Raw genomic sequence first — 57,671 nt, forward strand, 5'->3', positions numbered from 1 at the left:
GGATCGGCCTGATCGGTGCCGACCTCGGGCGCGATGATATGGTCGGCGGTCAGCGCAGGGCCGTCATGCACGGTCACGATGCCGATCTGGTCGGCCGAATCCTTGATGACCACCGCCTGAAAGCCGCCCCGGCTCTCGATCACGCTCTGCATTTCGGCGAAGAGCTGCGGGTCGTTCGCCTCCAGCATCAGGCCGTAAATCTGCTCGCGGGTGATGATGACGAACTGGGCGAGATTGATGGCATAGGTGCCCTCGCGCAGGATCGTGCGCTGCGGCCCCTTCTGCCCGCCATCGGCCAGGAAGCGGCGCACGTCGAGAAAGTCGATGGTGCGGACATTGCTGGCCAGCGTCTGGGTCGGCCCCAGCGGCGCACCGTCACGCGCGAAGACATAGCCGATCTGGCCCTGTGGAATAGTGACCAGCGGTTGCGCATGGACCTTATACTGGAACGGCACGAAGAAGTGATAGCCGCCGCGAAGTACGTCGGGCTGGTAACCGGCCTCTCCATTCATGGCGATCAGGCCGCTGGTGATCGAACCATTGCGGCTCCAGATCTTCTCGACGATCGCGACACGATTGTTACCGACATAGCGTATCATGCGGGAGGCAATAAAAAGACAAACGACGACAAGAGCCACGACAGCCGCGGCGCCGAGCACGAAAGTATTTGCCATCTGAGGAAGGTGTCCTTGGGACCTGTAAAGAGCGCCCCCTGAGCGCCCGCGCCGCTTCTACGCCTCTTCAATCGGGCTTGATAGTGAAATCGGCGGGCTCGTAACGACGCCGAATATAGAGGGCGGCGGCATCCGCGTCGCGTGCGGCGATACGGGCACGCTCGTCGGTCAGCTCGCCAAGTGCTTGATGGATCAGGGCAAGCGTGTCCGCCGCCTGCGCCTGGATGGCCGTTCGCCGTTCGGGCGGGGCCTCGGCCAGCGCGGTGGCGGTGGTCCGCACTACGATCTCCAGGTCGCGCGCCAACGCCTGGTACCGATGATCTTCATGGTCCCAGCCCCGCGCCCCGATCGCCTCCAGACGATCCTGGCACCCCGAGTCGAGCAGGGCCGCCGAGTCGGTCGCGCTCGCCAGACGCTGCCGAGAGAGGATCGCGTCGGGCGTCGTGGCCCTCCGCACCTGACGACGCGCCCGGGCGTCGAGGATCGCGGCGCCCGCGACGGCGATGCATCCCAGCGTCAGGAACAGCATCAGAAAGACCGCGCTGAACCGCAGGCCCAGCCGCAGGACACCGTCCACGCCCGATCCCCCGGGCGCCAGGAGCAGGCTGAGCGGCACCACGGAGATCAGATAGGCGACGATCCCGAAATGCAGGAATACCGCCGCGACCAGCCGCCAGGAGGCCAGCCGAGACCCGGACCGAGAAGAAGGCGACGCCCGCATCGCCGCCATTCTAATCCTGCCCGCGTTGCGACGCCAGCGGACCTAATCGTAATAATAGGGCGACCGCCGGGTCCAGACCGAACGCGGATAGCGGTCGTGGAGCAGGTGGAAGGCCCGCTTGCCCAGATGATCGTGATTGCCGCCCCAGCGCGCCACGCGGATCAGGCGATACAGCGCCTCCGGCGAACGCGGATCGCCCGGATGGGCACGGACATAGGCCAGCATGTCCCCCCAGAGCGAATGCGCCAGGCGTGGATTCGGGCCCGCCCCGCCGAACACGAAGTAGCGCCGCTCGGCTTGGGCGCGGGGCAGCCCAGCAACCGCGAAACCGGGCAGACGCAGGGGGAAGCCACCCGGTCCACAGTGCGACAGGCAGGTCAGGTCGATGGGCTCCTGCTGATCGTCGCTGGGCACATCATAGAAGCCGACGTCATAGGCCCCCGCCAATGGGAAGCGCACCGCCGCCGTCGCACGGCCGCGCGGGATGACCAGCCAGTCCACCCAGTAACCGGCGAATTGCGGCACGGTGCCGACCGGCCGGGCATAATCGGTCAGGTCGACGCGGATACTGGGGATCTTGGCCATGACGAAGGCCTCGGCGAATTGCTTGTCCGCGCCGGGGGCGGTCCGCACGATCCGCCGCCAGTCGGGCGCCAATTGCGGCAGCAGCGTCGTCAACAGGGTCGCCAGCCGGTCGATCGCGACATGGTCCTGCAACTGCACCGCCCGGCCATAGCCGGTCAGCGCTAGGTCCAGGCGCAATTCGCGCGGGATCGCGATGTCCGCCGCCAGCGCGATCCGCTCGGCGAGCGGCAGCCGGTCGATGATCGCGCGCGACTCCGCCCCGAAGCCGACGAAGCGGCCGCTCGGCAACCGCCCGACCAGCCCTTCGCCTCCCGGCCAGATCGCCTCGACGCAGGTGGCGCTGCCGGGCTCGCAATAGGGCGAACGCAGCATGGCCTGTGCGAAATCGGCGAGCGACGTCGCAAACTGCGCGCGCACGGCGGTGAAGATGTTGCGATCGGACAGCGCCAGGTCCTGCCGGGCCAGCACCCGCTCCACCGATGCCCGGGTGATCGCGGGATCGGTCGACGCAAGGGTCAACCGGATCGCATGATAGCGGGCGGTCAGCCAGGCCGGATCGTCCGGCGCGACGGCCTCGGCCGCCCTGGCCAGCGCGGGTGCGCTTGCATCGCCGGATTGGGCGAGCGTCAGGGCCGCGACCAGCCAGGCGGACTTGTGCGTCGCAGCCCAGCGCGCCGCGGCATGGACGAGCGCCTCTTCCCGCTTCCGTGACTGAAGCGTGCGGATCCAGTCCGCCTCCTCGGGCCTGGCCGTCGCTTTGTCGGCCAGCGTCATATAGTCGCGCAAGGCCGCGGCGATATCGGGGATCGGCGCGCGTTCGCCCAGTTGCCCGCCCAGCCGTGCCAGAAGCTGCGCCGGATGCTCATGATATTCCAGGATCTGGCGCATCCGCCCGACCTCGCCCCGACCGAACGTGCCCGCCGGGGCGGCGGCGAGGCGGTTGATCGCGGCATGGGCGCCCGCAAACCCCGCCGGATCAGGCGTAGCGAGCGCGCCGCGCAGGATAGCGCGGGCCTCTAGATAGAGGCCGGTCCGTGCCCAGGGCGATCCGGCATCGCGCACGATTCCGGCGAAACGGCTGGCCGCATCGCCATATCGCCCGTCATACAGGGCCAGCGCCGCGAGCTGATAAGCCCGGTCCGCGCGCAACCAGGCGGGCGCGTCGGCTGGCAGCGCTGGCAGGGTCACGCCCGGCTTGCTGCACGCCTCGAACACCGCGTCCTGCCCGGCGAGCCAGGCACGCACTGCCGCCGAGCCCGCGCCATATCGCCGGACCCGGTCGTTCAGCGTCGCGGTCGCGGTGGCGAAGGCGTCGTCGAAACAGGTCGGGATGGCGGTATAGTCCGGCCCCTCGCGCTCGGTCGCGATATAGAAGACATCGGGCTGCGCCCCCGCAACCGCTCGCCGCGCCGCCACCCAATCCATCATGGTGCGGTCGGGTCGCGATCCGCAGCAGGGGTTTGTCAGCGCCCGGGTCGCAGCCGGACCGATGGTCAGGCCGTTGAGCGCCCGCCAGTCGAGATAGAGCAGTGCGTCCCCGGCATCGACCTTCACGATCCCGATCCGCCCATCGGCCAGCGCGGCGCGCTCGGCCGCGTCCTGGGGTGTCGACTGGACATAATGCGGCATGGGCGGCGGCCCGCCCGAGGCCAGGACCCGCGTCCCGACCAGCGCCACGGCCAGCACCAGAACGCCCGCCGACCGCCATCCCCTCATCGCCACCCCTCGACCTCCCTGCGCACCGCCGCGAAATCGCCCGGCGTCCAGCTATGCGGATCGAACAGATAGACGCGTCGTCCCGGCGGCGCGCGCCGGACGGGCGTATCGGTCGCGATTCCCAGAGCCGTCCGACAGCGAGGATGCCGAAAATCCCCGCCCTTCGCCAGCCTGCCACGGATGATGTGATCGCCCCGTCCCATGCGGAACAGCATCGGCACGATCTCATCGACCGGCGCGGCGTCGAGCCATGTCTCTGTATCGCACCACGAGGCCAGCGCCGTCATCGACAGGCGGGTGGTGCGGGGCAGTGCACGGCGCAGGTCGGTCAGTACCTCGAGCAGCGCCTGGCGCTGCGACGCGCGCACCTCGAAGTCGATCTGCACCATCGGCGCGGCGATCCGGGTCGCGTAATGGAGCACCGCCGCGCTGGTCCAGCGGCGCAACTCCGGCGTCCAGGCGAGCCGCCGCGACTCGTCGATCTGGACATGGACCAGCACGATGGCGGGCGGGCGATCGACCCGCAAAGGGTGACGCCGCCCCCGCGCGACCACCCGGTCGCCGACGAGCTCGACAAAGCCGCTCTGCACCGCCACCTCGGCGGGGGCTGCGACGAAGCGCAGATCCTCGGGCCGCTCCCAGGCCCACAGGATCAGCGTCGAAGGCGCGCGCGCGCGGGGCGTGCAGCCGCCCAGCAGCGCCAGCAGGCCCAGCGACAGCGCGACCCGGTGGATCAGGCTCCGGCTCCCATCGGCACAGGCAGGTGGCGGGCCAGCTTCGTCTCGAGCAACTGCACCAGTTCGGGTTGCATGAAGGCGAAATCGTCCGGGATATCCAGGCAGATGATCCGCTTGCCGCCCAGCGCCGCGCGAAACCGGCGTTGCAGCCTGGCCCGATGCGCCTTTTCCATGACGACGATCACATCGGCCCAGCCCAGCGTCTCGGCCGTGACGGGGTGCTCGGCATCATGGTTGGTGCCTGCGGAATCGACTTCCAGATCGGCGCGACGCGAAAATATCTGTTCGGCGGTCGGGCTGCGCAGCTTGTTCTGGCTGCAGACGAACAAGACGGTGCGGATGCGCGGCATGATACCGCCACCCTATGCCACCCGGTTCGCGATGCAAGGCCCGCGAGCGATTGGTCACGAAACGGCACCGGCGCCATCGCCTGCAGGCCGCGCCGCCAGGTCCGGGACTCATGGCCCGTATCCGGCGAGACGAAAAGGCGCTGGAGATACCCGCCGTCCTCAGCGCTTCGGCATTGGCGCGGGGGGCGCTGCGCGAAGAAACCGGGCGCGATCGCCCCGGATCAAGATCCGATTTCCTTGCACCCCTCAACATCACATTGAGATAGAATGATTTAAAACATTACATTTTTGTCATTTTGATATTCGCGTCCGTTTCATGTAACCGGTTACAAACAGTCGCTGCCAAAGCGTCGTTTGAGGAAAACAGGAGGGGATGACATGAAGAAGGCGATTGCCCACAGGATTCTGGCCGCCACGCGGATGAGCAGCTCTTGGGCCGCGATCCTGGCGGTCGGAGCGATCGGCATCCCCTCGGTGGCTTTGGCCCAGACCGCGACATCGACGCTACGCGGCCGCGCGCCGGCCAATGCCGAGGTCGTGGTGACCGAAGTCAACACCGGCGCGGTCCGACGGACGACGGCCGATGCGAACGGCAACTATGTCGTCGCCGGCCTGCAATCGGGCAGCTATCGCGTAACCGCGGGCGACCGCACGGGCGACGTCGCCGTCGCGATCTCCTCGAACGCCGTGCTGAACCTCGACGCGCCGACCCAGACCGCAGCGGAGTCGGGAGACATCATCGTGCGCGGCACGCGTCCGACGGTCGATGTCCGCTCGTCGGCGGTCAACCAGATCGTGACGCTGCACGACATCGCGGTCGTGCCGCAGACGACGCGCAACTTCCTGGAATTCGCGGACACGGTACCGGGCGTCCAGTTCAGCGTCGATGCGACGGGCAACACCTCGCTACGCGGCGGTGCGCAGGTCACGTCGGCGGCCAATGTCTATATCGACGGCGTCAGCCAGAAGGATTATGTCGGGGGCGGATCGGGCATCACCGGCAGCGCGGGCGCGCAGGGCAATGGCGACCCCGGCAACCCCTTCCCGCAGCTCGCCATCGCCGAATACAAGGTCCTCACGTCCAACTACGGCGCGCAATATGGCGACGCGGCGAGCACGATCATCCTCGCCCAGACCAAGTCGGGCACCAATCAGTTCCATGGCGAGGCATTCGGCCAGTTCACCAACCAGGACCTGCGCGCCCGGACCCCGGCGGAAAAGGCGACCGACACCCCCAAGGCCAAGGTGCCGAGCTGGGAATATGGCGCGGCGCTGGGCGGCCCGATCATCAAGGACGTCGCGCACTTCTTCGCCACCTGGGAGCATAAGAGCCTCTCGAACCAGAGCAGCGTCTATCCGGGCTCCGGCGTCACCCAGGCGCAGGCGGTCGCGCTGCTGCCCGCCGATCTGGCCAGCCAATACGGCCCGGTGACGAACCCGTTCACCGAGAATCTGTATTTCGGCAAGATCGACATCGAGCCGACGTCCAAGGACCGAATCGAATTCACCGGCCGCCTGCGCGTCCAGGACCAGATTTCGGGCGGCAACGGGCAGGCCGCGGCTTCGACCGCCGCGCCCTTCGTCAACAATGACCGCCGCGCGGATGTTCGCTGGCAGCACAGCGAAGACAAATGGGTGAACGAAGCCCGGCTGAGCTATCAGAACACCAACGCCGCGACGACGGCGACCCGGGCGTCGCCGCAATTCCAATATACCTATTTCCCGTCCGCCGCGACGACCACGCAGCCGACCACGCTGCTCATCACCGGTGGGCCGGGGTCGGGCGTCGGCGCGATCAACCGCCAGCGCGGCTGGACGTTCAAAGACGACCTGACGCTGCCGAACATCGAATTCGCCGGCAATCACTCGCTGAGCATCGGCGGCAGCATGGCCTCGATCGAGCTGACCTCACAGAACGCAAGCTCGGACCTGGCCAACGCGACCTATTATTATGCGGTCACACCCGCCGGAGTCGCGTCGACGCCCTATGAGCTGCAATATCCCAACCTGACCGCCGGCTATACCTCGGCGGGCGTTACGACCAAGGCGAAGCAGTACAGCGCCTATATCCAGGACGACTGGGCCGTCGATTCGCACCTGACGCTGAACCTGGGCGTGCGCTGGGATCACGAAGTGGTGCCCGCCTATCTGAACTATGTGACGCCCGCCAATGTCGTCGCGGCGATCAACGGGCCGTTCCCGGGCACGAACCAGAGCTATGCCTCGGTCCTCGCCCAGGGCAATGGCTCGACGCCGGGCTATAACATCAACGACTATATCAGCACCGGCAAGAACCGCCGGGCGCCCAACAACTTCTCGCCGCGCATCGGCTTCTCCTACGATGTCTATGCCGATGGCCGCCATGTGATCTTCGGCGGTTATGCGCGCGCCTATAACCGCAACCAGTTCTCCATCCTGGCGCTGGAGACGACGAAGATCGCGCTGAACGGCAATCCGGAGGTCTATTTCCCGTCCCCCTATACCCGCAACGCCTTCGGCCCCTGCGCCACGGCAGCGGACATCAATCCGACCAACCACTGCTATGCCTTCGACCCGGCCTATCTGACGCCGGCGGGCCTCGCTGGTCTGCAGACCAGCCCGAGTTCGCATGAAGTCGACCTGCTGCCGAACAACATCCGGACGCCGCATTCGGACCAGTTCAGCCTGGGTATGCGCAACACCATCGGCGACTGGAACACCCAGGTCACGCTGTCCTATATCGAAAGCTTCGACGGGATCGTCGGTCGCTTCGGCAACCGCTATTCCAACGGCGCCTATTTCCAGAACGGTTCGCCCTGGGGTGCGCAGGGCGTGCCGGGCATCGGCAGCCTGATCATCTTCGACAATGGCGCGCGGGATCGCCTGCTCCAGCTCGGTGTCGGTGCGCAAAAGCCCTACACCAAGGATTCGGGATGGAGCGCGACCTTCTCGTACACGCTGTCCTTCTCCGACCAGAACAACCTGGCGGGCGGGTCCAACCCGTATCAGGTCAACGCCAACCAGTATCTGTTCGACCTGCCCTATGCGTCGCAATATCCGTTCGTGCGCGGCACGGCGGCGCCGACGCACCGTATCGTCGCGACCTATACCCGCGACCTGTTCTGGGGCCTGCAGGTGGCGGCCAAGGCCGAGCTGGCGACGCCGACCTTTGCGACGACGATCATCGGCTGCCCGAGCGTGTGCAACGCCCAGGGCGGCTCGGCCCTGTTCGTCAGCCGCAAGCCGGACGAGTTCCTGGGCTATAAGCAGATCGACGTGCAGTTGACCAAGAACGTCACCTTCTGGCGGTCGCTGTCGGGCTATGTCCGCGCCGACTTCCTGAATATCTTCAACTTCCACAATTACGATCCGATCGCGGTGTCCTACCCTGCCGCGACGAGCAGCGATCCGGAGACCGCGCTCGCCCAGTCGATGCGCGCGGTGCCGCAATATAACCGCCAGGGACCGATCGTCGGCGTGCCGTTCACGGTGAAGCTGTCGGCGGGCCTGCGCTTCTGACCCGACATCCGGATGCCGCCGCCCGTTTGACGGGCGGACGGCATCCGGTTCAGGATCGCGACTTCTCCTACAACGCCGGGTGATGGTGATGACACAGCAGCAGGGCGCGCGCGCCATCCGGTCGGTGGCCGTCATCGGCGGCGGATCGGCGGGCTGGATGGCGGCGGCCGCCCTGTCCAAGATGTTCGGCCGCACGATCCGGGTGGTGCTGGTCGAATCCGAGGAGATCGGCCTGATCGGTGTCGGCGAGGCGACGGTGCCGCACCTCTCCGCCTTCAACCGGCTGCTGGAGATCGACGAGGGCGAGTTCGTCCGCCAGACCCAGGGCAGTTTCAAGCTGGGCATCCAGTTCAACGACTGGGGTCAGATCGGCGACAGCTATATCCATGGTTTCGGCACGATCGGCCGCGACCTGGGGATGCTGCCCTTCCACCAATATTGGCTGAAGGCGCGTACGGCGGGGCGTGGGGCCGACATCGGCCGCTATTCGCTGAACACGGTCGCCGCGCCGCTCGGCAAGTTCATGGTGCCGCCGCGCGATGCGCCGCCCAACTCGCCGCTCGCCGAAATCGCCTATGCCTATCATTTCGACGCGGTGCTCTATGCCCGCTTCCTGCGCGCGCGGGCCGAGGCGCAAGGGGTCAAGCGGATCGAGGGCAAGGTCGTCGCAGTCGAGCGCGAGGCCTCACGCGGCTTTGTCGACCATGTCCGGCTGGAGAGCGGCGAGCAGGTCCAGGCCGACCTGTTCCTTGACTGCACGGGATTCCGCGCGCTGCTGATCGGCGATGCGTTGCAGGTCGGGTTCGACGACTGGACCCGCTGGCTGCCCTGCGACCGCGCGCTGGCCGTGCCGTGCGAGAAGGTCGGGCCGCCCACCCCCTATACCCGCGCGACCGCGCGCGAGGCGGGGTGGCAATGGCGCATCCCGCTGCAGCACCGCACCGGCAACGGCCATGTCTATAGCAGCGCCTTCACCAGCGACGACCGGGCGGCGGATATCCTGCTCTCCAACCTCGACGGCCCCGCACAGGCGGACCCGAAGTCGCTGCGCTTCACCAGCGGCAAGCGGCGCAAGCTATGGGATCGCAACGTCGTCGCGCTGGGGCTGGCCGGGGGGTTCCTGGAGCCGCTGGAATCGACCGCCATCTATCTGATCCAGGCGGGCATCAACCGGCTGATGCAGCTGTTTCCCGATGCGGACTGCGACCCCGCGCTCCAGGCGGCCTATAACGACCAGTCGGCGTTCGAATATGAGCGGATCCGCGACTTCCTGATCCTGCATTACCATGTCACGCAGCGGACCGATTCCGATTTCTGGAACTATCTCCGCACCATGGCGGTGCCCGACACGTTGCGGCATACGATCGATTTGTTCGTCGCCAATGGCCAGTTCTTCCGGAACGGTACCGAGATGTTCGGGCTGACCAGCTGGGTACAGGTGATGCTGGGCCAGGGTCTCTATCCGCAACGCTATCACCCGGCGGTCGACTGGGTCGCGACGCCCGACTGCCTGGCGCTGGTCGACCATGTCGAAAAGGTCGTCGCCTCCAATGTGGGGCTGATGCCCGCGCACGAGCAGTTCATCGCCCGCTGCTGCGCCGCGCCGGCGGGGTCGGCAATGCGGCGGTAGGCGCGCAGGCCTATCCGGCGACCGCGCCGGTCTTGTCGAGCTGGCGCCGCCCGACCAGCAGGCCGCCCTCCAGCCGGGCGCACAAGGCGGCGTAATAGTCGGCGAGGAAGCCCTCATCGTCGCCGTCATCGGCCAGCCCCGCCTTGCGCCGGATCGTCGCCGCGACCGTGCGGCGTGCGTCCGGATCGCCGTTGCGGATCACGTCTTCCAGCGTCTGCAACTCATAGACGCCGTAGAGCGCCAGTGCCGAATCCGGGAAGGCGCGGCGCGGCCGGTGGCCGATCGCGGTCAGGTCGATGGCCAGGGCGCGCCGGACGGTCTGCACCACCCAGGTGCCCGCGACGAGATCCCCGATGCGCAGCCGGTCGCGGTTGAACAGCGGGAAGAACAGGAAGATGCCGGTCCACAGCAGCGCGAAGATGGTCAGGAACGCGTCGGCGGTGCCCATCGCCTCCTGCGCGCCGAGGAAGGACAGCGGCAGGAATATCTCGATCTCACGCATCGCGTTGCGCGCCAGCACGGCGCCAGCGGTCAGCCGGGCACCGTCCCGCGCGACCACGCGCAGGCCCATCAGCCGCTTGCCCGGCGTCGCGCCGCGCCCGCTCAGCTCGAACAGCACGAACCAGCCGTTGCGCAGGCAGAAGGCACCGATCAGCCACAGGATCAGCGCGATCGACGCGCGCGTCGCCTGACCGAAGGCGAACAGGGTCACGGTCGCCGCGATCAGCACCAGCAGCATCAGGATCAGGTCGATCAGGAACGCCGCCGCCCGCGTGCCCGCCCCGCCCAGCTCCAGCTGCAAATCGACCCCTTCGGGCGTGACGAAGCTGCGCCGCAGGGTGAAGGGTGGCTTTTTCCTATTGCGGCGAACGAAGCGCATGTCGCCTCCCGATACCGTAATAATAGATCAGCCACGCCACCAGCACGACGCCGCCGATGCCCGCGCGCATCGCGTCGCGCGTTACCACCTGCCGCCCGATCCCCTCCAGGATCGCCGCGACCGCCAGCATCAGGACGACGCCCGCCACCGCGATGGCGCTGGACCGCCCTTCCTCGACCAGCGCCGCCATCCGCGTTCGCCGCCCCGGAAAGGCGATGGCGGTGCCGATCCGCATCCCCGCCGCGCCCGAGATCATGATCGCGAACAGCTCGGTCGTGCCATGGATCGCCAGCCAGGCGACGAAGTTCAGCCCCAGCCCCTTGTCCGCGAACACCGCGATCATGGCGCCCAGCATCAGCCCGTTATAGAGGATCAGCAGCGCGGTCGGCACGACGAACGCGAAGCCCAGCGCAAAGGCGAAGATCGCGATCTGCGCATTATGGCCGAACAGGAAGCTGGCAAAGACGCCCAGCCCGCTCTCCTGGCTATGATAGAGCGTATCGCGCAGCGTCGCCGCCGAGGCACTGGGATCGCGCCCGCCCGCCAGGCCGTCGGGCATGATGCCGTAGAACCAGCTGGGATCGGCGCGGACGAGCGCATAGGCGGCGATGGCCCCCGCCACGGTCAGGAACGCCATCACCAGCGTCTCGCGCCACAGCGAGGCGACCGCCCTCGGCCAGCCCTTGGTGAAAAAGCCCAGCAGGTCGCGCCACACCGAATCCGACACACCATAGAGCTGGAAATAGGCGCGCGCGCACAATTGCTCGAGATAGGCGATCAGCGCGCGGTCGAGCGAGGTTTCACGTGCCACCGACAGCGACGACAGGGTCACGCGGTAGAGCAAGGGCAGGGCCAGCAGATCGTCCTCGGACAGGACGCGGACCGAGCGTTTCTCGATCCGCTGGAGCAGCGCGTCCAGCCGCGTCCAGTCGGCCTCGTGCGCGGCGCGAAAGCGGCTGGCATTGACCAAGGGCGGGGCGGCATCGACGAACGCACTCACAACAGGCTCCTGCGCTTGAGGTCGACATAGCCCTCGACCAGCCGCTCGGCGACCTGGTCGTGCGGGCTTTCGATGACGTGCACGCCCAGATGGCGCAGCCGCAACAGGACGAGCCGCCGGTCGCGCAGCAGCGCGCCCGCCGTCACCGCACGGGTCACGTCGGCGGGCGTGGCGGGGGCGGCATCGACGATCGTCTCCAGTTCCTCGTCACGTAGCACCACGACGAGCACCAGATGCGTCTTCAGCAGCCGCGCGACCGCCCGGACCAGGAAATCGGCCGAGGTCGGGTCGGTGAATTCGGTGAACAGCACGATCATCGACCGCCGCGTCAGCCGCGCCGCCAGCGTGGTCAGGGCGAAGGTGTAATTGGTCTCGTCCCCGCTATAGTCGATGCCCGCCGCCAGATGCTGGAGCTCGGGAAAGGCCGCGCCGCCGCTGATGAAGCCGCTGGCGATGCGCGGACGGGAATCGAAGGCGGCGAGCGCCACCCGGTCGCCGAGCTTCAGCGCCAGCCAGCCGGTCAGCAGCGCCGCCGATACCGCACGGTCGACGCGCGGGATGCCGCCGACCGGGTCCGACATCTGTCGCCCGGCGTCGATCGCGAACACGATCTGGCTGTTGCGCTCGGTCCGATATTCCTTGGCGAACAGCTTGCGATGGCGCGCCGACTGTTTCCAGTCGATCGCCCGCCGGTCCATGCCCGAGCGGAACTCGACCAGCGCATCGAAATCGGTGCCGTCGCCCCGGTCGCTCTGCGCCAGCAGCCCTTGCACCGCATGACGCTGAAAGATCTGCGCGCCGTCACGGCGGATCGCCTCGATATCCGGCAGGATGGGCAGCGCATGGTCGCCAGCCACCCGTATCTGCCGCCAGACCAGCCCCAGCGGCCCGGCCCAGCGCACCCAGATGGTGGCAAAATGCGCGGTGCCCCGGCGCCGGGGGGTCAGCACCCAGGCGCCCGTCCCCCTGCCCCCCTCGAGCGCCAGGTCCAACCGCCCATCATCGGCGATTTCCACGAGCGGATCGCCCGCCAGCGCCAACTGCACCGGGCCCCGGACCGGCCGCCCGCCGCTCGTCACCGCCACCGGCACGATCAGCTCCACACCGACGGCGGCCGAGCGCGGCAGCGTCAGCATCGCCTCCGCCCGCGCACGGCCGAGCAGCGCATCGGCGACCACCAGCAACAGCACCGCCAGCGGCCAGCCCAGCCCCGCATACCAGACGGCCGGAAACAGCATGGCGATCAGCAGCGCGATCGGAGCTCCGATCACCGCCGCCAGCACCGCCATGCGGGTGGGATAGATCAACGCGGCGCCTCGATCGTCTCGATGATCTGCGCGACGACATCCTCGATCGCGCGGCCGCCGATCTCGGCGGCGGGCGACAGGATCAGCCGGTGGCGCAGCAGCGCAGGCGCCAGCGTCTTCACATCGTCGGGGATCACGAAGTCGCGCCCGTCCAGCGCCGCGCGCGCCCGCGCCGCACCCGCCAGCATCGCGCCCGCACGCGGCGACGCGCCGCTTTCCAGATCGGCGACACCGCGCGTGCCCCGGATCAGTGCGACGATATAGTCGATCACTTCGTCGACCAGCCGGACAGTGGCCACGGTCGCGACCGCCGCGTCGATCGTCGCCGCATCGGCCCGCGCCTCGACACCCCAATCAGCGGGCGACATCGCGGTCGGCCTTGCGCCATGCCCTGCGACGATGCGCCGCTCTTCCTCGGCGCTGGGATAGGGCACGGTCTGCTTGAACAGGAACCGGTCCAGCTGCGCCTCGGGCAGCGGATAGACGCCCTGCTGCTCGATCGGGTTCTGGGTCGCCACCACGGTGAAGCGGCGGCTGAGGCTCAGGCTCTCGCCGTCGATGGTGACGGTCCGCTCCTGCATCGCCTCCAGCAGCGCGGCCTGGGTCTTGGGCGAGGTGCGGTTGATCTCGTCGGCCAACAGCAGCTCGGTGAAGATCGGCCCGCGCGTCAGGGTGAAGGTGGAGTTCTGGAAGTTGAACAGGTTGGCGCCGATGATGTCGCCGGGCATCAGGTCGGGCGTGAACTGGATACGGCCGAAGTCCAGGCCCAGCGTGTGCGCGAAGCTGTGCGCAAGCAGCGTCTTGGCGGTGCCCGGCGGCCCCTCCAGCAGGATATGCCCGCCCGCGAACAGCGCGACCAGCATCAGATCGACGGTCGCGTCGTGGCCGACCACCGCCTTGCCGATCTCGGCACGGATCGCCTGCCCCAGCGCCTGGACCTCTTCAACCGTCACCGTGTCTTCTCCTGTTGCCATTGGTGCAGCGCCCGGGCGCTGGCGAGCATGTCGGCGCTGTGCCGGGCCTGCTCGGCCTCTTCGACCAGCGTGGTGAAGCGCGTCGATCCCTGAAGCCGGTCGAGATGCCGGTCCGCCTCTTCGTCGGTCAGCCGCGCGGGCACGCCGAAGGCCACCCGTGCCCGTTCGCGGATCAAGGCGGCGTAACGCGGGCCCAGACCGCCCTCGCGCCCGGCCTTGCGCACGATCATCGCGCTATTGTCGATCAGGGCGGTCTTGCCCAGCGCGATCGCGCGTTCGGGCGGCCGGGCCGATCCGAAGCGGACCAGCGCCTGCCAGCCGACCAGGGCGAGCGCGACGGCGACCGCCAGCGTCATCGGCAGGAAGGGCGGCTCGAACGCCAGCTTCAACGGGCCGCGGCTGCGCCCCAGGCCGTTCAGCGACACGTCGAACGCGATGCCCTTCGACCCGTTGTCGCGGACGAAATCGAACACGGCCAGCCCGGCGCGCGCGCGATTCAGGTCGCGGATGCCGTAATTGTTCAGCAGGTCGGGGTCGGCCAGGATATAGGTGCTGCTGCCGTCGATCTGGCCCAGCACGATGCGGCCGGCATCGTCGGTCACGATCGGGGTCAGCGCCTTGGACGCCATTACCTGCAAGGGGCGCGGCGCGGCGACGTTCAGCGCGGGCGGGGCCCAGCGGAGCGCGTGCAGCGGCCGGCCGCCGCTGCGGTGCCGGGCCACGACGATCTCGGTCGCGGGTGCCAGGATGTACGCCGGATCCATATCGGGCAACAGGCCCGACACGTTCACCCAGCCCTGATGATCCTCGTCCGCGGTCGTCGCCCATTTGGGCAGGACGAGCAAGGTCGCGCGGCCCCGGCGGGCCTCCATGAACTTGCTCAAGTCGACAAAGCCATGATCGGGCGCCGCGACGACCAGGTCGTCGGTATCCCATTCCGCATCGGTCCGGATGATGCGGGGATTGCGCCCGGTGGCGCGCGCCAGCTCGACGATCCCCGCCAGGCCGGTGGCGGCGTTGGACAGCGCATGGGTCCCGCCATTGTGCCCCGACCGCAGGTCCGGCGCATAGGCCCCCAGCAGCATCGACCCCGCAAAGCCCAACAGGCCGATGACGAGCATCAGCGCAATGGTCAGCGGCGAGAAGAGATGGTCCGCCGACTTCGCGCCCCCGCCGCGACCGATCGCGATCTCGCTCATGCCCGCCACCGCTGCGGCAGGGCGAGATCGGCATAGGCGGCCCGCGCCGTTTCCCAGTCCGCCAGGTCGACCGGGCGGCCGCCGAACAGGCTACGCTCGACCAAGGCGGCGATGCGGGCGAACAGCGGCCGGACCGCGCCGGGCAACAGGGCTGCGGAGGCGAGTTCGCGGCTGGTCAGCGAGGGGCGGCGCAGCGCCGGGCGACGGCGTGCAATGTCCTCGATCGAATGGAACAGCAGATAATGGATCGCCTCGGCGAACCGTCCCTCCGCCGCCAGGCCATCCGCCGCCTGGAGCCAGGCGCGCGCCGGTTCGGCATCCGGAACCCATTCGTCGTCATCCGCTGGCACGGGCGCGCGCGCATGTCGCCGGACGGGCAGCCGCCATTCGCCCGACCGCCACCGCTCGACGATCATCCAGACCAGCGCCGCGACGATCAGGACCAGCAGCGCCCAGAGCAGGATCCGGGCATAGGGCGCATCGGGCATCAGGCCGGTCAGCCAGCGCAGGAAACGCCCGATCGGGCGGAACAGATGGGACAGCCATCGCCCCAGCGCCTTCAGCCATTCCGGCGTCTCGGGCGGCGGGGGCGAGCGGGTCAGGCTGAACTGCACGGACGGATCGGCCCGCAAGGCGGCATGGGCCGTCGCAAGTCGATCGGCCGCAGCCCCATCCTTTGCCATTGCCGCGATGATGCCCTCCCAAGCGACGCCGCATTGCCCCGGCGCGGAATGTAGCCGGATCGGGTAACGGCGCAATCCATTATCGCCGATTTGGTCGGACAAGATGGGACTGGACAGCCCGGGGTCCGCTCGCCACCATCACGCCCATTATCCTGAGGGGGGAGTATCATGGCCAGCCAGCCTTTCACCGAGACGCGTGCCGGAATCTCCGTCGGCGGCGTGTTCGGGCGCAGCGTGAACATCATCAAGGCCAATCCGGTCGCCACTTTGGGCGTGACCTTCGCGATGGTCGCGCTGCCGCAATTGCTGGTGGGGTTGATGGTCGGGCGCGCGTCCTTGACCCGCGAGTTTCAGGACGGCGCCTATGCGCTGTTCAGCCTCTATGGCCTGGCCGTCCTGCTGTTGTGGCTGGTGGCCGGCGGCGCGCTGACCCATGCGGCGATCGCGCATGACCAGGGCCGACGCGCCGACCTGCGTGAGATCCTGCGGCTCGGGGTCGCGCGGGCCTTGCCCATGCTGGCGGTCAACATCCTCTTCTTCGTCGGTATCTGGATCGGCTTCGCCGTCCTGATCGTCCCCGGCATCATCCTGGCCGTGATGTGGTCGGTCGCCATGTATGCCATCGCCGCCGAGCGGACCGGCATATTCGGCGCGTTCGGGCGCAGCCGCGCGCTGACCAAGGGCGCGCGTTGGCATGTCTTCGGCATCCTGCTGCTGGCCTTCGTGATCTATCTGCTCGTCTCGATCGTGACCGGGGTGGCAAGCGTGGCGGGCTATGGCAGTTTCGGCGCGCTCACCGGCGGCGCCACGATCCACGTCCCGACATCGCCATCGGTGATCGTCCAGTTGCTGCAGGCGCTGATCACGACCGTCCTGGTGACGTGGTTCACGTTGGTCGGCGCGGCGCTGTTCATCGAGCTGCGCCACTGGAAGGACGGCCCCGATGTCGACCGGCTGAGCGAGATCTTCGCCTGACGTCATGCGATCCCGGGCGGCGACGAGGCCGCCCGGCCGGCCGCCGCGAAAGGCCGGGAGCCTAATCGGCCCTTGCGCGGTTTATCGTCCGTCGCAGACCGAGGGACGAGAGGCAGGGCCGATGATCGCCGCAGATGTTTTCACCAAACTCGACATCGAACTCAAACCCGACCCCTCGCGCACCGTGCTGCGCCCGTTCAGCTTCGGCTATCCGACCGCCTTCGACCGCAAGCCGACCCGCGCCGAGGATGTTGCGCGGCGGGTGATGGCGCTGGATGGGGAGACGCGCGACCGGATGCTCCACCTGTTGCGCGACGCGATGGGCAAGCGGCATCGCAACGCCGACGGGGTCTTCCTGCGCCGCTTCGACGGAGTGAAGGACGATCTGGGCGGGATCGCCGTCGAGGACGAGCGCGACCGGTTGCTGCTGGGGGCCTATTTCAGCCAGGAATATGCCTTCGAATCCGCCGCCTTGTTCAACCCCAGCATCGTGACGCTGCCCGACCAGGACCCGGATGACGACGAGATCCGCTTCCTCCTGTCGCTGCGCGGGGTCGGCGAGGGGCATATCTCGTCGGTCACCTTTCGCACCGGCACCTGGGACGGCGGCACCGGCCTGGTCGTCGATCCGCCCAGTTCGCAAGGCGTGCCGCCCCGGATCGACAGCAACGACGAAGGCTGGGTGCGGATGCGCGCCGATGACAGCCAGGACATTTCCGAAACCGTCATCTTCCCGATCCTGCCCAGCCAGCGCCAGGGCGTCGAGGATCTGCGGATGGTGCGCTTCACCGACCATGACGGGGTGGAGAGCCTGATCGGCACCTATACCGCCTTCGACGGCAAGGAGGCGCGCTCGGAACTGCTGCGCGGGATCAACCAGCAGAGCTTCGAGATGCGCGCGCTGGGCGGCGCCTTCGCCGCGTATAAGGGCATGGCGTTGTTCCCGCGCCGCATCGGCGACCGCTTCGCGATGATCGGGCGGCTCGACAGTGTGAATCTGTGGCTGCTCTATTCCGACGACCTGCATATGTGGGACGAGGGGATGCGGTTCATGGGCCCGCAATATCCCTGGGAATTCGTCCAGATCGGCAATTGCGGCTCGCCGATCGAGATCGACGAGGGCTGGCTGGTCTTCACCCACGGCGTCGGCATGATCCGCGGCTATTGCGTGGGCGCCTGCCTGCTCGACAAGGACAATCCGTCCAAGGTGCTCGCCCGGACGCCCTCGCCCCTGCTCTTCCCCTCCGCCGAGCAGCGCGGCGGCTATGTGCCCAATGTGACCTACAGCTGCGGCGCGCTGCTCCACAAGCGCCGAATCCTCCTGCCCTATGCGATCGGCGACCAATATACCGCCTTCGCCACCGGCAGCGTCGATGATCTGCTGTCGGTCATGGCGTAGCGGCGGCTGGACCATGGGCCTAGGGTTCAGGTGAACCCTGGGCCCGATAGGCGCATCACAGGATCAGGTTGCGCTCTTCGTCCAGCCGCAGGCACAGATCGGCGCGGGCGGGCATCTCCGACCAGATATGGCGGGTCAGCCGCTCATAATGGCTGACGAAGCGGGCGAGCATGGCTGCGTCCATCACCCCCTGTCCGTCACCCCGCACACGGCGCAGCGCCTCCTCCTGCTGGGTCCGCCAGCGTAGCACCGTCGGCCAGTCGGGCGGCGTCATCAACACCAGCATGTCCAGCCGGTCGAACAGCGCCGGATAGTCCTCGGCAAGCGCGGTGTTCGCATGACGGCGCCAGATGCCCTGGCCATCCTCCTCCGCCTCCAGGCGATTGCACGGCGCGGCCAAGGCCTCCTCCGCCTGGGGCCGCGCGCCGACGCACCACCCCTCGAAGATGACCAGCGCACAGCGGTCGGGCGCCATCGGCCAGCTATCCATCGGAGCACGGTCGTCGATCGCCTTGTCGAAACGCGGCAGGGGGACCGCCTCGCCGCGTGCGATTGCCGCCAGTGTCCGCACGCCCAGTGCCACGTCATGCGTCCCCGGCACGCCGCGTGTCGCGAACAGCGGATGGACCTCGCGCGCCAGACGCTGGCGTTCGGCCCATGTCCGATACAGATCGTCCAGCGAGAGGACCGCGCTGCCGCCGAACCGCGCCGCCAACCGCGCCGCGACGGTCGACTTGCCGCTGCCCTGCGCACCGCAAAGGCCTAGCACCAGCGGAGGGTCGCCTGCGCCGCGCCGGGCGAGCCGATCCGCGACCAGCCCGGCGATCGCGCTTTCAGGCGACACGATCGCCCGGCGCCTCCCCGCGAAACCAGGCGGCCAGATTGGCGGCAGCGCGCATTCCCATGGCGGTCCGCGCCTCGATCGTCGCGCTGCCCAGATGCGGCAGCAGCACGGCACGGGGATGTGCCAGCAGGCCGGGATGCACCTGCGGCTCGTGCTCATGGACATCCAGCCCGACGCCGCCGATCCGGCCCTCGGTCAACGCCGCGACCAGCGCCGCCTCGTCGATCACGGTCCCGCGCGCGGTGTTCACGACGATGGCATGGGGCCGCATCCGGGCGAGCAGCGCGGCGTCCACCATATGGCGCGTCTCGTCGCCCCCCGGCACATGGAGCGACAGGACATCGCATTCGGCGGCCAGCGCCTGAGGCGACGGCGCGCGCGACGCCTCCAGCGCGCGTTCGACCCCGGGCGCGGCGGCGGACCGGCTGGCATAGCGGATCCGCATCCCCAGCCCCCGTGCCTTGGCCGCCGTCGCCTGCGCGATCCGGCCAAAGCCGATCAGGCCCAGCGTCTTGCCCGACAGCCCCTGGCCGATCAGATGCGACGGATGCCAGCCGGTCCACGCCCCGCTGCGCACCTCCCGCTCGCCCTCGCCCGCGCGCCGGGCCGCCATCAGCATCAGCAGGATCGCGATCTCGGCCGTCGCCTCGGTCAGCACGTCGGGCGTGTTCGTTACCACCACCCCCGCCGCGCGCGCCGCCGCCAGGTCGATATGGTCCACGCCTGCGCCGTAATTGGCCAGGATACGGACGCGCCGCCCCGGCGTGGCGAGCAATTCGGCGTCGATCCGGTCGGTGATCGTCGGCATCCAGGCGTCATAGGCCGTCATCGCCGCGACCAGTGCGGCGCGATCCAGCGGCCGGTCGTCCGGGTTCAGCGTCGTGTCCCATGTCTCGGCCAGATGCCGCTCGACCGCCTCGGGCAGGCGACGGGTGACGAGCAACCTGAGCCTATCGGTCATGGCGGTCCTGCGGCAGGGGCGCATCGGCGCGCAGCAGTCCGGCGCCGCGCAGATCGGCCCAGAAGGCATCGGGAATGGCGTGGTGGAACCAGTCCAGCGTCTGGTTCACCTCGTCCGGCGTGCGGAGGCCCGGAATCACGCAGGCGACCGCCGGATGGGCGAGCGGAAATTGCAGCGCGGCGGCCGGCAGCGGCACGCCATGCGCCTTGGCGATCCCGGCCATGCGCCGCACCCGCTCCGCGACTTCGGCGGGGGCCCGTCCGTAATTATAATGCCCCTCCCCGTCTGCGGCGACCAGGATGCCGCTATTATACGGCCCGCCGACGATGACCCGGACGTCGGCCGCCAGGCAGGCCGGAAACAGCGCGTCGAGCGGCGTCTGCTCCAACAGGGTATAACGCCCCGCCAGCAGGATCGCGTCGAGCGGCGCGGCGCGGAGGGCGTCCAGGCACACCGCCACCTCGTTCACCCCCAGCCCGAAGCCGCCGATCGCCCCCTCGTCGCGCAGTCGCTCCAGCGCCGCGAAGCCGCCGCCCCGGGTCAGTTGCTCCCAATGATGGTCGTGCCGATCGCCATGGGTCATCCGCCCGATATCATGGACCAGCAACAGGTCGACCCGCGCCAGCCCCAGCCGGTGCAGGCTCGCCTCGAACGAGCGCAATATGCCGTCGCCGCTATAGTCATAAACGGGCGAGAAGGGCATGGCGGCGTAGAAACCGTCGCGTTCGCGATCGTCGGTGATCGACGGGTCCGGCCGCATCAGCCGCCCGACCTTGGTCGAGATCAGCATGTCGGACCGGCCGCGCAGCGCATCCCCGATCCGCCGCTCGCTCAAGCCGCGCCCATAATGCGGCGCCGTATCGAAATAGGTGATCCCGCCCGCCAGTGCCGCATCGAGCGTGGCGCGCGCCTCGTCCTCGCCGACCCGCTGGAACAGCCCCGCAATCGCCGCGCCGCCGAATCCCAGGCGGGGCCATGTCCGCCGCGATCGACCTGTCGCCTCGACCTTCTTGTCGCCCGTCATCCCGTCCCATGTCCTCGCGGCGTGCCTGCACGGTCGAGCCCTGCAACGCCCGCCTGATTTTTCAGACGGCGAATGCCTGCATGAAGCGCGCCTTATTGTCGAGGCGATTGCGGCAGTGGCCATCACTTCCCCGCCGAACGCCTTTCGCTGCGGCGCGTGGGGAGCCTGGGCGCATCACAAGGTTGCGACAAAGCAAAGACTTATAGGAATAGAATGGCGGAGCGGGAGGGATTCGAACCCTCGATACGGTTTTGCCGTATACTCACTTTCCAGGCGAGCGCCTTCGACCACTCGGCCACCGCTCCGCATGAGTCCATGCCTGGAACACGCGCCCCTAATGCGCTTCCGCGCGGCGCGCAAGCGATTGCGTGGGGGCTCGGGCTGGGGCAGTCTCGACGGCCATGACGATCGCGCTTCTGCTCGCCGCGCTTCTGGCGCAGGCCTCGCCCTCCCCCGCTCCGACCGCGCAAGCCGGCGACCCGCTGCCCGGCGACTGGATTGCGGTGCCGGATGACGAGCTGCTGGTCTTTACCCTGGCGAACGGGCGGACGGTGACGATGCGGCTCGCGGGCCGTCAGGCGCCGGTGCATGTCGCCAATATCCGGGCACTGGCGCGGGCGCATTGGTGGGATGCGGGGACCAGCGTCTACCGCGTGCAGGAAAACTACGTCGCGCAATGGGGCGACGCGACCGAGAAGAAGCCGCTGCCCATCGGCATCGTCGCCAATCCCCCGGCCGAATATGACTGGGCGGGGACGAGCGCGGTGGCGCGGCTGAGCAAGCCCGATCCCTATTCGAGCTGGGACGGTTATAGCCGCGACGGCTGGCCGCTGGCGGGCAATGCGACGCGCGAGTGGATCCCGCATTGTTACGGCATGGTCGGCGTCGCGCGCGACCTGGCGCCAAGCACGGGCACGGGAGCCGAACTCTACACGCTGATCGGCCATTCGCCGCGCGCGCTGGACCGCAACGTCGCGATCGTCGGGCGGATCGTCGACGGCATGGATGCGCTGTCCACCCTGCCGCGCGGGACGGGCGATCTGGGCCTCTACAAGGACGAGGGCCAGCGGCTGGCGATCGTGTCGGTGCGGCTGGCGAGCGAGATCCCGGCCGCCCAGCGTCCGCATTACCAGTATCGCGAGACGGTATCGCCGCGCTTCGCCGCCTGGATCAAAGCGCGGGAGAATCGGAAGAACGACTTCTTCACCGTGCCTGCGGGGGGTGTGGATATCTGTGCGGCCTTGCCGCCGGTGCGCAAGGCGCCTTGAGCTTGGGGTTGGGCGTGGCCTTCGACTTCGGCGCTATGCGCCGAAGTTTATCCTGAGCGGCTGGCTTGCCAGCCAGCCGAAGGGCTCAGGCTGAACGGAGCGAGGGAATAGGGCCAAGCATACCTAACCGCCGTTCAGCCTGAGCGACGTCGAAGGCCAAGGGAAAACGGGGCCGCTTCACCCAAGCCGCCCCATCCCGATCACGCCGCCTTCTTCCCCGGTTCGATCCGGTTGGCGACGAGATTGTCCACCACCGCCGGGTCGGCCAGCGTCGAGGTATCGCCCAGCGCATCGACCTGGTTCTCGGCGATCTTGCGCAGGATGCGGCGCATGATCTTGCCCGAGCGGGTCTTGGGCAGGCCGGGTGCGAATTGCAGCGCGTCAGGGGTCGCGATCGGGCCGATCTCGCGGCGGACCCACTGGACCAGTTCGGCGCGCAGGCCCTCGTCTTCCTCGACGCCCGTGTTGAGCGTGACGAAGGCATAGATACCCTGCCCCTTCACGTCATGCGGCATGCCGACCACGGCGGCCTCCGCGACCTTGACGTGGGCGACCAGCGCGGATTCGACCTCGGCGGTCCCCATGCGATGGCCCGAGACGTTGATGACGTCATCGACCCGGCCGGTGATCCAATAATAGCCGTCCTCGTCGCGGCGGCATCCGTCGCCGGTGAAATATTTTCCCGGATAGGTGGTGAAATAGGTCTGGAAGAAGCGGTCGTGATCGCCCCAGACGGTGCGCATCTGCCCCGGCCAGCTGTCGGCGATGACGAGGTTGCCCTCGACCGCGCCGTCCAGCACCTTGCCCTCGGCATCGACGATCTGCGGCATCACGCCGGGCAGCGGCTTGGTCGCCGAGCCGGGCTTGAGCGGCACGGCGCCGGGGATCGGGGCGATCATGTGGCCGCCGGTTTCGGTCTGCCACCAGGTGTCGACGATCGGGCAGCGCCCTTCGCCCACGACGTTGTAATACCATTCCCAGGCTTCGGGATTGATCGGCTCGCCGACCGAACCCAGGACGCGCAGGGACGAGCGGTCGGTCTTCTTCACCCACTCGTCGCCCTCGCGCATCAGCGCGCGCAGCGCGGTCGGCGCGGCGTAGAAGGTCGACACCTGATATTTGTCGACGATCTGCCAGAAACGGCTGAAATCCGGATAGTTGGGCACGCCCTCATACATCAGCGTCGTCGCGCCGTTGGCGAGCGCGCCATAGACGACATAGCTGTGCCCGGTGACCCAGCCCACATCGGCGGCGCACCAGTACACCTCGCCCTCGCGATAATCGAAGACATGTTGGTGGGTATAGGACGCCCAGAGCAGATAGCCGCCGCTGGTGTGCAGCACGCCCTTGGGCTTGCCGGTGGAACCGCTGGTATAGAGGATGAACAGCGGATCCTCCGCCCCCATCGCCTCGGGTGCGCAGTCGGTGGCGGCGGCCTCGACCAGGTCGCCATACCATTGGTCGCGGCCGTCCTTCATCGTGACCGCCGCACCGCTATGCTTCACCACGACGACATGGTCGACCACGACGCCGTCATGCTCCAGCGCGGCGTCGACATTGGCCTTCAAGGGCACAGCCTTGCCGCCGCGACAGCCGCCATCGGCCGTGATGACGATACGCGAATCGCAATCGATGATCCGGTTGGCGAGACTTTCGGGCGAGAAACCTCCGAATACGATCGAATGGATCGCGCCGATCCGCGCACAGGCCAGCATCGCAAAGGCGGCTTCGGGGATCATGGGCAGGTAGATGGTGACGCGGTCGCCCTTGGCGACGCCCAGGCCCTTCAGGGCATTGGCCAGGCGGCAAACCTGTCCGTGCAGCTCGCGATAGGTGATGCGGCGCTCGGTACCGGGCGCATCGCCCTCCCACAGGATGGCCACCTGGTCGGCACGCTTTTCCAGATGCCGGTCGATGCAGTTGGCCGCGACGTTCAGCTGTCCGTCGGCGAACCAGTTGATGCGGAAATCCGCCTCGGCGAAGCTGGTGTCCTTCACGGTCGAAAAGGGCGTGATCCAGTCGAGCCGCCGGGCCTGTTCGCGCCAATAGCCGTCCGGATCGGACTTCGCCGCCGCATAGGCGCGGGCATAGCGTTCCGCATCCATGGATGCGCTATCGGCCCATTCGGGAACGGGGTGAACATGGGCGCTCATGTCGATCTCTCTCTCCTGTCTTTTACGAACCCTTAGCAGCCCAACATGGCCCCTGCCTATCGGATCCATGACAAAGTGCGTCGCGGCGGCGCTTGCGGCCCTGCCCCGGTGTCACAAAATGTCACCGTCTTGCCGACCGATCTTCATAATCGCAGGGCATTCCCGTCAAGACGAAAGACAAAGTTCCGAGAATTTGATCCATCCAGAGCAAGATACGGCGTGCGCCCTCTATTCCTCGCCCCCAAGCAACGCTACAGCGGGAGCAGGCCGGGTTTCGAGGGGGAGACGAACCGAGCATGATCGCGACTGCCCACGACCGTGCCGACATCCCCGCCGGTTTTGCCGCTGTTCTGGCGCGCAGCGGCGAGATGGGGCGGCTGATCGCGGGCTTCGACTGGGCCGCGACGCCGCTGGGGCCGATTTCCGGCTGGCCGCAGAGCCGGATGACGGCGATCGCGATCATCCTGGCCTCCTCGATTCCGATGGCGACGATCTGGGGGGCCGACGGCATCCTGATCTACAATGCGGGCTATGCCGGTTTTTCGGGCGACCGGCACCCGGCGATGCTGGGCCGCCGCCTGGTCGAATGCTGGCCCGAGGCGGCGGCGTTCAACACCCAGGTCATCGCCGAAGGGCTGGCCGGGCGGACGCTCGCCTATCGCGACCAGGCGATGATGCTGGCGCACAAGGGCGCGCCCGAACAGCATTGGCTGGACCTGGAGTATACGCCGATCGCCGACGAGACCGGACATCCGGCGGGCATCATGGCGACGGTGATCGACAGCAGTGCGCGGATGCGGGACCGGCAGGAGCGCGAGAACGCGCTGGCCGCCGCACGCGAGAGCGAAGCCCGGTTCCGCAACGTCGCCGATCATGCGCCGATCGTCATGTGGGTAACCAATGTCGAGGGGCGGTGCACCTATATCAACCGCGCCTGGACCATCCAGACCGGCCAGGATGTCGCGGAGGGGCTGACCTTCGGCTGGCTCAAGATGCTGCATCCCGACGATCGGCAGCCGGCCGAGCAGGCCTTTCGCGACGCCATGGCCGATCTGCGTCCCTTTCAGATCGAATATCGGCTGGCCCAGGTGGGTGGCGGCTATCGCTGGGTGATGGTCACCGCCATCCCCCGCTTCGACGACGATGGCGGATTCCTGGGCATGATCGGATCGGCCGTCGACATCGACGAGCGCCGCCGGGCGGAGGTGACGCTGCGCGACGTCAACGCGGTGCTCGAACGCCGCGTCATGGAGGCGCTGGCCGAGCGCAAGCTGTTCGCCGACATCATCGATTCGACCGGCACGATGGTCCAGGTGCTGGGCTTCGACCATCGCTATCTGGCGATCAACCGCGCCGCCGCCGAGGATTTCGAACGGATCTTCGGCACCCGCCCGCAGATCGGCGAGCACAAGGGCGAGGCGATGGCCCGGCGTCCCGAAATCCTGTCGGTGATGCGCGACTATTGGACCCGTGCGCTGGCGGGCGAGGAGTTCGCCGTCATCCAGGCGCTGGACGATGCGCAAGGGGAGAAGCGGCATTACGAGCTGCGCTTCAGCCCGCTGGTGTCCGCCGAGGGCACGCCGATCGGCGCCTACCAGTTCGCGACCGACGTGTCCGAACGGCTGGCGCAAGAGGAAAAGCTGGCCGACATGGAGGCGCAGCTGCGCCAGAGCCAGAAGATGGAGGCGGTGGGACAGCTGACCGGCGGCATCGCGCACGACTTCAACAATCTGCTCCAGGTCGTGGTCGGCAATCTGGAGATGCTCGACCGCTTCCTGCCGGAGGGCGAGCATCCGCGCGCCCGGCGTGCGGCGACCAACGCGATGACCGGGGCCAAACGGGCCGCGACGCTGACCCAGCGGCTGCTCGCCTTTTCCCGGCGCCAGCCGCTTGCCCCGCAATCGGTGGATACGCGGCGGCTGGTCGACGGCCTGTCCGACCTGCTGACCCGGACGCTGGGGGAACAGGTCCATCTGGCCGTCGATGCCGCATCCGATCTCTGGACGGTCGAGGCCGACCCCAATCAGCTGGAAAGCGCGATCCTGAACCTGGCGGTCAACGCGCGCGACGCCATGCCGCATGGCGGCACCCTGTCGATCACGATGCGCAACGCGACGCTGGACGGGCTGGCGACCATGGCGGCGGGACCGGCGCCCTATCCCACCGATCCGGGCGATTATGTCGCGATCGACGTCAGCGATACCGGCACGGGCATGGACCGCGCGACGCTGGGCCGCGTGTTCGAGCCGTTCTTCACCACCAAGGAAGTCGGCAAGGGCACCGGCCTGGGCCTGTCGATGGTCTATGGCTTCGCCAAACAGTCAGGCGGCCAGGTACAGATCGAGTCCAAACCCGGCGAGGGCACCTGCGTCACGCTGTTCCTGCCCCGGTTCCAGGGCCAGGCCCCCGCCCCGCTCGACGCCGCGCCCCTGACCCAGCGCCCGACGCGCGGGTCCGAGACGATCCTGGTGGTCGAGGACGATGCCGATGTCCGCGCCTATTCGACCGAGGCGTTGCGCGAACTGGGCTATGACGTGCTGGAGGCGGAGGACGGCGCCTCGGCGCTGGCGCTGCTCGACGCGCCCGAGGCGCGCCGGATCGCGCTGCTGTTTTCCGACGTGGTGCTGCCCGGCGGGATGACGGGCGCCGATCTGGCCTCGGCCGCGCGGTCGCTGCACCCGCAGCTCAAGGTGCTGTTCACCACCGGCTATGCCCGCGACGTGATCGTCCATGGCGGGCGGCTGGATGCGGGCGTCGCGCTGATCACCAAGCCGTTCGACTTCTCGGACCTGGCCGCGCGGATCCGCGCTATGCTTGACGCGTAAGGGCCCTGACCGGGGGCGATGCGACCATCGGCGGGTCGGCGGGTTCGTCTATCCCCAATATGCCCCCACCCCGCCGCTTGACCGCATAGGAGCGGGCATCGGCCTGCTGGATCAACCCTTCCAGCGTCGCCTCGGGCAACAGGCCGGTCGCATAGCCCAGGCTGACGCCGATCGTGACGGGCTCCGCCAAGCCCAGATCATAGGGCCGGATCAGCTGGTCGTGGATGCGCTCGGCCAGGTCCCTGGCCGCCGCCGCGTCGCCATGTTGCACCATGACGAACTCGTCGCCCCCGGTCCGTGCGACAATGGTGCCGTCGCGGACGCTCGCCTGGATGCGGGCGGCGAGGACCACCAGCAACCGGTCGCCGGCACCATGTCCGAACCGGTCATTGACGCCCTTGAACCCGTCCAGGTCCAGGGCATGGACGACGACCGGCCTGGACGCGTCGGCCGTCATTCCCGCCAGCGCCTCGCGCAGGCCCAGCCGGTTGAGAACGCCGGTCAGCGGATCGTGCCGCGCCAGCGCCTCCAGTTCCAGCCGTAGCCGTACGGCGCCCCGCGCCGTGGCATAGACGAAGGCCACGCTCTGCAACCCCGCCACGGCAAAGACCATCAGAATGACCGCGACGAAGACATGGTCCTTGCCCAGCAGCGCGATGGCAAGTGCATTGGGCACCATCAGGCTTAGAATGGCACTGCTCGCGATATGCGGTCGGATCGACACGCGCGCGATCAGCCCCGCGCTATAGCAGAAGGCGATCGCGACCGGCAGTAGATGAAGGGCCGGATAGGGCAGCGCATAGACTGCGACGGAAAACAGCGCGATCGACAGGCAGACGGCGATGGTCGTGACGGCATGGCCCCGCTCATGCCGTCGCACCCGGTCCAGCGACGCGCGACGATAGGCCACGCGGTGGCGTTGATGGTGCAGGATGGTGACGATCTTGACGACCATCGTCACCACGCAGAGCAGGCTGGCGGCCGCCACCAGGCGACTGGGCACGATCGACCAGATATGGACGCCCGTCGCGATGGTCATCCCGCACAGGATGACCATCGGCACGACATTGTCGGCGAGCGCGTCTACGAGTTCTCGGTAGACGGGCTCCGGTTCCTCCCGTCGCAATACCGCATCCCCCAATGCCTTGGCCGAGCGGCATTATGACCGATCCGGCAAGATCAACAAACGTTTAAGTTTGCGGTGCCCACATGGCACATCCTGTCACACCGCCCCCGGGGTCCGGTCGAACGCCGGTCAGCACCCTCGCACCCGAGTCGGTGGGTTGCGCGTTGAGCCCGACGGGACGAAAGGACGGGGATGGCATCGCGGTTTCGGCAATTCTGGAGCGAGGAGGAATGGACCTTCGCTCCCCATGAGCGGCCGACCATTCCCGGATCGCCCGGCAATTTCGACCATCCGCAGCGGCGGCGCATCGCGTACGGCGTGATCGCGGTGCTGATCGGACTGACCGGCGGCCTCGGCAATGCGCTGGTCCAGGTCAACACGACGCAGCTGCAGGGCGCGCTGGGGCTCGACCCGACCGAGATCGCGTGGCTGCCCATCGCCTATGTGATGACCAACGCGTCGATCAACCTGCTGCTCATCAAGTTCCGCCAGCAATTCGGCCTGCGTCCCTTCGCGCTGCTGTTTTCGGGACTCTATACCATCCTGGCCTTCGCGCATCTGTTCGTCCGCGACTTCTCGACCGCGATCGCGGTACGCGCGGCGAGCGGGATGGCGGCGGCGGCGCTGTCGTCGCTCGGCCTGTATTACATGATGCAGGCGCTCCCGGCGAAATGGCGGTTGAAGGCGATCGTGCTGGGCATCGGCGTGCCACAATGCGCGACGCCGCTCGCCCGGCTCTTCTCGCCCGAGCTGCTCGCCATGTCGCACTGGCGCACCCTGTATCTGTTCGAGTTCGGGCTGGCGGCGATCAGCCTGGCCGCGATCATCGCGCTGCGCCTGCCCCCGACGCAGCGGGTCAAGGCGTTCGAGCCGCTCGATTTCCTGACCTTCGCGCTCTACGCGCCCGCCATCGGGCTGTTCTGCGCGGTGCTGGGCCAGGGGCGCTACGTTTGGTGGACCCAGGCCGCCTGGATCGGCTGGGCCCTCGTCATCGCCATCCCGCTGCTGGCCACCGCCCTGTGGATCGAGCATCACCGCGCCAATCCCCTTCTCAACACGCGCTGGCTGGGGTCGATCGACATCATCCGCTTCGCCATCGTCACGCTGATGGCGCGGATCGTGTTTTCGGAGCAGAATTTCGGCGCGGTCGGGCTGCTGACCACGCTGGGACAGAATAACGACCAGTTCGGCACGCTGTTCACCATCGCCTTCATCGCCTCGGTCGCGGGCGTCATCATGAGCGCGGTGACGCTGAACCCGACCAGGCTGACCCATCCGGTCATGTATGCGATCGGGCTGGTCGCCATCGCCGCCTATGCCGACAGCTTCTCGACCAACCTGACCCGCGCGCCGGAGCTGTACGCGACCCAGGCGGTGATCGCCTTTTCCACCACCTTCTTCCTGGGCCCGTCGCTGCTGTTCGGCATGACCCGCGCGCTGCAACAGGGGGCGGGGCACGTCATCAGCTTCATCGCGCTGTTCGGGATGCTCAATTCGGTGGGGAGTCTCGGTGGCACCGCGCTGCTCGGCACCTATCAGACCGTGCGCGAAAAGGCGCATAGTGCCGCCATCGTGCAGAATATCGACCCCACCGACCCGCAGGTGACGCAGCGTATCGCCGCGGGCGGTGCGCGGGTGTCGGGAGTGGTCGGCGATCCGACGCTCGCCCGGGCGGAAGGCGCGGCTTTGTTGTCGCAGGCGGCGACGCGCGAGGCGAATATCCGCGCCTATAACGATGTCTTCCGGCTCGTTGCCGCGCTGGCCGCCGCCGTTACTCTATTCCTCGCGCTGCTGACATGGCGGCGCACGCGCCGCGCCCGTGCGGCAGAGGCCCAGCCATGACCGACACCCGCTCGCCCGTATCCGCCACCCCGATGACCGAGGAAGCCGCCGCCGAAGCGGGCGTGCCGCCACCTGCCCCGACCCCTGCGCCGGTGCCGCCGCCCGCCCCCGCCTCGGGCTGGCGACCGCCCTCGGGCGGGTGGCGGTCGCGCGCGCTGATCGCGCTGCTGGTGATCGGCGGGATCGCCGCGGTGCTTGCGGCATGGCGGCTGCCGCCCTTTTCCAGCGACGTGCAGTCGACCGACAATGCCTATGTGCGCGGCCGGACGACCGTGATCGCGCCGCAGGTCAGCGGCTATGTCACCGCCGTGCTGGTCCGCGATTTCGAGACGGTGCGCGCCGGCCAGCCGCTGGTGAAGATCGACGACCGCATCTATCGCCAGCGTGTCGACCAGGCGAGCGCGCAGGTCGCGGCGCAGGCGGCCACGCTGGCCAATAGCCGCCAGGCGCAGGCCTCGCGCACCGCAAGCCTCGCCGCACAGGACGCCGCCGTCGCCAACGCCCAGGCGCAGCTGATGCGTGCCCAGGCCGACATGGCGCGGGTCAACGACCTCGTCACCGACGGGTCGGTGTCGTTGCGCGAACGCGACCAGACGCTCGCCTCGCTGCGTCAGGCTCAGGCCGCGCTGCGCCAGGCCCAGGCGGCGCGCGACATCGCCCGACAGGACGTGCGCACCGTCGTGGTCGGGCGCGGCGGGCAGCAGGCGGGCGTGTCGGGAGCGGAGGCCGCCCGGCGGCTGGCCCAGATCGACCTGGCCAACACCATCATCCGCGCGCCCGAGGATGGCCGCCTGTCCGAGGTCGGCGTGCGGCTGGGCCAATATGTGACGGCGGGCTCGCAGTTGATGTTCCTGGTACCGCCCGAAACCTGGGTCATCGCCAATTTCAAGGAGGCGCAGACCGCGCGCATGGCGGTGGGACAGCCCGCCAGCTTCACCGTCGACGGCCTGAACAATGCCCGGCTGAAGGGCCATGTCGAGCGCATCTCGCCCGCCGCCGGGTCGGAATTCGCGGTGCTGAAGTCGGACAACGCCACCGGCAATTTCACCAAGGTGCCGCAGCGTATCGCGGTGCGCATCCGCGTCGATCCGGGCCAGCCGCTCAGCAAGCGCCTGCGCCCCGGCATGTCGGTGCAGGCCAGTGTCGACACCTCGGGTGGACCAGCGGTGCGATGAGGCGCGCGCCCCTTCCCCTCGCCGCCGCGTTGCTGCTCGCCGGATGCATCGGCCCCCGCCCCGCCCCGTCCGCCGATGTCGCGGTGGTGCCGCCACCTGCCTGGCGCACGACGCTGGGCCCCGGCAGCCCGATCGCGGCCGATTGGTGGCAGGCGTTCGGCGACCCGCAGCTGACCGCGCTCGTCACCCGCGCCCTGGCCGACAGCCCGGACCTGGGTAGTGCCGCTGCGCGGGTCGAGGAGGCGCGCGCACAGGAACGGCTGGCCCGCGCACAGCTGTCGCCCAATATCACGGCGGGCGTTCCCGTATCGGAGTCGCGATCGCTGACCGCCTTCGGCACCGGGCTCGACCAGTTCGGGGCCCAGCCGCTGGTCCAGGCAAGTTACGATTTCGACCTGTTCGGCCGGTTGCGCAACGCCCGTGCCGCCGCCCGCGCACAGTTGCTGGCGACCGAGGCGGCACGCGACACCGTCCGCCTGGCGCTCGCCGCGGGGGTGGCGAGCGGCTATGTGACGTTGCGCGCGCTCGACCACCGGCTGCACATCGCCGAAGAGACGCTGGCCGCGCGGGCCGACGCGCTGCGTATCGCACGGCGGCGGGCGACGACGGGCTATACGTCGAACCTGGAACTGCGCCAGGCGGAGGGCGAATATCGCGCGACCGAACAACTCGTCGCCGCCGCCCGGCTGGCCGTCACGCGCCAGGAAAACGCGTTGAGCGTGTTGGTCGGCGGCACACCCGGTCCGATCCCGCGCGGACTGGGGATCGACCAGCTGGTCCGCCCCGCCATCCCCGACGGCCTGCCCGCCGACCTGCTGCGCCGCCGCCCCGACCTGTTCCAGGCGGAGCAGGCGCTGGTCGCCGCCGACCGCTCGCTCGACAGCGCGCGCGCGGCGATGCTGCCCAGCCTGGGGCTGACCGGCTCGGCGGGCGTGGTGCTGTCCAACGCGCTGCCGAACCCGGTCACGCTCTTTTCGATCGGCGGCAGCGTGCTCGCCCCGATCTTCGACGCCGGTCGCCTGCGCGCGCAAAGCGATGCCAGCGCCGCCCGGCGCGACCAGGCCGCCTATGCCTATCGCCGAACCGCCCTGACCGCGTTTCGCGAGGTGGACGACAGCCTGGCCTCGGTCCGTCGCTCGGGCGAGCAGGCGGTGGCGCTGGCCGGACAGCGCGCCGCCCAGGCCGATGGCCTGCGCATCGCCTCCAACCGCTATCGCGCGGGCTATTCCTCCTATCTGGAGCAGTTGGACGCGCAGCGCGGGCTGCTGTCGGCCGAACTCGCTTTGGCGGAGGCCCAGGCCAATCAGCTGACCGCCTATATCACCCTGTATCAGGCGATGGGCGGCGGCTGGTCCCCCGATGCGATCCGCGCGACCGCGCGATAGGTCGCAGGTGGGAGGGCGATTGTCGCAATCGCATGGCCTGACCTAAAGTGGTCATGGAACGCGGGCAGCGTTGAGGCGCTAAAGGTCCGCAAACGGACTGAACCAACGGGAGAGCCGATATGGGCGTGAATGTGATCTACAAGACCAAGGCGACTGCAACCGGCGGGCGTGACGGCGCGGCGCGGTCCGAGGATGGCTCGGTCGACGTCAAGCTGGTGGTCCCGAAGGAAATGGGCGGCCCGGGCGGCGAGGGTGCCAACCCGGAAAAGCTGTTCGCCGCGGGCTATTCCGCCTGTTTCCTGGGCGCGATGAAGGCGGTGTCGGGCAAGGAAGGCGTGAAGGTGCCGCAGGACGCGACCGTCACCGCCGAGGTCGGCTTCGGCCCGCGCGAAGAGGGCGGCTATGGCATCACCGTCGACCTGGTGGCGAGCCTGCCGGGCGTCGAGCGTGCCGATGGCGAACGGCTGATGCATGCCGCGCATGAGGTCTGCCCCTATTCCAACGCCACCCGTGGCAATGTGAATGTCGGCCTGACGCTCGCCTGAGTCGCCATATTCGCCACCTCCTAGGCCCTTCGCCCGATCAAGGCGGAGGGCCTTGCCGTTTGTTTCAAAGGACCCAATGATGACCCGCCCCACCGGCACGGAGAGCTTCGCGCTCAACCAGACGATGCTGCGTATCCGCGATCCCAAGCCCTCGCTCGCCTTCTACCAGGATGTGCTGGGCATGACGCTGCTCCAGAAGCTGGATTTCGAAGAGATGCGCTTCTCGCTCTATTTCCTCGCCTATCTGGCCGATGGCGAGACGATCCCGGAAGATCCCGCCGAACGCGCCCGTTTCATCTTTAATCGCGAGACCACGCTGGAGCTGACGCATAATTGGGGCACCGAGTCGGACCCCGATTTCACCGGCTATCATGACGGCAACGGCGATCCGCGCGGCTTTGGCCATATCGGAATCAGCGTCGCCAATGTCGTCGAGGCCTGCGAACGCTTCGAGACGCTGGGCGTTTCTTTCAAGAAACGACCGCAGGACGGCAAGATGAAGGACATCGCCTTCATCACCGATCCCGATGGCTATTGGATCGAAATCCTGTCGGCTTCGGGCATGACGAACAGCCTCAAATAGCCGGACAAGCGGCAAATCCCCTCCCAGATTAACATAGTTAAACCGGATGTTTACGGTTGCTGACCATTATGGGCATATCTATCGGAGGAAGGGACAGCCCCGGCATCCTCCGTTCCTGAAGGTGAGTATTCCTGCTCGCCGACCGGCTGTTGGAGGGTTTGCCGCTATGTTGTCCTGGTTTGCCAAGACCGCGCCTATTCGTTTGAAGTTCGACGTGCTGACCATCGCCTATGCCGGCATTGCCTCCATCGGCCTGGGTGCCACCGTCATGGCGAGCGGCGGCCTCGCGCCGACGACGCCGGTGATCGCGGCCGCGCTTGCGCTGGTCGCGTCGCTCATCGTGTCGCGCGTCAGCCGCAAGCTGATCTGCGATCCCTATGTCAGCAGCGTGGTCGCGATGGAGCACCTGGCCGCCGGCGATGTCGACCGCGAGATCCTCTATAACGATTACCGCGACTGCATCGGCCGGATGGCCAAGGCGATGCACGTGTTCCGTCGCAACGCCGCAGAGGTGCAGAAAGCGGGCGAGGCACAGCGGATCGTCGTCGAGGCGCTGGGCAAGGGGCTGGTCGAACTGGCCGACGGCAATCTGACCGAGACGATCCATACACCCTTCCCCGCCGAATATGAAAAGCTGCGCAGCGACTTCAACCGTGCGACCGAATCGCTGGGCCGCGCCCTGGGCACCGTGACGGTCGCCACGCACGGCATCAATTCGGGGGCGAGCGATATCCGCCAGGCCTCCGACGACCTGTCGCAGCGCACCGAGCAGCAGGCCGCCAGCCTGGAGGAAACCGCCGCCGCGATGGACGAGATCACCTCGACCGTCCGCCAGACCGCCGAGGGCGCCAACCGCGCCAACAAGGCCGTTGCCGATGCGCGGGTCGAGGCCGAACAGTCGGGCGAGGTCGTGCGCCGCGCCGTCGACGCCATGGCCGGCATCGAACGCACCTCCAGCGAGATTTCCGAGATCATCAGCGTGATCGACGGCATCGCCTTCCAGACCAACCTCCTGGCCCTGAACGCGGGTGTCGAGGCGGCGCGGGCGGGCGATGCGGGCAAGGGCTTCGCGGTCGTCGCCTCCGAAGTACGCGCCTTGGCCCAGCGCTCGGCCGATGCGGCGAAGGACGTGAAATCGCGCATTCTCGCCAGCTCCGAACAGGTCGAATCGGGCGTCAGCCTCGTCAGCGAGACCGGCCGCGCGCTGGAGCGGATCATCGGCCAGATCGCCGAGATCAGCACGCTGGTCGAAAACATCGCCAGCTCGGCCGAGAAACAGGCCATCGGGCTTCAGGAGGTCAACACCGCCGTGTCCGCGATGGACGGCGTGACCCAGCAGAACGCCGCGATGGTCGAACAGGCCACCGCCGCCGCCCGCTCGCTGGCGGTCGAGGCCGACGGCCTGGCGCGCGAGATCGCCCGTTTCCGCATCAGCAACGTGCAGGGCGCCAGCATCGCCGCGCCCCAGCCCGTGCATCAGTTGCAGCAGCGGGCCGCCGCCGCCGGTCGCCGCATGACCCAGGCCGCTCGCCCCGCCCCGGCGGCAGTCGGAAACGTCGCGCTGGCCGTCAACGAAGACGAGTGGACCGAATTCTGAACCCGGCGCCGCGCGCCGATCGGCGCGCGGGCTCCGCAATGATCCGCGTTAACCACGGATTCTTAACGATCCCCGTCTCATAATAGCGCCACGCCATTCGCGTATGGAGTTCCGCCTTGACCGCTCTGTCCCTCGCCTCCGTGCTCGACACCACCGCTGCTGCCCCGCTGCGCCAAGCGCTGCTCGACCTGATCGCATCGGGCGACGCCATCGTGCTCGACGGGTCGCAGGTGAAACAGGTGGGACAGGCCTGTCTTCAGGTGCTGGCGAGCGCACAGGCCATGGCCGCTTCGGTCCGCGCCGATTTCGAATTGCAAAATCCATCCGAGCCGCTGGCTTCGATGATCGCGCTGGCCGGGCTCGACAGCCTCGCCACCGCCGCCTGAGGGGGCCCACCCGATGAATCTCGACGAGATCCAGCAGATTTTCTTCCAGGAATGCGAGGAAGGCCTCGGCACCCTGGAATCCGCCTTCGACGATCTGAAGCGCGCGCGCCATGATGACGAGACGATCAATACCGTCTTTCGCGCGGTCCACTCGATCAAGGGCGGCGCGGGCGCGTTCGGCCATGAACGGCTGCAGCATTTCTCGCACCATTACGAAACCCTGCTCGACCTGATCCGCAACGGCACGCTGCCGCTGGGCGAACCGCTGATCGACCTGATCGTCGCCGCCTTCGACACGCTGTCCGACCATGTCGCCGCCGCGCGCGGCGAAGGCGCAATGCCCGCCGACCAGGCGATGCTCGACCGTCTGGCCGCCGCGGCGCTGGGCGACATGGGCGCAGCCTCGACTGAACCGGACCTTGCCGCCAACGATGTCGCCCCCGAAGCGGAAGCCGCGCCGGCGCTCGACGATTTCGACGCGCTGTTCGCGATGCTGGAGGATCCCTCGCTCGCCGCGCCCGCCGCAACCGCGGCGCCCGAATGGATCGTCACCGTGCATCCGGGCCCGCGCGCCTTCGACCATGGCGCCGAGCCGATGCTGGCGCTGCGCGAACTGGCGCGCATGGGCGGCCGCACGCTGTCGGCGGACCTGTCCGACCTGCCGCTGCTCGACGGGCTGGATGCCGAACGCGCCTATATCGGCTTCACCATGGCGCTGCCGGGTGCGATCGACGAAGACGATATCCGCGCGGTCTTCGACTTTGCCGATCCGCAGTGCCGCCTGACCATCACCCGCGATTCGGCCGAGAATCCGGCACCGGACGTGCTGGAGGTCGCCGTCGAGGCGGCGGTCGCTCCGTCTCCGCCGGCCCCCGCCCCAACTCCCGCCGTCACCGTCGCGCCATCCGCGCCCGTCATCGCCGACGCGCCGGCCCCCGTCGTCGCCACGCCCGCCGCCCCCGCGCCGGCATCCGGCGGCGAGCCGAGCGGCGGTCCGCGCGTGGCCGCCACCCAGACGATCCGTGTCGATCTCGACAAGCTGGACCGCCTGGTCAATCTGGTGGGCGAGTTGGTGATCACCCAGGCGATGCTGGCGCAGCGCCTGTCCGAGAACGAGATGGGCTCGATCCCCGAGCTGTCCGACCTCGACCACCTGACGCGCGAGCTGCAGGATTCGACCATGGCGATCCGCGCCCAGCCGATGAAGACGGTGTTCAGCCGCGTGCCGCGCATCATCCGCGAACTGGAGGTCGAGACCGGCAAGCGTGTCCGCCTGGAGGTCGAGGGCGAGATGACCGAGGTCGACAAGACCGTGGTCGAGCGCATCGGCGAGCCGCTGACCCACCTCATCCGCAACGCCGTCGACCATGGCCTGGAAACCCCGGCCGACCGCAAGGCGGCGGGCAAGGACGGCGAAGGCGTCGTCACCCTGTCGGCCGCCCACCAGTCGGGCCGGATCGTCATCACCGTCGCCGATGACGGGCGCGGCATCGACCGCGCGCGCGTCAAGGCCAAGGCGATCGAGCGCGGCATCATCACCCCCGATGCGCAGCTGTCCGAGGAAGAGATCGACAATCTGATCTTTGCCCCCGGCTTCTCGACCGCCGCCGTCGTCTCCAACATCTCGGGCCGCGGCGTCGGCATGGACGTGGTGCGCAAGAACATCCAGGCGCTGGGCGGCCGCATCGGCATCCAGTCGGTGCTGGGCAAGGGATCGAGCTTTTCGCTCAGCCTGCCGCTGACGCTGGCCGTGCTCGACGGCATGATCGTCACCGTCGGCGACCAGACCTTCGTCATCCCGCTGACCCATATCGTGGAAAGCCTGCGCCCCGGCATCGACGAGGTCCAGGTGGTCGGCGGCCAGTCGCCGCTGCTCGACGTGCGCGGCACCTATGTGCCCGTCCACAGGGTCGGCGAGCAGCTGGGCGTCACCGGGGCGATCGCCAAGCCCGAAAATGCCGTGCTGATCGTGGTCGAAAGCGACCAGGGCCAGGCCGTGCTGATGGTCGATTCGATCCAGGATCAGCGCCAGGTCGTGGTCAAGAGCCTGGAGGCCAATTACCGCGCCATCCATGGCCTGGCCGGGGCGACCATCCTGGGCGACGGCCGCGTGGCGCTCATCCTGGACGTCGATGCGCTGATCGGCCGCTGGCGCCGTGACGGGCGCGGCGCGTCGGCCGGTGCGTTCATCGAGGATCTGGCCGCTTGAACGCACTGGCCGCCCTGTCCTCCCGCGGGAGCGAACGCGAGATGGAGTTCGCCTTCTCGGCGTCCGACCACCGCGCGATCGCGGACATGATCTACGCCGAATCGGGCATCCTGCTGCCCGAGAGCAAGGCCAAGCTGATCTATGGGCGGCTGGCGCGGCGGCTGCGCGCCTGCGGGCTGTCGAACTTTCCCGATTATCTCGCGATGATCGAGCAGGATGCGGACGAACGCGCCCGCGCGATCGATGCGCTGACCACCAACCACACCTCGTTCTTCCGCGAAAATCATCATTTCGAGCATTTCCGGGACGAGCTCTGGCCGGAATTCCGCCAGCGGCTGGCGACCGGCGGGCGCGTTCGCGTCTGGTCGGCGGCCTGCTCGAGCGGCGAGGAACCCTATTCGCTGATGATGACCCTGGCGGGCCAGGACGTCCGCGCCGCCGAGACGCTGGCGAGCCAGGATTTCCGCCTGCTCGCGACCGACCTGTCGCCCAGCGTCATCGCCACCGCCCGCGCGGGCCGCTATCCGCTCGAGACGACGCGCGCCATGCCCGCGTCGATGCGGGCCACCTGGTGCCGTCAGGTCGGCGATCAGGACGAACTACATCCCGCGCTGCGCGCGCCGATCGCTTTTCGCGAACTGAACCTGTTGCGCGGATGGCCGATGAAACGGCCGTTCGACGTCATCTTCTGCCGCAACGTCATGATCTATTTCGACGAGCCGACCAAGGCCCGGTTGTTGGGGCGCTTCGCCGATCAGCTGGTCGCGGGCGGCACCCTCTATATCGGTCATGCCGAACGTATTCCGCCGGAGGTCGCGGATCGGTTCCGCTGCATCGGTCGCACCGCTTTTCAGAAAGTCTCCTGATGGCCATTCGCACGCTGATCGTCGACGACTCCCCCACCATGCGGGCGCTGATCGCCAACACGCTGAGCCGTGACCCCGACATCGAGGTCGTCGGCGCCGCCAACGGCCCGATCCAGGCGCGCGAGATGATCAAGGCGCTCGACCCCGACGTCATCACGCTCGACGTCGAGATGCCCGACATGAACGGGCTCGACTTCCTGGAGCGCGTAATGCGGCTGCGGCCCATGCCGGTCGTCATGCTCTCGACGCTGACCCAGGCGGGGGCGGACATCACCATCCGCGCGCTGGAGCTGGGCGCGGTCGAATGCTGCGCCAAGCCGGCGGCGGGCTGCGTCGATCGCAACCTGGCCGCCAGCGTCAAGGCCGCCGCGGGCAGCCGCCGCATCCGGGTGAGCGAACCCGCCCCGTCCGCGTCGGTGCCCCATGCGCAGTTCGAGCCGCTACCCAAATCGCTGATCGCGATCGGCGCGTCGACCGGCGGTGTCGAGGCGCTGATCCAGGTGCTGAGCGGCTTTCCGGCGAACTGCCCGCCGACGGTCATCGTCCAGCACATGCCAGCGACCTTCACCACCAGCTTTGCCGCCAGGCTCGACCGGCTGTCCCAGCCGTCCGTGGCCGAGGCGCGGCACGGCCAGCCGCTGCTGCCCGGCCATGTCTATCTCGCGCCCGGCGGCACCCATCATCTGGAGGTCAGCGGCTTCGAGGGCCAGTATCGCGCGCGCCTGATCCCCGACGACCCGACCAGCGGCCACCGCCCCTCGGTCGACCGCCTGTTCCAGAGCGTGGCCAAAGTCGCGGGCCGCAACGCCGTCGGTGCGATCCTGACCGGCATGGGCCGTGACGGCGCCGAAGGGCTGCTCGCCATGCGCGCCCAGGGCAGCTTCACGGTGGGCCAGGACAAGGAAAGCTGCGTCGTCTATGGGATGCCCGGCGTCGCGCAGGAAATCGGCGCGGTGACCCGGCAGCTGACGCTGACCCGCATCGGCGCCGCGCTGATCGACCGGTGCCGCGCATGAACGCCATGCCCCACCGCCCCGCCACGGGCCCCATCGGCGCCCCCGTCACCGGCGCCTTCACCGGCCTGGCGCAACGCGACGGATTTCGCCGGATCAACGTGATCCAGGGCGAAACCCGCGTCAGCCAGGAAAAGGATGTCGTGCTGACCACCGTGCTGGGCAGCTGCATCTCGGCCTGTCTCTACGATCCGATCGCCGGGGTCGGCGGCCTCAACCATTTTCTTCTCGCCGAACCGGGCATGACGGAAACGGATCCTAAATCCATGCAGCGCTATGGCGTGTATGCGATGGAAGTTCTGATCAACGCGATGATGGCGCTCGGCGCACAGCGGCACAGCCTGAAGGCACGGCTGTTCGGCGGCGCGATGATGCGCGACGGCTTCCGCGACATCGGTGCGGCCAATGCGCAGTTCGCACGCCGTTTCCTGGCGGACGAGCGGATCGCGCTGGTCGGCGAGGATGTCGGCGGGATCAGCGCGCGTCGCGTCGAATTCCGTCCGGCCCTGGGCCTCGCCCGGTGCCGTCATGTCACCGATGCGCTGCCACCGCCGCCGCGCATCGCCCGCCCAACCCCGCCACCCGCCGCGACCGGCGACGTGGAGTTCTTCTGATGACCCAGATACAGTCGAAAGGCCCCTTCGTGTCCCAGACCATCATGACCGTGGACGATTCGCCCAGTATGCGAATGCTGCTCCGCGCCGCGCTGACCGATATGGGATATCAGGTGCTCGAAGCCGAGGACGGCGTCCATGCGCTCGACACGCTGGACGGCGTCACGCCCGAGACCGCGCCCGATCTGGTCATCACCGACATCAACATGCCGCGCATGGACGGGTTCGGCCTGATCGAGGCGCTGCGTCGCCAGCCCGGGCATCGCAACCTGCCCATCCTGGTGCTGACCACCGAAAGCTCCGACGAGAAGAAGGCGCGCGCGCGCGAAGCGGGCGCGACGGGCTGGATCGTCAAGCCCTTCAACCCGGAAAAGCTCGCCGCGGCCATCCGCCGCGTGCTGCACTGATCCCCTGATCCCGAGGAAACCGACCATGTCGCGTCAGCTCATCACCTTCCAGCTCGGCGACCAGATCCTGGGCGTCGACATCATGGCCATCCGCGAGATCCGCGCCTGGTCGCCCGCCACCCCGCTGCCCAACGTGCCCGCCCATGTGCGCGGCGTCGTGAACCTGCGCGGCGTCGTCCTGCCGGTCCTCGACCTGCGCCACCGCCTGGGCTGGGGCGTCACCGATCCCAGCGCGCGCCACGTCATCATCGTGGTGCGGATCGGCGACCAGCTGCAGGGCCTGATCGTCGATGCGGTCAACGACATCGTGACCATCCCGCCCGAGGCGATGCAGCCGCTGCCCGACATGGGCGACGCGACCGCGGCCCATTATCTGGAGGGCCTGGCGACGATCGAACAGCGCCTGATCCTGATCCTGGCGCTCGACCGCCTGACCGACAGCGTGTCGCTGACGGCCGAGGCGGCTTGAACTTCTTTTTTCCCTGTACGTGACGGCGTATCCGTCTTGGAAGGTATACCGTAATGGCCGACGTAAAGGTTCTGGTGGTCGATGACTCGCTGACGATGCGGGTCCTCATCTCGGGCGCCCTGGAGCGGATCAAGGGCGTCGCGGTCGTCGGCGCCGCCGACGGCGCGGTCGAGGCCCGCGATATGGTCATCAAGCACCGTCCCGACGTGATGACCCTGGACGTCGAAATGCCGGGCATGAGCGGCCTGGAATATCTGGCCGAGATCATGGAGGAACGGCCGATGCCGGTCATCATGTTCTCGACCCGCACCGCCGCGGGTGCGGCCGAGTCGATCGAGGCGCTGCGGCTGGGCGCGATCGACTGTTTCCCCAAGCCCAAGGTCGCGGTCCAGTCCGAACTCGACGCCATCATCGGCAAGCTGGGCAAGCGGATCAAGTCGGCGCGCAACGCCGATCTGAAGCGCACCTCGGCCAGCTCGCTGAGCCAGGCGCGCAAGGCCGCGCCGCCGCCGATGCACTGGAACGGTCGCGTCCTGGCGATCGGCGCGGACTCGGCCAACACCCAGGCGCTGTTCGACCTGTTCCAGACCTTCCCCGAAAACTGCCCGCCGACGCTGGTCGTGCAGCAGATGAGCCCCGGCCTGCTGACCCCGATGGTCGAGCAGCTGCGCGAACAGATCGCGCCGCGCGTCCTCGAGGCGAGCGATGGCCTGAAGGTGGAGCAGGGCACCATCTATTTCGCGCCGCAGGGCGATACCCACATGGTCATCGACAGCTGGCCGGACGCGACGATCCGCCTGCTGGCCCGCGAGCCGGTGGCGGGCGAACGCCCGTCCATCTCGCTGCTCTTCGCCTCGGTCGCGAAGGCGGCGGGCAGCAACGCCCTGGGCCTGCTGGTCGCGCTGGACGACGAGGACGGCGCGGCGGGCCTGCGCGCGATGCTGGCGGGCGGCGCCTATGCGATCGGCCGCAACGGCACCGACTTCACCCTGTTCAAGGGCATGGCGTCGCAGCCCCTGGTAGGCGGCACCATAGCCTCGAACGTCATGAAATTGTGCGGCAAATGACGGTGCCGGGCGGGGACGGGGCGCTGGCCCGTGCACTGGCGGACGAGCTGGTCGACCTGACCCGCTCGCTCGCCGACCTGGCCTATGAACTGGGCAGCGATCCGGGGACGCTGCGGCGTCACATGGTCAGCATCCAGTCGATCGACCGGATCACCCAGGCGCAGCTGGCCATCGCGGAAATCCTGCGATCCGATGCGCCGGTGGCGAACCGGATCGACGGGGTCACGCTGGAGACGCTGGCCGACAGCCTGCGCAACCGGATCGGCCAGGCCGCCTGAGTACGGGCCGCCTAAGTACGGGCCGCCTCAATCCAAAACGTTCGGATGGTCGCGCACGGTCAGGCGCTCGATCAGCGGACGCAGACCGTTCAGCCATTCCCGCACGCCCGTCCGCGTTTCCTCGCTCAGGCTCAGCAGCGCCAGGCGACGGTCGGTCGGATGCGGCGCACTTTCGAACATGCCGTTGGACACCAGCATGTTGATCCAGCGGACAGCAGTCGTCCGGGGAACGCCCGAGGCCCGGTAGCAGGCACTGGTTTCGACCGGCCGCCCCGCCTCTTCCTCCAGGAACACGAACAGCAGCATATCGAAGGCCGGATCGGCGAACAGGTCGGCGGAAAAAAAGCCACCTATCCCCTCACGCGCGGACCGGATGATGCGACCGATAGCGGCCGGAGTGATGCGCGCCTCATTCTCGCTGCGGACCAGGGATTGGACCATCTCCAACTCGTCGCGTATGCGACGAAGCCGGTCATCAATACCTGCCGGCACATGTTCCCCTGCATCGTAGCGGTCGCTCATGACCTCCGCTCTCCGACCATATCATTCCCCCTGTCGTCAGAGTTTTTGCTCGCTCGACCCTCCCGAATGCTATTTCGGTTTCGCCGCGTCTCCGCAATTCTCTCGGTTAAGGGATGGCATCGAAATTAGGGTGGGTTAACCAAAAACTTAAGAATTCGATCCGCGATTCCATCCCGGATCGGACTAATCCCATCAAAAATTCGGGCTTGAAAAGGCGAACCAGGTCAGGTTCGCCCCCAGAAACGACATGTCGGCTGTCAGAAGAACAGCTTGCGGATCGACAGCCTGACCGTCCGGCCCAGCGGATCGAGATAGCCCGGCTGATAACCGATCGGAACCGTACCGGTGGAATCGGTCACACGCTGCCGCTGGTTGAACAGATTGTCGACCGACAGACTGACCCGCGTGCCGCGCAGCCAGGGGTGCTTCTTCAGCAGGTCCAGACGCTGGCCCAGATCGGCGAACAGGCGGACGTCGACCGTGGCGAGGCTGCCGAAATTGAGCGGCTGCGGATTGCCTGGGGTGCCGCCATTGACCCGCGTGGCGCTCTGCCAGTCGCCCGAGAAACGCACGCCGACGCCATTGTTGGAATAGCCCGCCTGCGCCTCGATCTTGTGACGCGAGGTGCCGCCGCTCGACCCGATGGCATCGCCGCGAAGAAGGTCCAGATCGGGCCCGCCATCGGCGACGATGACCCGGTCCTCGAAGGTCCAGGTGTGATAGAGCGCGAACTGCAACCGGCCGCCGCCGCGACCGCCGCCAAAGCCGCCGCCCCGGAAACCGCCGCCGGGACCACCGGGGCCAGCACCAGGGCCACCCGGACCCGCACCGGGACCGCCCGGACCATCGGGACCGCCCTGCCCTTCGCGACGCGGACCACCCTCGCCGCCCGGTCCCCCGCGCCAGCCGGGGAAGTTCAGGCCCGCAAAGGGATTGGGACCGGTGCCTGCGCGAAACGCCTCGATCTCCTTCTGGATCTTCGACTTGATCGGGCGGGAGAAGTTGAGGCCCCAGCGCAGCTGCGACCGCTCGGTCCGCGCGAAGTTGATCGGGCGGGAATCGACGCGCAGCAGATTGCCCGCCGCATCGCGCGTGAAGCGGTCGGGGAACGCCTCCTCGATCGCGGCGGTCGGCGTCGGGAAGGACGCGATCGGGTCGTCGGTGTTGATGCGGTAATAGTTGGCGGTCAGGTTGAGGTCCCGGTCTTTCCAGGGCTTCAGCGTCAGGCCCAGCTTCATGACATGACGGCTGTCCGCCACCAGCGCCGGGTTGCCGCCGCTCACCGCCGTGATCGTCGCGGTCGTGCCGCGCACATAGTCGAACAGCCGGACATTGGGCGTGGTGATCGTCGGATTGCCCAGCTGCTGCGCGGTCGGCGCGTCCTCCTGGTCGGTCCAGGAGGCGATGAAGCGCACACCCTCCAGCGGCGACCAGTTGGCGCCATAGCCGATGGTGGTCAGCGTACCGAAGTCGGAGAGGTGATTGGCACCGGCATTCACGTTCAGCGACAGGTTGCCGATCGCACCCAGCACCTGGCGGTCGCGATTGGCGATGGGGACGTCCAGATTGACCTGGCCGTTGACGATGTCGCGCGACACGTCGCCGGTCTGGACCACGCCGAAGCGCGTCGAGCTGCTCGAAAAATCGCTGGTCTGGCCGCCCAGCTTGACGCTGGCCTGTACGTCGCCGGCGGGCATCGCGAAGACGCGGCCGTTGAGCAGCGCATCGACTTCGCCCGATGACGAGGTCGATCGCGCAAAATTGCGCGACGCCATGGTCAGCATGTCCAGCGGGCCATAGGGGTTGGCGGTCGGGTCGCCCGCGTTCAACCGCGCCTGGAAGCCCGTCACGTCCAGTCCGGTATCGGTCGCCACCCGGCTTTCGGCACGGTCGTAGGAGCCGGTCACCGACCAGCGCCACTTGCCGATATCGCCGTTGAACACCGTGCCCAGATGCGCGGTCAGCCCGGTATTGTTCTGGACCAGCGGGCCATAGGCGTCGCTCAGCCGCGTGATCGTCGCGCCGGTCGTGAAGGGCGAATAGGGATTGCCCGCAGGCAGCAGCAGATTGGCCGAGGGCAGGCCGTTCCAGCTGTTGCTCTGCGTCGTCTGCACCTCGGCGTTGAACGAGGCCGCCACCTTGGGGAAGATGTTGCGCGCATAGACGATATTGGCGTCCCATTGCCGCTGCGCCGATTGCAGCGTGCGATAGGGCGTGACGTCGGTCGACGTCGCGGGGCTGCCCGCCAGCTGCGCCAGGCTGGGCGCGGCGGAGAGCCCGGCGGGCACGCCGACCACGCTGGGGTTGCTACCGGTCAGCGCGGCCAGGCCCGGATCGGCGGTGACGATGTTGCCGCCCAGCGACGCGTTGGACGCGGGCGCGACGATGCCGCGCTCCGCCTCGGTCAGGCGCGAGCCTTCGGTATAGTCGGTATGGATGCTCAACCGCTTGTCGCGGCGGATCTGCAGCCAGTCGAGCTTGCCCTGCCCCTTGGCCGATCCCCCCTGGGTCGGCACGGTCCCGACCGCCTCGGCCGCCAGCGAGCGGAAACGCGGGCGAAGGACGAAGTTCACCACCTTCTGGTCGGCGCTATAGCCATATTTCAGCGCGACCTCTTCGGGGAAGATGTCGACGCGCTGGATCGCCTCGGTCGGCAGGTCGCGGATTTCCTGGAAGCCCGCGATCCGGCGGCCGTTGAGCAGGATCACCGGCGATCCGCCGCGCCCGCTGGTCGTCTGCGGCGCGAGTTCGGTCAGCAGGTCGGAGACGCTCGACACGCCATAGGAGCGGATATCGGCGGGGCTCAGCTGTTGGTCGGGCGGAATGTCGCCGATGACCTTGCCGGGTTCGCGGCGCGCGGTGACGACGACATCGCCCTCGTCGCCGCTTTCCTCGTCCTCGGCGGGGGCTGGTCGCGCCGCGCCGCGCGTGCGGGTGGCGGGCGCGGTCTGCGTCCCACTTGCCGGGGCGACGGTCGGGGCACTGCCCGTCATCGGCGCAGCGGCGGCGCCGTCGCCTTGGGCGGGCGCCGGGGCCTGGGTCGTCGTCGGCGTCTGGGCGGGCGGGGTCGCCACCTGGGCCTGCGCGATCGCTGGCGTCGCGCTCGCCACCATCAAACCCGCCCAAAGCCGCATGTCCGTCCCTTTTCCCGTTATCCGTCGGTTCGGGCGTTAGGACGCAAATGTCGCATAAATGTGCCGTCCGCGCCGACAATTGTCGTGAGGCGATGCAGGTGCGTGCGCGCCGTTTCTTTTGTCTTCGACCCCGGCGAAGGCCGGGGCCCAGGATCGAGGCTGTAGATGGCGCGCTCAACGAAGCGGGGGAGGCAATCGCGATCCGCCCGCTTTTGCCTCCCCCGCCTTGTCACTGTGCCGCCTCACCACCTTGGCAACTGGGCCCCGGCCTATGCCGGGGTCGCGCCGATGGTCGGCGAAATTAGCCCGCAAACGCCTTTTCGATCACATAGGCACCCGGCTGCGCGTTCGAGCCTTCGGGGAAGCCCATCTCTTCGAACTTGGCGCCGAGCGACTTGATCATCTCCATGCTCCCGCACATCATGATCCGGTCGGTTTCCGGGTTGAAGCCGTGCGCGCTGGGCAGCCCGGCGAACAGGCGGCCATCGTCGATCAGCGCGTCGATGCGCCCCGAGGTGTGGAACGGCTCGCGCGTGACGGTGGGCACATAGTGGAACTTCTCCTGCGCCACGTCGCCGACCAGGGGATCGTCGGCCAGCTTGGCCGCCAGCTCGTCATGAAAGGCCAGGTCGCTGACCCGGCGGACCGAGTGGACGATCACCACCTCGTCGAACATGTCATAGATGTCCGGGTCGCGCGCGACCGACAGGAAGGGGGCAAGGCCCGTGCCGGTCGACAGCATGAACAGCCGCTTGCCGGGCAGCAGCGCGTCGGCGACCAGCGTGCCGGTGGGCTTGCGGCCCAGATAGATCTGGTCGCCCGGCTGCACCTTCTGCAGCTTGCTGGTCAGCGGGCCGTCCTGGACCTTGATCGACAGGAAATCGAGCTTCTCGTCATAGGCCGGGCTGGCGACCGAATAGGCGCGCAGCAGCGGCTTGCCGTTGTCGCCCTGGAGCCCGATCATCACGAACTCGCCCGAGCGGAAGCGGAAGCTGTCGGGGCGCGACACCGAGAAGGAGAAGAGATGCTCGTTCCAGTGGTGGACGCTCTGAACCGTCTCGACGCTCAGCGCGGTGGTCGGGCTCAGTTCGGGCAGGGCAGTATCGGTCGACAAACCTCAAAACTCCTTTGCGCCCCTTGCCCGCCGATCGGTCGGCGGGGCGGGCGGATACGTCATATGCGAATGAATCGGGTGCGCCTTACCAAGAATAGCGCAGGCTGCCTACAAAGGTCCGCGATGCCCCGTAATAGCAGCCATTGTTGAAGAAACAGCTGGTGATGTGGCGCTTGTCGAACAGATTGGCGACATTGGCGGTCAGGCTCAGCCCCGCCATCGCCGGGCTGACCCGGCCGAGATCATAGCCGAGCATCAGGTCGGCCAGCCAGTAATCGGGCGACTGAAAGCGGCGGACAACCGTTTTTCCCGCCGCGACGGTGGTGGCGGTGCCATCCGAGTCGCCGACATAGCGGACTCCGGCGCCCAGGCTCAGCCCGCCCAGCGCGCCCGCCGTCCCCGCCTTGCCCAGGTCATAGGACAGGAAGCTCGACGCGCTCCATTGCGGGACACCTAGCGGCCGCGTGCCGGTGACACCGCTCAGCTGGTCACCGGAGCCGACCACGGGCGAGCCCTGCGTCACGCGCGGGTCGTTATAGGTCGCGGCGACCACCACGTCGAAGCCCGGCGCCACCGTGCCGCGCCCATCCAGTTCGATGCCGCGGATCGCGACTTCGCCGATCTGCACCTGCGCATTGGTCGGGATATTGCCGGTGCCCGCGCGCGGATCGGCGACCGGAACGTTGCGGCGGCGCAGGTCGAAGGCGGACAGGGTGAACAGCGCGGTCGTGCCGCGCGGCTGGTATTTCAGCCCCGCCTCATATTGGCGCCCGGTGACGGGGGTGAAGTTGCGGCCATCCCATGTGCTGCCTGTCTGCGGCTCGAAACTCTCCGAATAGCTGACAAAGGGCGAAAGGCCGATCTTGGTCTCGTAGAGCGCGCCCAGGCGCGTGGTGAAGGCGGTCTGGTTCAGCCGGGTGACGGCGCTGGTATTCAGATTCTGCGTCGTCTGGTTGTACGTGTCCCACCGCCCGCTGGCGATCAGTTGCAGGCCGCCGATCGCGATCTGGTCCTGAAGATAGACGCCGACCTGATCGCGCTTGGTGTAGTTATGCGTCTGGGTGATCGGGAAGCTCGGCAGCGGCACGCCATAGGCCGGCGCGAACAGGCTGAGGTTCGGGATGTTGAACACCGGGTTCGCATTGGTGCCGGTATAGAAGGCCTGGTAATTCTCGCCGCGATTATGCTGCCAGTCGACGCCGGCCAAAAGGGTGTGGCGGACGGGGCCGGTATCGAGCTTGCCGACCAGGTGATTGTCGACGGTGAAGGTCTGGAACGCCTCGTCCGATCCGCCGCCGCCGCGTTGCAGGGTCGAGAAGTCGCTATTGCCGCCACGCGTGACATAGCCCGAGCCATAGATCTGCCGGTAATGCAGCCCAATGGCCAGATAGCGCGCATTGGTGGTCCAGCTCAGCCGGTCGTTCAGGTCGTGGCGGAACAGGATCGTCGCCGATTTCTGGGTCCGGTCGAACGCTTCGTATGACGGCTCGGAGGTGTTGAAATCGACCGGTAGCACGCCGAACGGATTGGGCAGCGCCGAGCCATAGACCGGCACCCCGCTATAGGAGCCCGATTCGGGATCGCGTTGATAGTTCAGGATCAGGGTGACGCTGGTCGCACTGTCCGGCGCGAAGGTCAGCATGGGGCGGGCATAATAGCGGCGATTGGCGGTATATCGGATGAAGCCGTCCGACTCCTCGGCGCCCGCGATGATGCGGAACAGCCAGCGATTATCGGCATCGAGCGGGCGATTCACGTCGATGCTGGAGCGCAGCAGCGCGTAATTGCCCGCCGCCAGTTCGATCCGTCCGCCCGCGCCCGCATAGGGCAGCTTGCTGGTCAGGTTGACGAGGCCGCCGGGCGTGCCCGAACCATAGGTGACGCCCGCCGGCCCCTTCACGACGTCGACCGATTCGACCAGATGGAAATCGACCTGCGGGCTGGCATAGACGCCGCCGAGCAGCCGCATCCCGTCCATGAAGATGCCCGGCGCGAAACCGCGCAGGTACAGCTGGTCGTAACGGGTGGCGACATTGCCGCGCTGGTTGGGTGCGACACCCGCGACATAGCCCAGCGCCTGGTTGATCGACTGCGCATTGCGGCGGGTGAGTTCCGCCTGGTCGATGACCGCGATCGTCTGGGGCGTGGCGATCAGGGGAATGTCGGTCTTGGTGCCCGACGTCCCGCTCTTCTTCTCGCGCTCGCCCTGGACGACGATCTCTTCGTTGCGCAGCTTCTGCGCGTCGTCGTCGATCGGTCGTGCCGAAGCAGGGATGGCACTCCCCAGCATGACGCTCGTGGCACATGCGACCAGCAGCGTTCCGCGAAGCCCGCGCATAAAATTACTCCCTGCTATTGATAGTGACTCTCAAATGCTGCTAAAGCCATGTCATCATCATGACAAGGGCCATCCCGCGTGCCAGCCAGCCAAGCCATTGACGAACACGCCGGACGCCGCTGGCGGGCCGGATTCGCCATGGCGTGGCGGTGGATCACCGCCGCCATCGGAGGCTATGGATTCGCGGTCGCCGCGGCGATGCTGGCCGCGCGGACCCTGCCCGCCGCCGGTCCGCTGGCGCGGATCGAGGCGACCGGCTGGCCGATGATCCTCTCCTTCCTGGTCTATGCCGGGATCGGGCTATGGTCGCTGCACGACGTCCGGCTGGGCCGGGTCGGCGCGGTGGTCTGGGGCGGGGCGCTGGCGATGGCGGTGCTGCTCAAGCTGCTGGGCGTCCGGCCGTGAGCGCCGCTGCCAGGAAACAGCCGGGCTGGCGCCAGACCATGGCCTGGGCGCATGGCTGGCTGGGCCTGATCGCCGGGTGGATCCTGTTCACCATGTTCCTGACCGGCACCTCGGCCTATTTCCGGCCCGAGATCACCCAGTGGATGCAGCCGGAAATCCGCGCACAATCCGCCACCCCGGCGCAGGCGGCGGCCTCGGCGATCCGCCATCTGTCGCGGATCGGGCCCGACGACCTGCAATGGTATATCTATCTGCCCGACGAGCGGACGATCGCCACCCGCGTCTTCCGCATCCCCGCCAAGCCCGATCCCCGGGCACGCGGCGGCGAGTTCGATCTCGACCCGGTCAGCGGCGCCCCCCTGATCGCGCGCGAGACGCGTGGCGGCGAGCATTTCTATCGCTTCCATTTCCAGCTTCAGCTGCCGCACCCTTGGGGGCGCTGGCTGGCCGGGCTGTGCGCGATGGCGATGCTGGGCGCGATCATCTCGGGCGTGATCACGCACAAGCGCATCTTCGCCGACTTCTTCACCCTGCGCTGGAACAAGGGGCAGCGCAGCTGGCTTGACGCGCACAATGTCTCGGCGGTGTTCGGCCTGCCCTATCATGCAATGATCACCTATACCGGGCTGATCACGCTGATTACGATGTACATGCCGTGGCCGGTGGTGATGAACTATCCCAAGCCCGCGCAATTCCTGCAGACCGCCTATGGGACGCCCGAGGATGTGCCCGCCAGCGGCCTGCGCCGTCCGCTCGTCGCCATCGCGCCGCTGATCGCGGATGCCGAACGCCGGCTGGGCGGTCCCGCCACCCGTGTCATCGTCCAGAATCCCGGCGACGCCGCCGCGCGCGTCTCGATCGCGCTCGCCAAGCGCGGCGCGATCAGCGCGCGCACCCCCACCGTCACCTATGAGGGCGCGACCGGCCGCTTCGTCAGCCGCAGCGGCGACCCCGCCTCGGCGATCGAGACGGCGGGGGTGATGCTGGGCCTGCATGTCGCGCAATATGCGGGCATCGCGCTGCGCTGGGCCTATTTCGTCCTGGGGCTGACCGGCACCGCGATGGTCGGCACCGGCCTGCTGCTATGGACCGCCAAGCGGCGCAAACCCGGCGCAGCGCCGTTTTTCGGACTGAGGCTGGCGGAGCGGCTGAACATCGCGGTCATCGCCGCCTTCCCGACCGGCATGGCCGCCTATCTGCTCGCCAACCGGCTGATCCCGGCGGACATGGCCGCGCGGGCCGATATGGAGGTATCGGCGATGTTCTGGACCTGGGGCCTGCTGGCGCTGGCGCAGTTGGGCCTGCCCGCCCGGCGCGCCTGGACGATGGTGTTCGGCCTGGCCGCCGCAGCCTGGGCCGCGATCCCGCTCGTCAATGCGCTGACGACCACGCGCTGGCTGATCCCCGCGCTGCTCGACGGCGACCATCTGTTCGCCGCCTTCGACCTCGCCTGCCTGGCCATCGGTATCGGTTTCGCCGTTGCCGCGCGGGTCAGCGCGCGTCCCGCCGCCCGTACTCCCAGACGGACCCGTCACCCCCTGGAGCCCGCCCATGCTTGATACGATTGCTTTGTGCTTCATCGCTTTCTGGCTGCTCGCCGCCGGCTCGCATCGTCATGCGCGCGAGGCGGGGACGCTGCACGATGCACGGCTGCGCACCGGCCTGAAGCTGCTGGGCGGCGCGGTGCTGCTGCTGGCGCTGTCGGGCTGCGGCACGGCGATCACCGGCGAGCGGATCGTGCGGATCTTCGGCGCCGCCGCGATCGCGGGCGTCGCGCTCAACCTGATCCTGTCGGTCCGGGCGAGCGCCGCCTTTGCCCCCTTGCGCGCGGTCAACCGGCTTGCGGGTCGAACACGGACCAGCCGGTCCGCTGCACCAGCCGTTCGAGCGCCAGCGTACCAAGCTGCGAATTCCCGCGCGCGTTGAGACCGGGCGACCAGACCGCGATCGAGGCGCGGCCCGGTACGATCGCCAAGATGCCGCCGCCGACCCCCGACTTGCCCGGCAGGCCGACGCGGAAGGCGAACTCGCCCGACCCGTCATAATGGCCGCAGCTCATCATCAGCGCATTGATGCGCCGCGCCCGCTGCGGTGACACGACCGAGCGCCCCGTCCCCGGATTGACGCCCCGCGCCATCAGGTAACGCCCGGCGAGCGCCAGCTGCCGACAGCTCATGGCGAGCGCGCAAAAGTGGAAATAGACGCCCAGCACCCGGTCGACGGGATGATGGAGATTGCCGAAGGCGCGCATATAATGCGCCAGCGCCTGGTTGCGGTGTCCCGTCTCCATCTCGGCCTGGGCGACGGCGGCGTCGATGACGATGTCGTCCTCCCCCGCCAGTGCGCGGACGAAGCGCAGCATCTCGCCGATCGCCTCGCGCGGTTCATACCCGCCGAGCAGCACATCGGCGACCACGATCGCGCCGGCATTGATGAACGGATTGCGCGGGATGCCGCTTTCGGTTTCCAGCTGGACGATCGAGTTGAACGCGGTCCCCGACGGCTCGCGCCCCACCCGCCGCCACAGCTGATCGCCGACCGCACCGAGCGCCAGGGTCAGCGCGAACACCTTGGAGATGCTCTGGATCGAGAAACTCTCCTCGGCATCGCCCGCCAGATGGCATTGCCCGTCCGCCTCGATGATGGCGATGCCGAAGCGGCGCGGGTCGATGTCCGCCAGCGCGGGGATATAATCGGCCGGTTTGCCCCGGTCGGGGGCCTCGGCCATCTCGGCGGCGATATCGGCGACGATCGCGGACAGATCCATCCGTCTCTGGTGCCGCCTGCACGGCCCTTTGTCGAGCCGCCGCGAACCCGTCACAAACCGGAGCTAGGGGGAGCAGCGCTTCCTCCCAAAGCCTCAACGGACGTCCATTCAACACCATGCGCGACAGGGACACCACCCCGCCCGCTCCCGGATTCTGGACGCTCGCCAGCGTCGAGGGCTGGGAGCGCTGCGCCATCCAGGGCGCGAAGGCCCTGCTGACGCTGTTCCTCGTGACCGACCTGCTGGTCCGGCCCGGCGCCGCGGTGGTCGGGCTGGCGGCGTTGCGCGACGGGATTGCGCGGGTGACGGGCGCGCAGGGCGATATCGCCTTCGCCTCGGAGCTGTACGGCCTGTACGGCGCGCTGACCTATCTGGTCCTGCCGTTGGGCGGCTGGATCGCGGATCGCAGCGGGCGGCGGCGGCCCGCCATGTATGCCGGGGCCGTGCTGATGACGCTGGGGCTGTTCGCGCTGGCAAGCCGCGTCTGGGCGCTGCCCGGCCTGGCGCTGCTGATCGCGGGCATCGGCCTGCTGAAGGGCAATCTGGCCGCCGAGGTCGGGGCCCTGCGCGGGCGATTGGCGGGCGAACGGCTGTTCGCCGCCTATCTGGCATTCCTGAACGGCGGTGCGATGCTCGGTCCCCTGATCGGCGGATGGCTGGCCTGGCGCTATGGTTTCGCGGTGGCTTTCCTTGCCATGGCGGGCACCATGGTCGTCGCGATGCTGACCCTGCGGACCGCGCCGCCCATCCCCCTCGCCATCGCGCGTCCGGCGGCGCATGGGCCGACCGACTGGCGACGGGTGATCCCCGCCGTCGCGGCGGTGACGTTATGCTTTTGCGCCTATGAGCAGTTGACCAACATGGTCTTGGTCTGGGCGGAGCAGCGCGTCGCCCTGTCGGTCGGCGGGCTCGCCATCCCGCCCAGTTGGCTGGCGGCGATGGACGGGCTGTTCACCATCGCGCTGGCGCTGCTGGCCTATCGCCTGTCGCCGCGCCTGTCCCGCGAGCCGGGCGCGGCGGCGAAGCTGATGGCGGGCGGACTATCCATCGCGCTCGGCTACACGCTGCTGGCCTGGCTGGCGCGCGGCGAGGCGATGGTCGGGCTGGGCGACGTGATCGGCGCGGTCCTGCTGCTCTCGCTCGGCGTCGTGCTGTCCTGGCCCTCGGCGCTGGCGATCGTCCTGGCCGCGGCACCGCCGTCCCGGCGAGGCGTGATGACGGGGCTATTCTACCTGCACGGCTTCGTCGCGCATCTGATGGTGGGGCAATTGGGCGCGCTCTATCCGCGCATCGACCAGTCCCGGTTCTGGCTGATCCATGCCGGGTTCGGGATTGCGGGCGCCGCCGTCGCCCTCCTGATCCGGCGCGGTCAGGCGATCACCACCTCCACACCGGTCAGCGCCTCGGCATAAGCGGGCGACAGCGCGGCGTCGGTCACCAGCATCGCGACGTCGCCGAGCGCCGCCACCTGGATCGTGCCCGGCCGGTCGAACTTGCTCTGGTCGGCGGCGATCAGCGTGCGGCGCGCGCGGGCGATCATCATGCGGCACAAAGCCGCCTCGCCCGCATGATAGTCGGCGAAACCATGGTCGAGATTGACCGATTCGACCGACAGGATCGCCAGCGCCGGCGTGAACATGCTCAGATATTCGCGCGCCGTGGCGTCGAAACAGGCGCGATATTCATAATCCATCTCGCCGCCCGCCAGCATGACGCGATTGTCGTTGCGCCCGCCCAGCTCGGCGGCCACGCCGACCGCGTTGGTCACGATGGTCAGGCCCTGATGATCGCGCAAGGCCCGCGCGACATAATGGCCGGTGGTGCTGGCATCGAGATAGATGGTCTGGCCCTCCGCCACCATTTCCGCGACGGCGGCGGCGATACGCTGCTTGGCCTCGGCATGGCGTTGCAGCCGGGCGGCGAAGGAGCCCTCGGTTTCCACCTTGGCGATACGCACCGCGCCGTGCGCCCGCACCACCGCGCCGGATGCCTCCAGCACGCGCAGCTCGCGCCGCACCGTCTCCTCGGACACCGACAGCGCCTCGGCCAGTTCGCCGATGCCGTGAAAGCCGCCTTCTCCCAATAGCGCCACGATCTCGTGCTGGCGGCGCTGGCGTTTCATCATATCGGCCAAATCCTCTTATTCGCGCCCTGCTGTCGCGCGACCAATGCTATCGCGCGACCAATCGGTCAGGAACCCCACAAAAAATCGCCGACGGCACACGAGAAGCGGGCCGTCGGCGTAGGTGCGCTCCGGTACCGCTGGGGGGCGGGCACCGGATCGGGGAGGGGGTGAAGCTTAGAAGGCGTAGGTCAGGTTGAGCATGTAGATGCGCCCGGTCTCGACATAACCGCCCTTGCGGTCGTTCGAAAGGTACGCCTTGCGCTCGCTGGTCGTCGCCCAATAGCTGTGTTCGTTGAACAGGTTCTGCACCGACATGCCGACCGTCAGGCCCGAGGGCAGGACATAGTTGACGATCAGGTTCGAGATCGTCGTCGGCTGGATATAGGTATCCGGACGGCTGGAGCGCAGATCGTACAGGCGGTCGCCGGTATAGTTATAGTTCCACTCCGCCGACAGGCCGCCATGGGTGTAGAACAGCGCGGCGTTGTACATGATCTTCGGCGCCTGGGTCATGCGCTGGTCGCGCATCTGCCCGTTGACGAACACCCGCGCCGTGGCGCGCTGCACCGTGACATTGGCCTGGAGTCCCAGACCGTCGAGCAGGCCCGGCAGGCCCTTCAGCGAATAACGACCGAACAGTTCGACGCCATAGATCTTGCCGGTGGCATCGGTGGTCAGGCTCGACACCTCGACGCCGCCCTGCTGCTCCGACTGGGGATTGCCCCAGATGTTATAGTCGCCGGTCGCATTGGTGGTGCCGGTCGCGAACAGGACGTGGTTCAGATCCTTGTAGAAGGGGCTGATCGAGAAGAAGTCCGTCCCCTGCCCCTTATATTCGACCGAGGCGTCGTAATTCCACGCGGTCTGCGCATTCAGGTTCGGGTTGGGGATGAACACGCCCGTCACCTCGCCCAGATCGTTGCGCGAGACCTGGGTCGGCCCGAGCAGCAGATCGAAAGCCGGGCGCGAATAGCTCTTCCGAACCGACGCGCGGATGACCATGGCGTCATTGGGCCGGTAATTGGCGATGACGCTGGGCAGCCACATGTCGTAATGGCGGCTCGACGTGGCAAAGGCGCCGGTGTCGTTGCCCTGGTCCTGCCAGTACGTGCCCTTGAAGCGGTTATATTCGTAGCGGACGCCCGGCACGACCTGAAGATCGCCGAACTGCATCGTCGCCATGGCATAGCCGGACAGGCGATTCTCGCGCCCGTCGAGGCGGTTTTCCTTCAGCTTGACCGGATCGAGCCCGGCGATCTTCGGGGTCGACAGCCGTGCGACCTCGTCCTCGATGAACCTGGTGTCGATCAGGAAGATCGGCACCTGCGCCGCGCCGTTCATGAACCCGCCGAGCATCCGGCCGGGCAGCGTCATCAGCCCCGGACCCGTCGCGGCGTAGCGCGGCGAATCGCTGCCATCCGCATTGGGGAAGGTATATTGCAGCGCGCCGTCGTCACCCAGCGCATTGGCATAGCGCTTGGCATCCTCGACCTTGGCGCCCGCCGAGATAGAGACGAGGCCCTGGTCGGCATGGTGCCAGGTCGTGTCGAACTGCCCCTCCAGGCGGCGTTCCCACGTATTCTCGAATTGCTGGGTGACGTACCACTGCTTCAGCTTGGTCAGGTCGGTCAGATAGGCGCGCGCCGCGTCGGTCAGCACGACCTGCGGGAAGGTGCGCTGGCCGATCGAGGTGACCATGCGGTAATTGGCGACACCCGTATTGTCCGCGGTGCCGATATAGGGCGCGCCCGCAAAGCCCGACTGGATACGCAGGGGGTAATCCTGCGACCCCCGCGAATAGGCGCCGTGATAGTCGAAGGTGAAGTCGCCCGACCGGGTCTGGCCGCCCAGCTTGGTCGTCACCAGTTCCTGGTTGCTGTGCTCGGTCCGGAAATAGTCGGTCGCGGTCAGGCCGTAATCGGCGCGATACCCCGCCGCGTCGTACGAGCCCTTATTGGGGTTCGGATTGGTCTGATAGGGCGCAAGGCTGGTCTGGCGCAGCGCGGTCTGATCCATCCAGCTCTTCAGCTGGTACCGGCCATAGGTGGAATGAAGGTACAGGTCGGTCCCCTCGCCCTTCCAGTCGAGGTTCAGCGTGCCGCCCATCCGCTGGATGCGGTTGCGGAACGCCTGCCACTGCACGCCGCGCGCGAACACATTGTCCAGATTGTCGCGGATCATGCCGGGGATGTTATTGTTATACTTCTCCCAGTCATGCTGCACGGCGGTCGACTCGCCCAGCACATGCTTCAGGCCGTAATAGGCCGAGGCATAGATGCCGAAATCGCCGAAGCGCTGCGC

The 57,671-nt window shown here is 68.0% G+C and carries 48 protein-coding genes and 1 tRNA gene (2 of these 49 cut by a window edge); 25 read left to right on the forward strand and 24 right to left on the reverse strand.

Annotated elements, in window-relative coordinates:
• The 5 genes from QZ546_RS06880 to QZ546_RS06900 form a co-directional block, all read right to left on the reverse strand.
• On the reverse strand, positions 1-599 hold the start of the coding sequence (locus tag QZ546_RS06880) for an SPFH domain-containing protein (protein WP_294235847.1). The gene continues 1,339 nt to the left of window position 1, outside the view; the window shows 599 of its 1,938 coding nt (coding positions 1-599); it begins with the start codon at positions 597-599; its stop codon lies off the left edge, out of view.
• A gap of 142 nt (positions 600-741) precedes the next feature.
• Complete coding sequence (locus QZ546_RS06885; protein ID WP_294235848.1) at positions 742-1,404, reverse strand: hypothetical protein; 663 nt, start codon at positions 1,402-1,404, stop codon at positions 742-744.
• 33 nt (positions 1,405-1,437) lie between these two features.
• On the reverse strand, positions 1,438-3,696 hold the full coding sequence (locus QZ546_RS06890) for a hypothetical protein (protein ID WP_294235849.1): 2,259 nt from the start codon (positions 3,694-3,696) through the stop codon (positions 1,438-1,440).
• Positions 3,693-4,286: a hypothetical protein gene (locus tag QZ546_RS06895; RefSeq protein WP_294235850.1), complete on the reverse strand. Its 594-nt coding sequence runs from the start codon at positions 4,284-4,286 to the stop codon at positions 3,693-3,695. Before QZ546_RS06895 ends, QZ546_RS06890 begins: the two co-directional genes overlap by 4 nt.
• Before the next feature lie 143 nt (positions 4,287-4,429).
• Positions 4,430-4,783, reverse strand: coding sequence for a low molecular weight protein tyrosine phosphatase family protein (locus QZ546_RS06900; protein WP_294235851.1), 354 nt, complete (start codon positions 4,781-4,783; stop codon positions 4,430-4,432).
• A gap of 378 nt (positions 4,784-5,161) precedes the next feature.
• Here QZ546_RS06900 and QZ546_RS06905 point away from each other — a divergent pair, with 378 nt between their 5' ends.
• Positions 5,162-8,281 (forward strand): TonB-dependent receptor, encoded by a 3,120-nt coding sequence (locus QZ546_RS06905; RefSeq protein WP_294235852.1) that lies wholly within the window; start codon positions 5,162-5,164, stop codon positions 8,279-8,281.
• A gap of 88 nt (positions 8,282-8,369) precedes the next feature.
• Positions 8,370-9,911, forward strand: a complete 1,542-nt coding sequence (locus QZ546_RS06910; protein ID WP_294235853.1) for a tryptophan halogenase family protein — start codon at positions 8,370-8,372, stop codon at positions 9,909-9,911.
• A 10-nt stretch (positions 9,912-9,921) separates the two neighbouring features.
• Here the strand turns inward: QZ546_RS06910 and QZ546_RS06915 are convergent, their stop codons facing one another.
• Genes QZ546_RS06915 through QZ546_RS06940 form a run of 6 tightly spaced genes read right to left on the reverse strand, consistent with a single transcriptional unit; the run spans position 9,922 to position 15,954 of the window.
• Positions 9,922-10,791, reverse strand: coding sequence for an RDD family protein (locus tag QZ546_RS06915; RefSeq protein WP_294235854.1), 870 nt, complete (start codon positions 10,789-10,791; stop codon positions 9,922-9,924).
• Complete coding sequence (locus tag QZ546_RS06920) at positions 10,769-11,791, reverse strand: stage II sporulation protein M (RefSeq protein ID WP_294235855.1); 1,023 nt, start codon at positions 11,789-11,791, stop codon at positions 10,769-10,771. Before QZ546_RS06920 ends, QZ546_RS06915 begins: the two co-directional genes overlap by 23 nt.
• On the reverse strand, positions 11,788-13,098 hold the full coding sequence (locus QZ546_RS06925; RefSeq protein WP_294235856.1) for a DUF58 domain-containing protein: 1,311 nt from the start codon (positions 13,096-13,098) through the stop codon (positions 11,788-11,790). Before QZ546_RS06925 ends, QZ546_RS06920 begins: the two co-directional genes overlap by 4 nt.
• Positions 13,095-14,051, reverse strand: coding sequence for a MoxR family ATPase (locus QZ546_RS06930; RefSeq protein WP_294235857.1), 957 nt, complete (start codon positions 14,049-14,051; stop codon positions 13,095-13,097). Before QZ546_RS06930 ends, QZ546_RS06925 begins: the two co-directional genes overlap by 4 nt.
• Entirely contained in the window at positions 14,048-15,271 is a 1,224-nt protein-coding gene (locus QZ546_RS06935; RefSeq protein WP_294235858.1) for a hypothetical protein, read from the reverse strand. The genes QZ546_RS06930 and QZ546_RS06935 overlap by 4 nt, the downstream gene beginning before the upstream one ends.
• Positions 15,268-15,954: a DUF4129 domain-containing protein gene (locus tag QZ546_RS06940; protein WP_294235859.1), complete on the reverse strand. Its 687-nt coding sequence runs from the start codon at positions 15,952-15,954 to the stop codon at positions 15,268-15,270. The genes QZ546_RS06935 and QZ546_RS06940 overlap by 4 nt, the downstream gene beginning before the upstream one ends.
• 168 nt (positions 15,955-16,122) lie before the next feature.
• Here QZ546_RS06940 and QZ546_RS06945 point away from each other — a divergent pair, with 168 nt between their 5' ends.
• Together QZ546_RS06945 and QZ546_RS06950 are read left to right on the forward strand one after the other, a co-directional pair.
• The gene (locus QZ546_RS06945; RefSeq protein ID WP_294235860.1) at positions 16,123-16,929 is read left to right on the forward strand and encodes a hypothetical protein; all 807 of its coding nucleotides are present in this window, start codon (positions 16,123-16,125) and stop codon (positions 16,927-16,929) included.
• Between the two features lie 121 nt (positions 16,930-17,050).
• The gene (locus QZ546_RS06950; protein ID WP_294235861.1) at positions 17,051-18,328 is read left to right on the forward strand and encodes a glycoside hydrolase family 130 protein; all 1,278 of its coding nucleotides are present in this window, start codon (positions 17,051-17,053) and stop codon (positions 18,326-18,328) included.
• 55 nt (positions 18,329-18,383) lie between these two features.
• Here the strand turns inward: QZ546_RS06950 and QZ546_RS06955 are convergent, their stop codons facing one another.
• The 4 genes from QZ546_RS06955 to QZ546_RS06970 all read right to left on the reverse strand — a co-directional run bounded on the left by QZ546_RS06955 (position 18,384) and on the right by QZ546_RS06970 (position 21,462).
• Positions 18,384-19,172 (reverse strand): kinase, encoded by a 789-nt coding sequence (locus tag QZ546_RS06955; RefSeq protein ID WP_294235862.1) that lies wholly within the window; start codon positions 19,170-19,172, stop codon positions 18,384-18,386.
• The gene (locus tag QZ546_RS06960; protein WP_294235863.1) at positions 19,162-20,133 is read right to left on the reverse strand and encodes a D-glycerate dehydrogenase; all 972 of its coding nucleotides are present in this window, start codon (positions 20,131-20,133) and stop codon (positions 19,162-19,164) included. Before QZ546_RS06960 ends, QZ546_RS06955 begins: the two co-directional genes overlap by 11 nt.
• Positions 20,123-21,157 carry an aldo/keto reductase gene (locus QZ546_RS06965; RefSeq protein WP_294235864.1) on the reverse strand — a complete coding sequence of 345 codons (1,035 nt, stop codon included), beginning with the start codon at positions 21,155-21,157 and terminating at the stop codon, positions 20,123-20,125. The genes QZ546_RS06960 and QZ546_RS06965 overlap by 11 nt, the downstream gene beginning before the upstream one ends.
• 214 nt (positions 21,158-21,371) lie before the next feature.
• Positions 21,372-21,462 (reverse strand) — tRNA-Ser (locus QZ546_RS06970).
• A 96-nt stretch (positions 21,463-21,558) separates the two neighbouring features.
• Between QZ546_RS06970 and QZ546_RS06975 the strand changes: the two genes are divergently transcribed.
• Entirely contained in the window at positions 21,559-22,425 is an 867-nt protein-coding gene (locus QZ546_RS06975) for a peptidylprolyl isomerase (protein ID WP_294235865.1), read from the forward strand.
• Positions 22,426-22,625: 200 nt separating this feature from the next.
• On the opposite strand, the gene acs is transcribed toward QZ546_RS06975, so the two are convergent.
• The gene (gene acs, locus QZ546_RS06980; RefSeq protein ID WP_294235866.1) at positions 22,626-24,578 is read right to left on the reverse strand and encodes an acetate--CoA ligase; all 1,953 of its coding nucleotides are present in this window, start codon (positions 24,576-24,578) and stop codon (positions 22,626-22,628) included.
• 296 nt (positions 24,579-24,874) lie between these two features.
• On the opposite strand from acs, the gene QZ546_RS06985 reads away from it, so the two are divergent.
• On the forward strand, positions 24,875-27,403 hold the full coding sequence (locus QZ546_RS06985; RefSeq protein WP_294235867.1) for a PAS domain-containing protein: 2,529 nt from the start codon (positions 24,875-24,877) through the stop codon (positions 27,401-27,403).
• Here QZ546_RS06985 and QZ546_RS06990 read toward each other — a convergent pair.
• The gene (locus QZ546_RS06990) at positions 27,387-28,529 is read right to left on the reverse strand and encodes a diguanylate cyclase (protein ID WP_294235868.1); all 1,143 of its coding nucleotides are present in this window, start codon (positions 28,527-28,529) and stop codon (positions 27,387-27,389) included. The genes QZ546_RS06985 and QZ546_RS06990 overlap by 17 nt on opposite strands.
• A gap of 192 nt (positions 28,530-28,721) precedes the next feature.
• Here QZ546_RS06990 and QZ546_RS06995 point away from each other — a divergent pair, with 192 nt between their 5' ends.
• From QZ546_RS06995 to QZ546_RS07065, 15 genes are all read left to right on the forward strand, one after another.
• A complete protein-coding gene (locus QZ546_RS06995) occupies positions 28,722-30,371 on the forward strand; it encodes an MFS transporter (RefSeq protein WP_294235869.1) in 1,650 nt (549 codons plus the stop codon).
• Complete coding sequence (locus QZ546_RS07000; RefSeq protein WP_294235870.1) at positions 30,368-31,546, forward strand: HlyD family secretion protein; 1,179 nt, start codon at positions 30,368-30,370, stop codon at positions 31,544-31,546. Before QZ546_RS06995 ends, QZ546_RS07000 begins: the two co-directional genes overlap by 4 nt.
• Complete coding sequence (locus QZ546_RS07005; protein ID WP_294235871.1) at positions 31,543-32,931, forward strand: efflux transporter outer membrane subunit; 1,389 nt, start codon at positions 31,543-31,545, stop codon at positions 32,929-32,931. Before QZ546_RS07000 ends, QZ546_RS07005 begins: the two co-directional genes overlap by 4 nt.
• A 119-nt stretch (positions 32,932-33,050) precedes the next feature.
• Complete coding sequence (locus QZ546_RS07010) at positions 33,051-33,476, forward strand: organic hydroperoxide resistance protein (RefSeq protein ID WP_294235872.1); 426 nt, start codon at positions 33,051-33,053, stop codon at positions 33,474-33,476.
• A 79-nt stretch (positions 33,477-33,555) separates the two neighbouring features.
• Positions 33,556-34,059 carry a lactoylglutathione lyase gene (gloA, locus tag QZ546_RS07015; protein ID WP_367113522.1) on the forward strand — a complete coding sequence of 168 codons (504 nt, stop codon included), beginning with the start codon at positions 33,556-33,558 and terminating at the stop codon, positions 34,057-34,059.
• Positions 34,060-34,225: 166 nt separating this feature from the next.
• Positions 34,226-35,656 carry a methyl-accepting chemotaxis protein gene (locus QZ546_RS07020; RefSeq protein ID WP_294235874.1) on the forward strand — a complete coding sequence of 477 codons (1,431 nt, stop codon included), beginning with the start codon at positions 34,226-34,228 and terminating at the stop codon, positions 35,654-35,656.
• A 116-nt stretch (positions 35,657-35,772) separates the two neighbouring features.
• Positions 35,773-36,042: an STAS domain-containing protein gene (locus QZ546_RS07025; RefSeq protein ID WP_294235875.1), complete on the forward strand. Its 270-nt coding sequence runs from the start codon at positions 35,773-35,775 to the stop codon at positions 36,040-36,042.
• Positions 36,043-36,055: 13 nt separating this feature from the next.
• Positions 36,056-38,251, forward strand: coding sequence for a chemotaxis protein CheA (locus tag QZ546_RS07030; protein ID WP_294235876.1), 2,196 nt, complete (start codon positions 36,056-36,058; stop codon positions 38,249-38,251).
• Positions 38,248-39,117, forward strand: a complete 870-nt coding sequence (locus QZ546_RS07035; protein ID WP_294235877.1) for a protein-glutamate O-methyltransferase CheR — start codon at positions 38,248-38,250, stop codon at positions 39,115-39,117. Before QZ546_RS07030 ends, QZ546_RS07035 begins: the two co-directional genes overlap by 4 nt.
• Positions 39,117-40,133 (forward strand): chemotaxis response regulator protein-glutamate methylesterase, encoded by a 1,017-nt coding sequence (locus tag QZ546_RS07040; protein WP_294235878.1) that lies wholly within the window; start codon positions 39,117-39,119, stop codon positions 40,131-40,133. Before QZ546_RS07035 ends, QZ546_RS07040 begins: the two co-directional genes overlap by 1 nt.
• Positions 40,134-40,138: 5 nt before the next feature.
• The gene (locus QZ546_RS07045) at positions 40,139-40,744 is read left to right on the forward strand and encodes a chemotaxis protein CheD (RefSeq protein ID WP_294235925.1); all 606 of its coding nucleotides are present in this window, start codon (positions 40,139-40,141) and stop codon (positions 40,742-40,744) included.
• A 29-nt stretch (positions 40,745-40,773) separates the two neighbouring features.
• Entirely contained in the window at positions 40,774-41,151 is a 378-nt protein-coding gene (locus QZ546_RS07050; protein WP_294235879.1) for a response regulator, read from the forward strand.
• A gap of 25 nt (positions 41,152-41,176) precedes the next feature.
• A complete protein-coding gene (locus QZ546_RS07055; protein ID WP_294235880.1) occupies positions 41,177-41,620 on the forward strand; it encodes a chemotaxis protein CheW in 444 nt (147 codons plus the stop codon).
• A gap of 53 nt (positions 41,621-41,673) precedes the next feature.
• Positions 41,674-42,687 carry a chemotaxis protein CheB gene (locus QZ546_RS07060; RefSeq protein ID WP_294235881.1) on the forward strand — a complete coding sequence of 338 codons (1,014 nt, stop codon included), beginning with the start codon at positions 41,674-41,676 and terminating at the stop codon, positions 42,685-42,687.
• Positions 42,684-42,965 (forward strand): hypothetical protein, encoded by a 282-nt coding sequence (locus QZ546_RS07065; RefSeq protein WP_294235882.1) that lies wholly within the window; start codon positions 42,684-42,686, stop codon positions 42,963-42,965. The genes QZ546_RS07060 and QZ546_RS07065 overlap by 4 nt, the downstream gene beginning before the upstream one ends.
• Positions 42,966-42,992: 27 nt before the next feature.
• Here QZ546_RS07065 and QZ546_RS07070 read toward each other — a convergent pair whose 3' ends face one another.
• The 4 genes from QZ546_RS07070 to QZ546_RS07085 form a co-directional block, all read right to left on the reverse strand.
• The gene (locus QZ546_RS07070; protein ID WP_294235883.1) at positions 42,993-43,487 is read right to left on the reverse strand and encodes a hypothetical protein; all 495 of its coding nucleotides are present in this window, start codon (positions 43,485-43,487) and stop codon (positions 42,993-42,995) included.
• A gap of 257 nt (positions 43,488-43,744) precedes the next feature.
• The gene (locus QZ546_RS07075; protein WP_294235884.1) at positions 43,745-46,621 is read right to left on the reverse strand and encodes a TonB-dependent receptor; all 2,877 of its coding nucleotides are present in this window, start codon (positions 46,619-46,621) and stop codon (positions 43,745-43,747) included.
• A gap of 301 nt (positions 46,622-46,922) precedes the next feature.
• Positions 46,923-47,735, reverse strand: coding sequence for a ferredoxin--NADP reductase (locus tag QZ546_RS07080; protein WP_294235885.1), 813 nt, complete (start codon positions 47,733-47,735; stop codon positions 46,923-46,925).
• A gap of 85 nt (positions 47,736-47,820) precedes the next feature.
• Complete coding sequence (locus QZ546_RS07085) at positions 47,821-50,073, reverse strand: TonB-dependent siderophore receptor (protein WP_294235886.1); 2,253 nt, start codon at positions 50,071-50,073, stop codon at positions 47,821-47,823.
• 78 nt (positions 50,074-50,151) lie between these two features.
• Here QZ546_RS07085 and QZ546_RS07090 point away from each other — a divergent pair, with 78 nt between their 5' ends.
• From QZ546_RS07090 to QZ546_RS07100, 3 genes are read left to right on the forward strand one after another with little or no spacing between them, the layout of a single operon-like run.
• Positions 50,152-50,478, forward strand: coding sequence for a hypothetical protein (locus QZ546_RS07090; protein WP_294235887.1), 327 nt, complete (start codon positions 50,152-50,154; stop codon positions 50,476-50,478).
• Positions 50,475-52,037, forward strand: a complete 1,563-nt coding sequence (locus QZ546_RS07095) for a PepSY domain-containing protein (protein WP_294235888.1) — start codon at positions 50,475-50,477, stop codon at positions 52,035-52,037. The genes QZ546_RS07090 and QZ546_RS07095 overlap by 4 nt, the downstream gene beginning before the upstream one ends.
• Complete coding sequence (locus QZ546_RS07100) at positions 52,030-52,404, forward strand: hypothetical protein (RefSeq protein WP_294235889.1); 375 nt, start codon at positions 52,030-52,032, stop codon at positions 52,402-52,404. The genes QZ546_RS07095 and QZ546_RS07100 overlap by 8 nt, the downstream gene beginning before the upstream one ends.
• Here the strand turns inward: QZ546_RS07100 and QZ546_RS07105 are convergent.
• The gene (locus QZ546_RS07105) at positions 52,310-53,245 is read right to left on the reverse strand and encodes a glutaminase (protein WP_294235890.1); all 936 of its coding nucleotides are present in this window, start codon (positions 53,243-53,245) and stop codon (positions 52,310-52,312) included. The genes QZ546_RS07100 and QZ546_RS07105 overlap by 95 nt on opposite strands.
• Positions 53,246-53,361: 116 nt before the next feature.
• Between QZ546_RS07105 and QZ546_RS07110 the strand changes: the two genes are divergently transcribed.
• Positions 53,362-54,657, forward strand: coding sequence for an MFS transporter (locus tag QZ546_RS07110; RefSeq protein WP_294235891.1), 1,296 nt, complete (start codon positions 53,362-53,364; stop codon positions 54,655-54,657).
• Here QZ546_RS07110 and QZ546_RS07115 read toward each other — a convergent pair.
• Positions 54,615-55,370 carry a DeoR/GlpR family DNA-binding transcription regulator gene (locus QZ546_RS07115; RefSeq protein WP_294235892.1) on the reverse strand — a complete coding sequence of 252 codons (756 nt, stop codon included), beginning with the start codon at positions 55,368-55,370 and terminating at the stop codon, positions 54,615-54,617. The genes QZ546_RS07110 and QZ546_RS07115 overlap by 43 nt on opposite strands.
• Positions 55,371-55,544: 174 nt before the next feature.
• Positions 55,545-57,671: the 3' portion of a TonB-dependent receptor gene (locus tag QZ546_RS07120; protein WP_294235893.1), read on the reverse strand. Its footprint extends 666 nt past the window's final position; 2,127 of the gene's 2,793 nt are visible here — the last part of the coding sequence; its start codon lies beyond the right edge, outside the window — the gene reads right to left on this strand; the stop codon is at positions 55,545-55,547.

This window comes from uncultured Sphingomonas sp. (assembly GCF_913062585.1).
Lineage (GTDB): Bacteria > Pseudomonadota > Alphaproteobacteria > Sphingomonadales > Sphingomonadaceae > Sphingomonas.

Bases quoted from the DNA above. Each gene is read 5' to 3' on its own strand.
- QZ546_RS06885 (WP_294235848.1), bottom strand. From the start codon at position 1,404: ATGGCGGCGATGCGGGCGTCGCCTTCTTCTCGGTCCGGGTCTCGGCTG.
- QZ546_RS06890 (WP_294235849.1), bottom strand. From the start codon at position 3,696: ATGAGGGGATGGCGGTCGGCGGGCGTTCTGGTGCTGGCCGTGGCGCTG.
- QZ546_RS06900 (WP_294235851.1), bottom strand. From the start codon at position 4,783: ATGCCGCGCATCCGCACCGTCTTGTTCGTCTGCAGCCAGAACAAGCTG.
- QZ546_RS06905 (WP_294235852.1), top strand. From the start codon at position 5,162: ATGAAGAAGGCGATTGCCCACAGGATTCTGGCCGCCACGCGGATGAGC.
- QZ546_RS06910 (WP_294235853.1), top strand. From the start codon at position 8,370: ATGACACAGCAGCAGGGCGCGCGCGCCATCCGGTCGGTGGCCGTCATC.
- QZ546_RS06915 (WP_294235854.1), bottom strand. From the start codon at position 10,791: ATGCGCTTCGTTCGCCGCAATAGGAAAAAGCCACCCTTCACCCTGCGG.
- QZ546_RS06935 (WP_294235858.1), bottom strand. From the start codon at position 15,271: ATGAGCGAGATCGCGATCGGTCGCGGCGGGGGCGCGAAGTCGGCGGAC.
- QZ546_RS06940 (WP_294235859.1), bottom strand. From the start codon at position 15,954: ATGGCAAAGGATGGGGCTGCGGCCGATCGACTTGCGACGGCCCATGCC.
- QZ546_RS06945 (WP_294235860.1), top strand. From the start codon at position 16,123: ATGGCCAGCCAGCCTTTCACCGAGACGCGTGCCGGAATCTCCGTCGGC.
- QZ546_RS06950 (WP_294235861.1), top strand. From the start codon at position 17,051: ATGATCGCCGCAGATGTTTTCACCAAACTCGACATCGAACTCAAACCC.
- QZ546_RS06960 (WP_294235863.1), bottom strand. From the start codon at position 20,133: ATGACCGATAGGCTCAGGTTGCTCGTCACCCGTCGCCTGCCCGAGGCG.
- QZ546_RS06965 (WP_294235864.1), bottom strand. From the start codon at position 21,157: ATGACGGGCGACAAGAAGGTCGAGGCGACAGGTCGATCGCGGCGGACA.
- QZ546_RS06975 (WP_294235865.1), top strand. From the start codon at position 21,559: ATGACGATCGCGCTTCTGCTCGCCGCGCTTCTGGCGCAGGCCTCGCCC.
- acs (WP_294235866.1), bottom strand. From the start codon at position 24,578: ATGAGCGCCCATGTTCACCCCGTTCCCGAATGGGCCGATAGCGCATCC.
- QZ546_RS06985 (WP_294235867.1), top strand. From the start codon at position 24,875: ATGATCGCGACTGCCCACGACCGTGCCGACATCCCCGCCGGTTTTGCC.
- QZ546_RS06995 (WP_294235869.1), top strand. From the start codon at position 28,722: ATGGCATCGCGGTTTCGGCAATTCTGGAGCGAGGAGGAATGGACCTTC.
- QZ546_RS07000 (WP_294235870.1), top strand. From the start codon at position 30,368: ATGACCGACACCCGCTCGCCCGTATCCGCCACCCCGATGACCGAGGAA.
- QZ546_RS07005 (WP_294235871.1), top strand. From the start codon at position 31,543: ATGAGGCGCGCGCCCCTTCCCCTCGCCGCCGCGTTGCTGCTCGCCGGA.
- QZ546_RS07010 (WP_294235872.1), top strand. From the start codon at position 33,051: ATGGGCGTGAATGTGATCTACAAGACCAAGGCGACTGCAACCGGCGGG.
- gloA (WP_367113522.1), top strand. From the start codon at position 33,556: ATGACCCGCCCCACCGGCACGGAGAGCTTCGCGCTCAACCAGACGATG.
- QZ546_RS07020 (WP_294235874.1), top strand. From the start codon at position 34,226: ATGTTGTCCTGGTTTGCCAAGACCGCGCCTATTCGTTTGAAGTTCGAC.
- QZ546_RS07030 (WP_294235876.1), top strand. From the start codon at position 36,056: ATGAATCTCGACGAGATCCAGCAGATTTTCTTCCAGGAATGCGAGGAA.
- QZ546_RS07040 (WP_294235878.1), top strand. From the start codon at position 39,117: ATGGCCATTCGCACGCTGATCGTCGACGACTCCCCCACCATGCGGGCG.
- QZ546_RS07045 (WP_294235925.1), top strand. From the start codon at position 40,139: ATGCCCCACCGCCCCGCCACGGGCCCCATCGGCGCCCCCGTCACCGGC.
- QZ546_RS07055 (WP_294235880.1), top strand. From the start codon at position 41,177: ATGTCGCGTCAGCTCATCACCTTCCAGCTCGGCGACCAGATCCTGGGC.
- QZ546_RS07060 (WP_294235881.1), top strand. From the start codon at position 41,674: ATGGCCGACGTAAAGGTTCTGGTGGTCGATGACTCGCTGACGATGCGG.
- QZ546_RS07065 (WP_294235882.1), top strand. From the start codon at position 42,684: ATGACGGTGCCGGGCGGGGACGGGGCGCTGGCCCGTGCACTGGCGGAC.
- QZ546_RS07070 (WP_294235883.1), bottom strand. From the start codon at position 43,487: ATGAGCGACCGCTACGATGCAGGGGAACATGTGCCGGCAGGTATTGAT.
- QZ546_RS07075 (WP_294235884.1), bottom strand. From the start codon at position 46,621: ATGCGGCTTTGGGCGGGTTTGATGGTGGCGAGCGCGACGCCAGCGATC.
- QZ546_RS07085 (WP_294235886.1), bottom strand. From the start codon at position 50,073: ATGCGCGGGCTTCGCGGAACGCTGCTGGTCGCATGTGCCACGAGCGTC.
- QZ546_RS07100 (WP_294235889.1), top strand. From the start codon at position 52,030: ATGCTTGATACGATTGCTTTGTGCTTCATCGCTTTCTGGCTGCTCGCC.
- QZ546_RS07105 (WP_294235890.1), bottom strand. From the start codon at position 53,245: ATGGATCTGTCCGCGATCGTCGCCGATATCGCCGCCGAGATGGCCGAG.
- QZ546_RS07110 (WP_294235891.1), top strand. From the start codon at position 53,362: ATGCGCGACAGGGACACCACCCCGCCCGCTCCCGGATTCTGGACGCTC.
- QZ546_RS07115 (WP_294235892.1), bottom strand. From the start codon at position 55,370: ATGATGAAACGCCAGCGCCGCCAGCACGAGATCGTGGCGCTATTGGGA.